General features: G+C 70.0%; 50 protein-coding genes (2 of these 50 running past the window's edge). 23 read left to right on the top strand and 27 right to left on the bottom strand.

The features are described 5' to 3' along the window. From ACFOSH_RS37495 to ACFOSH_RS37475, 5 genes are all read right to left on the bottom strand, one after another. Positions 1 to 231, bottom strand: partial view of a LysR family transcriptional regulator gene (locus ACFOSH_RS37495; RefSeq protein WP_378245325.1) — the start only. It extends 684 nt beyond the left edge of the window; only the first 231 of its 915 coding nucleotides appear in the window; its start codon is at positions 229 to 231; its stop codon lies off the left edge, out of view. Further along, positions 228 to 1409 carry a glycine C-acetyltransferase gene (locus ACFOSH_RS37490; protein ID WP_378245351.1) on the bottom strand — a complete coding sequence of 394 codons (1182 nt, stop codon included), beginning with the start codon at positions 1407 to 1409 and terminating at the stop codon, positions 228 to 230. Before ACFOSH_RS37490 ends, ACFOSH_RS37495 begins: the two co-directional genes overlap by 4 nt. Beyond that, positions 1409 to 2440 (bottom strand): L-threonine 3-dehydrogenase, encoded by a 1032-nt coding sequence (tdh, locus tag ACFOSH_RS37485; protein ID WP_378245323.1) that lies wholly within the window; start codon positions 2438 to 2440, stop codon positions 1409 to 1411. The genes ACFOSH_RS37490 and tdh overlap by 1 nt, the downstream gene beginning before the upstream one ends. A gap of 60 nt (positions 2441 to 2500) precedes the next feature. Further along, the gene (locus ACFOSH_RS37480; RefSeq protein WP_378245321.1) at positions 2501 to 3211 is read right to left on the bottom strand and encodes a GNAT family N-acetyltransferase; all 711 of its coding nucleotides are present in this window, start codon (positions 3209 to 3211) and stop codon (positions 2501 to 2503) included. A 61-nt stretch (positions 3212 to 3272) separates the two neighbouring features. Further along, positions 3273 to 4463 (bottom strand): PP2C family protein-serine/threonine phosphatase, encoded by a 1191-nt coding sequence (locus ACFOSH_RS37475; protein WP_378245319.1) that lies wholly within the window; start codon positions 4461 to 4463, stop codon positions 3273 to 3275. 134 nt (positions 4464 to 4597) lie between these two features. Here ACFOSH_RS37475 and ACFOSH_RS37470 point away from each other — a divergent pair, with 134 nt between their 5' ends. The 7 genes from ACFOSH_RS37470 to ACFOSH_RS37440 all read left to right on the top strand — a co-directional run bounded on the left by ACFOSH_RS37470 (position 4598) and on the right by ACFOSH_RS37440 (position 9751). After that, positions 4598 to 5056: a MarR family transcriptional regulator gene (locus tag ACFOSH_RS37470; RefSeq protein WP_378245317.1), complete on the top strand. Its 459-nt coding sequence runs from the start codon at positions 4598 to 4600 to the stop codon at positions 5054 to 5056. Between the two features lie 81 nt (positions 5057 to 5137). Further along, positions 5138 to 6007: an STAS domain-containing protein gene (locus ACFOSH_RS37465; protein WP_378245315.1), complete on the top strand. Its 870-nt coding sequence runs from the start codon at positions 5138 to 5140 to the stop codon at positions 6005 to 6007. After that, positions 6004 to 6402 carry an STAS domain-containing protein gene (locus tag ACFOSH_RS37460; RefSeq protein WP_378245313.1) on the top strand — a complete coding sequence of 133 codons (399 nt, stop codon included), beginning with the start codon at positions 6004 to 6006 and terminating at the stop codon, positions 6400 to 6402. The genes ACFOSH_RS37465 and ACFOSH_RS37460 overlap by 4 nt, the downstream gene beginning before the upstream one ends. After that, complete coding sequence (locus tag ACFOSH_RS37455; protein WP_378245311.1) at positions 6392 to 6817, top strand: ATP-binding protein; 426 nt, start codon at positions 6392 to 6394, stop codon at positions 6815 to 6817. Before ACFOSH_RS37460 ends, ACFOSH_RS37455 begins: the two co-directional genes overlap by 11 nt. Then, positions 6814 to 7812, top strand: a complete 999-nt coding sequence (locus tag ACFOSH_RS37450; RefSeq protein WP_378245309.1) for an ATP-binding protein — start codon at positions 6814 to 6816, stop codon at positions 7810 to 7812. Before ACFOSH_RS37455 ends, ACFOSH_RS37450 begins: the two co-directional genes overlap by 4 nt. Then, positions 7809 to 8993: a PP2C family protein-serine/threonine phosphatase gene (locus ACFOSH_RS37445; protein ID WP_378245307.1), complete on the top strand. Its 1185-nt coding sequence runs from the start codon at positions 7809 to 7811 to the stop codon at positions 8991 to 8993. Before ACFOSH_RS37450 ends, ACFOSH_RS37445 begins: the two co-directional genes overlap by 4 nt. Then, on the top strand, positions 8993 to 9751 hold the full coding sequence (locus ACFOSH_RS37440; protein ID WP_378245305.1) for a sigma-70 family RNA polymerase sigma factor: 759 nt from the start codon (positions 8993 to 8995) through the stop codon (positions 9749 to 9751). Before ACFOSH_RS37445 ends, ACFOSH_RS37440 begins: the two co-directional genes overlap by 1 nt. Before the next feature lie 5 nt (positions 9752 to 9756). Here ACFOSH_RS37440 and ACFOSH_RS37435 read toward each other — a convergent pair whose 3' ends face one another. Further along, positions 9757 to 11496 (bottom strand): ABC transporter ATP-binding protein, encoded by a 1740-nt coding sequence (locus ACFOSH_RS37435; protein WP_378245303.1) that lies wholly within the window; start codon positions 11494 to 11496, stop codon positions 9757 to 9759. A 74-nt stretch (positions 11497 to 11570) separates the two neighbouring features. Here ACFOSH_RS37435 and ACFOSH_RS37430 point away from each other — a divergent pair, with 74 nt between their 5' ends. Beyond that, positions 11571 to 12140, top strand: a complete 570-nt coding sequence (locus ACFOSH_RS37430) for a TetR/AcrR family transcriptional regulator (protein WP_378245301.1) — start codon at positions 11571 to 11573, stop codon at positions 12138 to 12140. 4 nt (positions 12141 to 12144) lie between these two features. Here ACFOSH_RS37430 and ACFOSH_RS37425 read toward each other — a convergent pair whose 3' ends face one another. After that, positions 12145 to 12528: a hypothetical protein gene (locus ACFOSH_RS37425; protein ID WP_378245299.1), complete on the bottom strand. Its 384-nt coding sequence runs from the start codon at positions 12526 to 12528 to the stop codon at positions 12145 to 12147. A 132-nt stretch (positions 12529 to 12660) separates the two neighbouring features. On the opposite strand from ACFOSH_RS37425, the gene ACFOSH_RS37420 reads away from it, so the two are divergent. Further along, a complete protein-coding gene (locus ACFOSH_RS37420) occupies positions 12661 to 13548 on the top strand; it encodes a CPBP family intramembrane glutamic endopeptidase (protein WP_378245349.1) in 888 nt (295 codons plus the stop codon). 314 nt (positions 13549 to 13862) lie between these two features. Here ACFOSH_RS37420 and ACFOSH_RS37415 read toward each other — a convergent pair whose 3' ends face one another. After that, positions 13863 to 14912, bottom strand: coding sequence for an NAD(P)-dependent alcohol dehydrogenase (locus ACFOSH_RS37415; protein ID WP_378245297.1), 1050 nt, complete (start codon positions 14910 to 14912; stop codon positions 13863 to 13865). A gap of 89 nt (positions 14913 to 15001) precedes the next feature. On the opposite strand from ACFOSH_RS37415, the gene ACFOSH_RS37410 reads away from it, so the two are divergent. Beyond that, on the top strand, positions 15002 to 15604 hold the full coding sequence (locus ACFOSH_RS37410; RefSeq protein ID WP_378245295.1) for a TetR/AcrR family transcriptional regulator: 603 nt from the start codon (positions 15002 to 15004) through the stop codon (positions 15602 to 15604). Positions 15605 to 15693: 89 nt separating this feature from the next. Beyond that, entirely contained in the window at positions 15694 to 17049 is a 1356-nt protein-coding gene (locus ACFOSH_RS37405; RefSeq protein ID WP_378245293.1) for an MFS transporter, read from the top strand. A gap of 6 nt (positions 17050 to 17055) precedes the next feature. Here ACFOSH_RS37405 and ACFOSH_RS37400 read toward each other — a convergent pair whose 3' ends face one another. From ACFOSH_RS37400 to ACFOSH_RS37375, 6 genes are all read right to left on the bottom strand, one after another. Continuing rightward, the gene (locus ACFOSH_RS37400; protein ID WP_378245291.1) at positions 17056 to 17517 is read right to left on the bottom strand and encodes an ATP-binding protein; all 462 of its coding nucleotides are present in this window, start codon (positions 17515 to 17517) and stop codon (positions 17056 to 17058) included. A 116-nt stretch (positions 17518 to 17633) separates the two neighbouring features. After that, complete coding sequence (locus tag ACFOSH_RS37395; RefSeq protein ID WP_378245289.1) at positions 17634 to 19877, bottom strand: heavy metal translocating P-type ATPase; 2244 nt, start codon at positions 19875 to 19877, stop codon at positions 17634 to 17636. Continuing rightward, positions 19874 to 20785, bottom strand: coding sequence for a hypothetical protein (locus ACFOSH_RS37390; RefSeq protein ID WP_378245287.1), 912 nt, complete (start codon positions 20783 to 20785; stop codon positions 19874 to 19876). The genes ACFOSH_RS37395 and ACFOSH_RS37390 overlap by 4 nt, the downstream gene beginning before the upstream one ends. 44 nt (positions 20786 to 20829) lie before the next feature. Next, positions 20830 to 21036 (bottom strand): heavy-metal-associated domain-containing protein, encoded by a 207-nt coding sequence (locus tag ACFOSH_RS37385; RefSeq protein ID WP_378245285.1) that lies wholly within the window; start codon positions 21034 to 21036, stop codon positions 20830 to 20832. A gap of 78 nt (positions 21037 to 21114) precedes the next feature. Further along, on the bottom strand, positions 21115 to 22491 hold the full coding sequence (locus ACFOSH_RS37380) for a sensor histidine kinase (protein ID WP_378245283.1): 1377 nt from the start codon (positions 22489 to 22491) through the stop codon (positions 21115 to 21117). Further along, complete coding sequence (locus ACFOSH_RS37375; RefSeq protein ID WP_378245281.1) at positions 22488 to 23159, bottom strand: response regulator transcription factor; 672 nt, start codon at positions 23157 to 23159, stop codon at positions 22488 to 22490. The genes ACFOSH_RS37380 and ACFOSH_RS37375 overlap by 4 nt, the downstream gene beginning before the upstream one ends. 101 nt (positions 23160 to 23260) lie before the next feature. Here ACFOSH_RS37375 and ACFOSH_RS37370 point away from each other — a divergent pair, with 101 nt between their 5' ends. Together ACFOSH_RS37370 and ACFOSH_RS37365 are read left to right on the top strand one after the other, a co-directional pair. Further along, positions 23261 to 23989, top strand: coding sequence for an ABC transporter ATP-binding protein (locus ACFOSH_RS37370; RefSeq protein WP_378245347.1), 729 nt, complete (start codon positions 23261 to 23263; stop codon positions 23987 to 23989). Then, a complete protein-coding gene (locus ACFOSH_RS37365; protein ID WP_378245279.1) occupies positions 23989 to 26415 on the top strand; it encodes an ABC transporter permease in 2427 nt (808 codons plus the stop codon). Before ACFOSH_RS37370 ends, ACFOSH_RS37365 begins: the two co-directional genes overlap by 1 nt. 174 nt (positions 26416 to 26589) lie before the next feature. Here ACFOSH_RS37365 and ACFOSH_RS37360 read toward each other — a convergent pair whose 3' ends face one another. Further along, a complete protein-coding gene (locus ACFOSH_RS37360; protein ID WP_378245277.1) occupies positions 26590 to 28650 on the bottom strand; it encodes an ABC transporter permease in 2061 nt (686 codons plus the stop codon). Beyond that, positions 28650 to 31343, bottom strand: coding sequence for an MMPL family transporter (locus ACFOSH_RS37355; RefSeq protein ID WP_378245275.1), 2694 nt, complete (start codon positions 31341 to 31343; stop codon positions 28650 to 28652). The genes ACFOSH_RS37360 and ACFOSH_RS37355 overlap by 1 nt, the downstream gene beginning before the upstream one ends. Positions 31344 to 31459: 116 nt before the next feature. Between ACFOSH_RS37355 and ACFOSH_RS37350 the strand changes: the two genes are divergently transcribed. Further along, positions 31460 to 32116, top strand: a complete 657-nt coding sequence (locus ACFOSH_RS37350) for a TetR/AcrR family transcriptional regulator (protein ID WP_378245273.1) — start codon at positions 31460 to 31462, stop codon at positions 32114 to 32116. 97 nt (positions 32117 to 32213) lie between these two features. Beyond that, on the top strand, positions 32214 to 32654 hold the full coding sequence (locus ACFOSH_RS37345; RefSeq protein ID WP_378245271.1) for a hypothetical protein: 441 nt from the start codon (positions 32214 to 32216) through the stop codon (positions 32652 to 32654). Here the strand turns inward: ACFOSH_RS37345 and ACFOSH_RS37340 are convergent. The 4 genes from ACFOSH_RS37340 to ACFOSH_RS37325 all read right to left on the bottom strand — a co-directional run bounded on the left by ACFOSH_RS37340 (position 32626) and on the right by ACFOSH_RS37325 (position 37852). Continuing rightward, positions 32626 to 35532: an AfsR/SARP family transcriptional regulator gene (locus tag ACFOSH_RS37340; RefSeq protein WP_378245269.1), complete on the bottom strand. Its 2907-nt coding sequence runs from the start codon at positions 35530 to 35532 to the stop codon at positions 32626 to 32628. The genes ACFOSH_RS37345 and ACFOSH_RS37340 overlap by 29 nt on opposite strands. Further along, a complete protein-coding gene (locus ACFOSH_RS37335; RefSeq protein ID WP_378245267.1) occupies positions 35532 to 36197 on the bottom strand; it encodes a response regulator transcription factor in 666 nt (221 codons plus the stop codon). The genes ACFOSH_RS37340 and ACFOSH_RS37335 overlap by 1 nt, the downstream gene beginning before the upstream one ends. After that, positions 36194 to 37360: a sensor histidine kinase gene (locus ACFOSH_RS37330; protein WP_378245265.1), complete on the bottom strand. Its 1167-nt coding sequence runs from the start codon at positions 37358 to 37360 to the stop codon at positions 36194 to 36196. The genes ACFOSH_RS37335 and ACFOSH_RS37330 overlap by 4 nt, the downstream gene beginning before the upstream one ends. A 120-nt stretch (positions 37361 to 37480) precedes the next feature. Beyond that, positions 37481 to 37852, bottom strand: coding sequence for an MmcQ/YjbR family DNA-binding protein (locus ACFOSH_RS37325; protein ID WP_378245263.1), 372 nt, complete (start codon positions 37850 to 37852; stop codon positions 37481 to 37483). Between the two features lie 112 nt (positions 37853 to 37964). Here ACFOSH_RS37325 and ACFOSH_RS37320 point away from each other — a divergent pair, with 112 nt between their 5' ends. From ACFOSH_RS37320 to ACFOSH_RS37310, 3 genes are read left to right on the top strand one after another with little or no spacing between them, the layout of a single operon-like run. Continuing rightward, positions 37965 to 39185 (top strand): SGNH/GDSL hydrolase family protein, encoded by a 1221-nt coding sequence (locus ACFOSH_RS37320; RefSeq protein WP_378245261.1) that lies wholly within the window; start codon positions 37965 to 37967, stop codon positions 39183 to 39185. A gap of 58 nt (positions 39186 to 39243) precedes the next feature. Continuing rightward, positions 39244 to 40629, top strand: a complete 1386-nt coding sequence (locus tag ACFOSH_RS37315) for an FAD-binding oxidoreductase (protein ID WP_378245259.1) — start codon at positions 39244 to 39246, stop codon at positions 40627 to 40629. A 24-nt stretch (positions 40630 to 40653) separates the two neighbouring features. After that, on the top strand, positions 40654 to 41916 hold the full coding sequence (locus ACFOSH_RS37310) for a class I SAM-dependent methyltransferase (RefSeq protein WP_378245257.1): 1263 nt from the start codon (positions 40654 to 40656) through the stop codon (positions 41914 to 41916). 3 nt (positions 41917 to 41919) lie between these two features. On the opposite strand, the gene ACFOSH_RS37305 is transcribed toward ACFOSH_RS37310, so the two are convergent. Together ACFOSH_RS37305 and ACFOSH_RS37300 are read right to left on the bottom strand one after the other, a co-directional pair. After that, entirely contained in the window at positions 41920 to 43530 is a 1611-nt protein-coding gene (locus ACFOSH_RS37305) for a thiamine pyrophosphate-binding protein (RefSeq protein WP_378245255.1), read from the bottom strand. Next, positions 43527 to 44303 (bottom strand): cyclase family protein, encoded by a 777-nt coding sequence (locus tag ACFOSH_RS37300; protein ID WP_378245253.1) that lies wholly within the window; start codon positions 44301 to 44303, stop codon positions 43527 to 43529. Before ACFOSH_RS37300 ends, ACFOSH_RS37305 begins: the two co-directional genes overlap by 4 nt. Positions 44304 to 44434: 131 nt before the next feature. Here ACFOSH_RS37300 and ACFOSH_RS37295 point away from each other — a divergent pair, with 131 nt between their 5' ends. Further along, complete coding sequence (locus ACFOSH_RS37295) at positions 44435 to 44908, top strand: GNAT family N-acetyltransferase (protein ID WP_378245251.1); 474 nt, start codon at positions 44435 to 44437, stop codon at positions 44906 to 44908. A 380-nt stretch (positions 44909 to 45288) separates the two neighbouring features. Next, positions 45289 to 46536 (top strand): HNH endonuclease signature motif containing protein, encoded by a 1248-nt coding sequence (locus ACFOSH_RS37290; protein WP_378245249.1) that lies wholly within the window; start codon positions 45289 to 45291, stop codon positions 46534 to 46536. A gap of 53 nt (positions 46537 to 46589) precedes the next feature. Here ACFOSH_RS37290 and ACFOSH_RS37285 read toward each other — a convergent pair whose 3' ends face one another. The 4 genes from ACFOSH_RS37285 to ACFOSH_RS37270 all read right to left on the bottom strand — a co-directional run bounded on the left by ACFOSH_RS37285 (position 46590) and on the right by ACFOSH_RS37270 (position 49890). Further along, positions 46590 to 47951, bottom strand: a complete 1362-nt coding sequence (locus ACFOSH_RS37285) for a deoxyguanosinetriphosphate triphosphohydrolase family protein (RefSeq protein WP_378245247.1) — start codon at positions 47949 to 47951, stop codon at positions 46590 to 46592. Between the two features lie 125 nt (positions 47952 to 48076). After that, entirely contained in the window at positions 48077 to 48940 is an 864-nt protein-coding gene (locus ACFOSH_RS37280) for a sigma-70 family RNA polymerase sigma factor (RefSeq protein ID WP_378245245.1), read from the bottom strand. Between the two features lie 34 nt (positions 48941 to 48974). After that, complete coding sequence (locus ACFOSH_RS37275; RefSeq protein ID WP_378245243.1) at positions 48975 to 49634, bottom strand: glycoside hydrolase family 16 protein; 660 nt, start codon at positions 49632 to 49634, stop codon at positions 48975 to 48977. 4 nt (positions 49635 to 49638) lie between these two features. Continuing rightward, the gene (locus ACFOSH_RS37270) at positions 49639 to 49890 is read right to left on the bottom strand and encodes a hypothetical protein (RefSeq protein ID WP_378245241.1); all 252 of its coding nucleotides are present in this window, start codon (positions 49888 to 49890) and stop codon (positions 49639 to 49641) included. Between the two features lie 121 nt (positions 49891 to 50011). Between ACFOSH_RS37270 and ACFOSH_RS37265 the strand changes: the two genes are divergently transcribed. Genes ACFOSH_RS37265 through ACFOSH_RS37255 form a run of 3 tightly spaced genes read left to right on the top strand, consistent with a single transcriptional unit; the run spans position 50012 to position 54463 of the window. Then, the gene (locus tag ACFOSH_RS37265) at positions 50012 to 50722 is read left to right on the top strand and encodes a GntR family transcriptional regulator (protein WP_378245239.1); all 711 of its coding nucleotides are present in this window, start codon (positions 50012 to 50014) and stop codon (positions 50720 to 50722) included. 52 nt (positions 50723 to 50774) lie between these two features. Further along, positions 50775 to 54170 (top strand): TM0106 family RecB-like putative nuclease, encoded by a 3396-nt coding sequence (locus ACFOSH_RS37260; protein ID WP_378245237.1) that lies wholly within the window; start codon positions 50775 to 50777, stop codon positions 54168 to 54170. Continuing rightward, a complete protein-coding gene (locus tag ACFOSH_RS37255; protein ID WP_378245235.1) occupies positions 54167 to 54463 on the top strand; it encodes a hypothetical protein in 297 nt (98 codons plus the stop codon). Before ACFOSH_RS37260 ends, ACFOSH_RS37255 begins: the two co-directional genes overlap by 4 nt. A gap of 1 nt (position 54464) precedes the next feature. On the opposite strand, the gene ACFOSH_RS37250 is transcribed toward ACFOSH_RS37255, so the two are convergent. Then, a protein-coding gene (locus ACFOSH_RS37250) for a BTAD domain-containing putative transcriptional regulator (protein WP_378245233.1) crosses the window boundary here: on the bottom strand, positions 54465 to 56994 show its 3' portion. 554 nt of this gene lie beyond the right edge of the window; only the last 2530 of its 3084 coding nucleotides appear in the window; the start codon falls outside the window, past its right edge; it ends in the stop codon at positions 54465 to 54467.

Below are 56994 nucleotides of genomic sequence, written 5' to 3'. Positions count from 1 at the left end.
TTCCAGTTCGGCGGCGACGGCGTTGGCGTGCACCACCATCAGCTCACCGGCGGGGGTCAGCGAAACCCGGCGGCCCCATCGGCGGAGCAGCTGCTGGCCGCACTCGGCTTCGAGGGCGGCCAGCTGCTGGGAGACCGCGGACGGCGTCAGGTGCAGCGCCTGGCCCGCCGCCGTCACGGTGCCGTGGTCGGCGAGTGCGCGCAGTACCCGCAGCCGTCGCGGATCGATCATTCACCCATCATGGACCTTGCCGTCACGAACGCGTCCACCGCACGGTTCACGTCGTCCGTCGAATGCGCGGCCGACATCTGGGTCCGGATCCGGGCCTTGCCGTGCGGCACCACCGGGTACGAGAAGCCGACCACGTAGATGCCCTGGTCGAGCAGCAGATCCGCCATCTTGCCCGCTTTGGCGGCGTCGCCGATCATCACCGGGATGATCGGGTGCTCGCCGGGGAGCAGGTCGAAACCCGCCTCTGTCATCCGGCGCCGGAACAGCTCGGTGTTCGCCCGCAGCTTGGTCAGCAGCTCACCCGAGGAGTCCAGCAGTTCCAGCGTGGCGAGCGCCGCGGCCGTGATCGACGGCGCGAGCGAGTTCGAGAACAGGTACGGCCGCGAACGCTGCCGCAGCATCTCGACGATCTCCGCGCGGCCCGAGGTGTAGCCGCCACTCGCCCCGCCGAGGGCCTTGCCGAGGGTGCCGGTGAGGACGTCGACCTTGTCCTGCACGCCGAACAGCTCCGGCGTGCCGCGCCCGGTCGGGCCGGTGAAGCCGACGGCGTGCGAGTCGTCCACCATCACCAGCGCGTCGTAGCGCTCGGCCAGCTCGCAGATCTCGTCGAGCGGTGCGAGGTAGCCGTCCATCGAGAACACGCCGTCGGTGGCGATCATCCGGTACCTCGCGCCGGAAGCCTCCTTCAGCCGGGCTTCCAGATCCGCGACGTCGCGGTTGCGGTAACGCATCCGCTTCGCCTTGCACAGCCGGACGCCGTCGATGATCGACGCGTGGTTGAGCTCGTCGGAGATGATGACGTCCTGGTCGGTCAGCAACGTCTCGAAGAGCCCGGCGTTGGCGTCGAAACACGAGCTGTAGAGGATCGTGTCCTCGGTGCCGAGGAACTCCGAGAGCTTCGCCTCGAGTTCCTTGTGCGGCTGCTGGGTCCCGCAGATGAACCGCACCGACGCCATGCCGAAGCCCCAGCGGTCCAGCGCCTCCTGCGCGGCCTTGACCAGCGCGGGGTGGTCGGCGAGGCCGAGATAGTTGTTGGCGCAGAAGTTGAGGACGTCGCCCTCGGCGACACTGACCGAAGCCCGCTGCGGCCCCTGGATCACCCGCTCGCCCTTGTACAGCCCGGCTTCCCGGATCTCGGCGAGCCCGGCCTTGAGGTCGTCGCGCATCGCGCCGTACATCAGTTCTCCGTCCAATCCAGAATGACCTTGCCGCAGCGGCCTTCCCTGGCCGTCGCGAACGCCTTCTCGTACTCGGTGTAGCCGAACCGGTGGGTGATCACCGGCGAGATGTCCAGCCCGGCCTGCAGCAGCACGGACATCGAGTACCACGTCTCGAACATCTCGCGCCCGTAGATCCCCTTGATCTGGATCATCTTCAGCACCACGGACGCGATGTCGACCGACACGTCGGAGGCGGGCAGGCCGAGCAGCGCGACCCGGCCGCCGTGTGACATGTTCGCGATCATTTCGCGCAGCGCCTCGGGGCGCCCGCTCATCTCCATGCCGACGTCGAAGCCTTCGGCCATGCCGAGCCGTTCCTGCGCGTCCGCGATGGTCGAGGAGGAGACGTCCAGCGCGAGGTCGACGCCGACCTTGCGGGCCAGTTCCAGGCGGTGCTCGCTGACGTCGGTGACGACGACGTTGCGCGCCCCGGCGTGGCGCGCGATGGCGGCGGCCATGATGCCGATCGGGCCGGCGCCGGTGACCAGCACGTCCTCCCCGATGACGGGGAAGGACAGCGCGGTGTGCACGGCGTTGCCCAACGGGTCGAAGATCGCGGCGATGTCGAGGTCGACCTTGGTGCGGTGCACCCAGGCGTTCATCTCGGGCAGGACGGCGTACTGCGCGAAGGCGCCGTCGGTGTGCACGCCGAGGCCCTTGGTCCGGGCGCACAGGTGACGGCGCCCCGCCTTGCAGTTGCGGCAGTTCCCGCAGACCAGATGCCCCTCGCCGCTGACCAGGTCGCCGACCTTGACCGTCGTCACCGACCGGCCGATCTCGACCACCTCGCCGACGAACTCGTGCCCGATGACCAGCGGCGCGGCGATGGTGCGCGCCGCCCAGTCGTCCCAGGAGTCGATGTGCAGGTCGGTACCGCAGATCCCGGCGCGCAGCACGCGGACCGCGACGTCGCCGGGGCCGACGACCGGGTCCGGCACGTCGGTGAGTTCAAGCCCTGGTGCTCGGTCGGCTTTGACCAATGCCTTCATGGCGCGAAGTCTGGCGCGGGGAGCGCTGTTCAGTCCATCGCGAGTTTCTGAAATCCCTCGTTAGCGTGTCTTCACAAGAGTGGCCGGAGCCGCGGGAACCCCTGGCACGCGGACCACCACGAAGTCCGGCCGCGGTACCAGTTCGAACCCGATCGACTGATACAGGCGGATGGCCGAGGTGTTCCCCGCCGCCGCGTGCATCATCGGCCGCTCGCCCCGGGCCCGGATTCCCGCCGCCACCGCGCGGACGAGCCGGGTCGCCAGCCCCTGACCGCGATACGCGGGGTCGGTGCAGACGGCGCTGATCTCGGTCCAGCCGGGCGGGTGCAGCCGCTCCCCCGCCATCGCGACCAGGGCTCCACCGCGCCGGATTCCCAGGTATGTCCCCAGCTCGACGGTCCGCTTCCGGAACGGCCCGGGTTTGGTCCGCTCGACGAGGTCCAGCATCTCCGGGACGTCGTCCGGCCCCAGCCGGACGGCCTCGGGGTCTTCGGCGGCTTCGAGCGCGACGTCGACCAGCCGGACACCGGCGATCCTGTCGAGGACTTCCCAGTCCGCCGGGACGGGCAGGTCGTTGTGGACGGTGACCGTCTCGCCCGGGCTCGCCAGCGCGGCGACGTCGGCCCAGACACCCTCGTCCGGCTCGGGCGGCAGGGCGAAGAAGGGAGCGACGTCGACCTGATAGCGCAGGACTTGGCCCGAGCGTTCGGCGAAGCGGGCGTGCGGACCGGTCAGCGATGCCCAGACCGGATCGTCGAGAGGAGTGACCATGACGGCTGCGACACCGGCGGGCGCGCTTTCATTCCCGCTCCCGCATCCTGGGCACGGCCGGTCAGGATCCGGCGGCCACCGCGAAGTCCGCGCCGGGGTTCGGCCCGAACCAGTCGAGGCAGACGACCATCGCGTCGTCGGCGGCGGGTCCGCCGCCTCGGTGCTCGCCCAGCTCGGCGAGAACCGCCCTCGGCACGTGGGCCGCGGCCAGGTCCGCGGTCGCGATGACGGCCTCGGCCAGTTCACGGTCCCCGTAGAGCTCGCCGTGCGGGCCCGCCACGTTGTAGACGCCGTCGCTCACGAACACGAAGCGGTCGCCGGGAAGCGCCTGCAGGCGTTCGACGGTGTAAGAGGTGTCTTCGAAGGTGCCGAGCGGCAGCTGCTCGTCGAAGGCGACCCGCTCGGTCTTGCCGCCGCGAAACCGCCACAGTCGGGGCGATCCGGCGTCGACGGCGTCGATCGCGCCGGTCGCGAGGTCGAACTCCAGCAGAAGGGTCGCGACGTGTTCTTGGCCCCGGTACTGGGCGTAGAGGGCCTGATCGGCCAGCTCGGCCTGGGCGTCGAGCGGGATCCCGGCCCGCCGGGCGTTGCGGAGCGCGTTGACGGCGAGGTTGGTCAGCAGCGCCGCGCTCGCGCCGTCCCCCATGCCGTTGACCAGCGTGACCGACAGTTTGCGCGCCGAGGCCGACCAGTCGAAGCAGTCGCCGTAGATGGCGTACGCGGGTTCGAGCTGCCCGCCGAGGGCGAATTCCGGACGGGCGCACGCGCGGCCGGGGAGCAGCTGCCACTGCATCTCGGCGGCGAGGGTGAGCCGGGAAGACCGGCGCGCCTGCACGTAGAGGTCGGTGTCGCGATCGGCGACGAAGACCTCGTGGGCGAGCGCCTCGGCGAACCGGCCGAGTTCGGCCCAGACGGGCGGTTCCTGCTCTTCGGGGAGCGTGACGACAAGGATGCCGAGCCGGTCTCCGCGCACGGAGACCGGAAGGTGGGCACGAATGCCGTCCTCGACGGTCTCGAACGTCGCGCACTGCGTGGTGAAGGCCTCACCCGCCGTCGTTCCCGCCACCGGAACCGGATCGGTGGTGTAGGGCAGCACGGTCACCCGCCGCAATTCGGCGAGGCTGTAGTCGGCCATCAGCAGGTCGACGGCAACGGCGCCGAAATGCTCCTTGAGCGCCGAACGCAGGCCGTCGAGCAAATAATGTGGCTGGACGTCTCTCAGAATCCGCTCGACAGCCAGGGATCTGTCCACTTCGTCGCCTCCGCACGCCGGGAAACCGGGGTCGCACTCGGACACCGGCGAAGCAGTCCGCATCGCGCAGGCGGACCGGCCGTTGGGCGTGCCGCGACGAGCTGAGCTGACAAGTTCAGCATAAGGATGCGAGAGTGGGTGTCGTGAATCGGTCCTTCGAGCCGCCCGGCACCGAAACGGTGGCGGCGGCGGTGACCGAGACGGCGGAGCTGCTCGAGATCATGTTCGAACGCGCTCGCGAGGCGTCACCGCGTCCGCTGTCGACGTCCCAAGTACGCGCCGTCGTGGCACTCGACCACCACGACGGCTTGAACCTGCGCGCGCTCGCCGAGCTGCTCGGTTCGACCCCGCCGCTGGTGAGCCGCCTGTGTGACAGGCTGGAAGCCGTCGGGTTCATCGACAGGCTGCCCGGTACGCAAAGCCGTCGCGAGGTCACCTTGCGGCTCAGCGACCGAGGCCGCGCCTACCTGCGTGACCTGCGGGCACGCCGCCGCGAAAGCCTGGACTCGGTGCTGGGGAAGCTCACCCCGGAGGCCAGGACGGCGCTCGCCGCCGGTCTCCGCGAGTTCCGCGAGGCCGCGGCGGAGTTCTGACGCCCACAGGGTGCGCTCGCCGCTACTGGAGTAGGGTCACTGTTGTCATATGACAATTGTTGACCACCCCTGGAGGTGTGGGTGCTGGGGACCGACGACTCCGCCGTCCGGGACCTGCTGTCACGGATCTTCGACGCCGGTCAGGAAGACCTGGCCGAGGACTGGGTCCGACGGCAGCTGACCGATTCGCCCGCCTGGACCGGTGAGCAGGAACTGCGGCGCGAGGCCAAGGAACTGCTCGGCGCGCTCCGCGGGGCGCTCGGCACCGAACTGCGCCTGGAACGGATCGTCGACCGCGACGAAGCCGTCCGCGCCGCGCTGCGGGGTCTGTCCGAGCGACGGGCCCGCGCCGGTGCCGCGCCGACCTCCACCGCCATGGCGATCTTCGCGTTGAAGCGCACCACACTGGCCGCCCTCGAAATCCACACCGAGGACCCCGACGTCCGCTACCAGGCTTCGCTGCAGGTGAACCGGTTCCTCGACGCCGCGAGCCTGCTCACGTTCTCGGTGTACGTCGAAGGCAGGGAAGAGATCATCCGGCGGCAGCACCAGCAGATGCTGGAACTGTCCACCCCGGTGGTGCGGCTGTGGCGCCAGGTGCTGGCGGTCCCCCTGATCGGCACTCTCGACAGCGCCCGCACCCAGGTGGTGATGACCAGCCTCCTGGAGGCGATCCAGGCCCACGAGGCGAGGGTGGCGATCATCGACATCACCGGAGTGTCCACAGTGGACACAGCGGTGGCGCAGCACCTCCTGCAGACCGTCAGCGCGGTCCGGCTGATGGGCGCGGAATGCCTGATCAGCGGGATCCGGCCGTCGATCGCGCAGACCGTCACCCAGCTCGGCATCGACCTCTCGCATATCGAAACCCGCGGTTCGCTCGCGGACGCGCTGGCCACGGCGATGCGGCTGATCGACGACCACGCCCGGCCCGGCGTGGTGACCGGGTGACCGCGCGCGCGGGCCTGCCGATCCTGCGGCTCGGGGACATCCTGATCGGTGGGCTGCTGAGCGACCTCGACGACACGACCGCGCTGCAGCTCACCGACGAACTCACCACCCGGATCTCCGACGAGGGGATCCGCGGGGTCATCCTCGACGTCTCCCGGCTGGAGATCATCGACTCGTTCGTCGCACGGGTGCTGATGGAGCTGGCCGCCACCGGACGGCTGCTCGGCGCCAGGATGATCGTCGCCGGGATGCGCCCCGCCGTCGCGATCACGCTGTCCGAACTGGGTTTGCGGCTCACCGGCGTCCAGACCGCGCTCAACGCGGAACAAGCCATGGAACTCCTGGGATGGAGACGTCCCGCCGAGGTCGCCGGAGAGGCGCCTCGTGCTTCCTGACGAGCTAACCGCCCCCGAAGCGCGCGAGCACGCCGTGCGCGCCGAAGAGGATCTGCTCACCGCCCGGCACGCGGTCCGGGCCGACGCGGTCGCGGCCGGCTTCTCGATCGTCGACCAGACGAAGATCGTGACCGCCGCCAGCGAACTCGTGCGCAACGCCTACATCCACGGCGGTGGCGGCACGATGACCATCGCCGTGGCGCGGGACCGCCGGGGGCGGGTGGGGATCGCCCTGTCCGTCCGCGACGAGGGGCCCGGCATCGGGGACGTCGAGCAGGCCATGACCGACGGGTTCAGCACCGGCGCCGGGCTCGGGCACGGCCTCGGCGGCACCCGGCGGCTGGTCGACGAGTTCACCATCGACACCGCCCCCGGCGAGGGCACCACGGTCACCGTCGTCCGTTGGAAGCCATGACCGTCGTCGACGCGGCGCTCACCCGCCTGATCCACATCGATCACATCAGCGCGGTCTACGCCGCGACACGGGCCGCTCGCGAGGTCGCGGCCGAAGCGGGTCTTTCCGAAGTCCTCGCCGAACGCACCGCCGTCGTCACCTCGGAACTGGCGGGCAATCTCGACAAGCACGCCGGCGGCGGCGCGGTCTTCGTCCAGCGCTCACTCGCCGGTCCGGGGGTGGAGATCCACGCCGTGGACACCGGCCCGGGGATGGCCGATCTGGCGCACTGGCGGGTCGACGGCAACACGACCACGGAAACGCTCGGCACCGGCCTCGGCGCCGTCGGCAGGCTCGCGACCGAGTTCCGCATCCGGTCCGAGGCGGGCATCGGCACCGTCGCCGCCGCCAGGATCCTCGCGCCCGGGCACCAGGGCGTCGATCTCGCGCACGTCCGGCTCCCCCGCGAAGGCGAAGAGCGGTGCGGCGACGCGTTGGCGGTCTCGGCGATGCCCGGTGTCCGGACGGCGATCCTCGTCGACGGGCTCGGCCACGGCCCCGAAGCGAGTGACGCCGCGGAAGCCGCGATCGGCGTGTTCCGCCACGATCCGGACCGGCCGCTGCCCGAGCACCTGGACGCCATGCACCGGACGCTGCGGCAGACCCGCGGCGCGGCGGTCGCGCTCGTCCGGCTTTCCGAAGGCGGGCTCGAGTTCTGCGGTGTCGGCAACATCAGCGGTCTCGTGCTGACGCCGGGGCAGACGCGGCCGTTGCTGAGCGTCCCGGGTGTCGTCGGCTTCACCCTGCCGCCGGTCCGGGTACGGACGCTTCCCTTGAGCGGCCACGAACTTCTCGTCCTGCACACCGACGGCATCGGCACCGCCTGGCGCGGTCCGGCCGCGCTCGGGCCGCTTCCGGCCACGGCACTCTTCGCCGCGGATCTGGCTCACCGCCACCGCGACCTTCGCGACGACGCCGCGTTGATCGCCTTCGGCCCGGGAAAGGGACTTTCGTGACAGACGCCGTCCGGTTGCGCCGCCACGTGCGCGAGGCGTGCGCGGCCGCCGGTGTCCCGGCCGAACAACGCGCGCGGCTGGTGCTCGCGGTGAGTCTGCTCGCCGAAGCCGGTCCCGCGCCGGAACTTTCGACAGCCACGGCCGACGGCAGGCTTTCCGTCACGCTCGAATCGTCCCGGCCCGTCGGACAGCGTCAGCGCAACACCCTTCCCCTGCTTCCCGCCGCGGGCGACGGCGCGAGCCTGACCTGGCATCTCGACGCGGGCATCGAGCCGGTCCCAGTGGCGGCCGACGACGAGGAAGCCACCAGGGACGAGATGCTGGCGCTGGTCGCCCGCGCGGACGCGGTCACCAAGGATCAGCGCGAGCTCAAACACGAACTGGCCGAGACGAACAGCGGCGTGCTCGCGATGTACGTCGAGCTGGAGGAACGGGACGAGCAGCTCCGGAAGGCGCACGCGGTGATCTTCCGCGAGCTGGAAGACGCGCTGCGCCCGCCGCCACCGCCCGCCGGGCCCTTCGAACTGGCCGTGCACTACGCGCCGAGCCAGCAGGATTCCCCGACCGGCGGGGATCTCTACGACTGGTTCGTGCTGCCCGACGGTTGCGTCCACATCACCCTCGTCGACGCCGTCGGGCACGGCGTCACCTCCACCCGGCACGCCCTGACCGTCACCCACGCCATCCGGACCCTGGCGCTGGAGGGTCATCCGTTCCGCGACCTGATCGGCCGCACCGCCCGCGCGCTCGCGACGATCGAGCCCGATCTGATGGCGACCGTGCTGCTGGCCCGGCTGGATCCGGCGAACGGCGAAGTCACCTTCGCCAACGGCAGCCATCCGCGTCCGGTACTGGTCACTTCGGCCGGTGTCACCGAACTGCTCGCCGCCCCGACGTCGGGCCGGGGCGTCGGTTTCCCCGACCCCGGCAGCAAAAGCCTCGTCCACCGCACCCTCGCCGACGGCGACCTGGTCGTCCTCTACACCGACGGTCTCGTCGAAAGCCGCAAAGACTTCCAGGAAGGAGAAGAACGACTGCTCGCGGCCGCGCGACGCAACGCCGGACGGCCGACCGCGGACATCCCGGACGTCCTGGCCACCGAGATGCTCGACATCGTCCTGCACGCCGACGACACCGTGGTCATCGCGATCCGGCACCGTCCGGGTTACGGTGACCCGTGATGAGGGAAGACGCCGAGCCGGACGCAGCGGACGCCGCGCTGCTCGACGCCTTCCGCGCCGGTGACATCGCCGCCGGCGAAGCGCTGTTCCGGCGGCACGCCGAACCGCTCCGCCGGATCGCGGCGGGCTGGGTCGCCGAACCCGCCGAACGGGACGACCTCGTGGCCGAGGCCTTCGTGCGCGTGCTGAGCGTGATCCGCTCCGGGGGCGGCCCCCGGGAGAACCTCCGCCCTTATCTCGCGGTCACCATGCGGAACCTCGTGGCCAAATGGAGCCACCACCACAAACGGGTCGAGTTGTACGGCACGACCCCGGCGATCGAGGTGGCCGCCGGGGCCGCGGGCGCGGAAGAACTCCTCATCCTCCGCTCGAACGCCCGGCTGGCGTGGACCGCCTATTGCGCGCTCCCCGGCCGCTGGCGGACCGTGCTGTGGCGGACCGAGGCCGAAGGCGATTCCCCGAAAGTGATCGCCCCGCTGCTGGGGGTGTCCCCCAACGGTGCCTCGGTCCTGGCCTTGCGGGCCCGCGAAGGACTGCGCCAGGCCTTCCTTCAGGCGCAGGTCCCCGAGACGGGAACGCCGTGCTGCCAGGAAGCCCGGCGCCGGATGGGCGCGTGGCTCCGCGGCGGGGTGCCGGGGCGCCGGGCGGATCTGATCGCCGCGCATCTGGCGGACTGCGAACCCTGCCGGACCGTCGCCGTCCGGCTCGACGAGGTCAACCGCGAGATGCCGCCGGGCGTCCGCGCCATCCCCGCCTGAGCGGATCAGCCGGGGACCGGGGCACCCTCCCCCGCGATCCGCAGTGCCTCCACCAGTTCCCGATAGAGCGTGTCGGTGGCCAGCAGCTGCTCATGGCTGCCGCTCGCCCTTACCCGGCCGTCCTCCATCACCACGATGGTGTCCGCGTCGATCACCGTGGACAGCCGGTGCGCCACGGTGACCACCGCGCCCTCGCGGGCCAGCCGCCGGATGCAGTCGTGGATCGCGCTCTCGGTGCGGCCGTCGACCTGCGCCGTCGCCTCGTCGAGCAGCACGACGTCCGGCGTGCGCAGGATCGCCCTGGCCAGCGCGATCCGCTGGCGTTCCCCGCCCGACACCGACGTCGAGGAGAGCGGGGTGTCCAGGCCGTCGTCGAGGGCGGCGATCTTGTCGCTCAGCCGGACTTCATCGAGAGCCCGCCGCACCTCCTCCTCGGTCGCGTCCGGGTGGGTGAAGAGCAGGTTCTCCCGGATGGTCCCCGGCACGATCGGCGTCTCCTGCTCGACGTAGGCCAGCCGTGTCCGCACGGCCGCGTACGGCAGGTCCGCGTAGTCACGCCCGTCCAGCAGCAGTGAACCCGACCGCGGCCGCACGAACCGCATGATCAGCGACAGCATCGTGGTCTTGCCCGCGCCGGACGGCCCGACGATCGCGGTGTGCCCGCGTCTCGGGATCTTCAGCGAGACGTCCCGCAGGGCCGGGTCGCCGCCGTAGCCCGCGGTCACCCCGCGCAGTTCCAGTACCGGGCCGTCCTGCTCGCCGGCCGGTTCCGAGGACGTGGGCACCTTGTCTTCTTCCACTTCCAGCGCGTCCATGTCCCGGATCCGCCCGGCCGCGGCGAGCCCCGCCTGCAGCGCGGTCATGTTCTGGCTCAGTTCGGTGATCGGCTCCATGAGTGCGAACGCGTACAGCAGGAACGCGATGAGACTCGACACTTCCAGCAGACCGGCGCCGACGCGCCAGGCACCGAGGCCGAGGATCACCAGGATCGCGCCCTGGATCCCCGACCACGCCACCACCCAGGCGACGGCCTGCCGCCGCACCGCCCGGACGCCGTGCACGGTGGCGGCCTCCGCCTCGACGAGGATCCGTCCGGACTGCCGGTCTTCGGCGCGGCTGGCCTTCACCGTCCGGATCGCCCGCAGCGCGCCTTCCAGCACGCCACCGAGACGGCCCACGCGGTCTTGCGCCTTCTCCTGTTCCTTCGCGATGGCGGGCATGAGCCACGCGAACAGCGCGATCACCACGAGCACGGCCGCCACGGTCGTCGCCAGCAGCACCGGGTCGAGCACGCTCATCAGCACCAGCGTCCCGACGAGCATGACCACGCCGTTGATCAGGCCGATCACGCTGGACGACGCCGCCTCGCGCAGCAGCACCGTGTCCGAGGTGACGCGGGTGACCAGTTCCCCCGTCGGCCGCTGGGTGATCGCTGGAATCGTCGCCCGGAAGAACCGCCGCACCATCGATTCCCGTGCCTTCAGCACCACCCGCTCGCCGACCGTGCCGAGCAGGATCCACTGCGTCAGCCAGATCACCGAGCCCACCAGCATCAGGCCGAGCAGCGCCAGCACGGGTCCGGCCAGTGACGCCGACGAACCGAGTGAGTCGAGCACCCATTTCGTGACCATGGGGGTGGCGAGACCGGTCGCGGAGCCGAGCAGGGCGAGGACCAGGCCGATCGCGAGTGCCCCCTTGTGCGGTCGCGCGAACGACCACAGCACCTTCAATCGTGGAGTGTTCATGGTTCTCAATGGAACACGGATGTTCTAAAATCGTCAAGCGAGTTCCATATTGGCGGGCGAGGTACGGTACCGGCATGAGTGAGGGAGTGGTCACCGAGACGGGTGTCCGGGCGAGGACCCGGCGCGCGATCCTGGACGCGGCCATCGAGACGTTGACGAAGCAACCGGGCGCCACGCTGGCCGACATCGCGGCGGCGGCGAACGTCGGGCGCACCACGGTGCACCGGTATTTCGCGGAGCGGTCGGACCTCATCGACGCCATCAGCCACGACGCCCTCGACAAGGTCTCCCAGGGCACCGAACGAGCCCGGCTCGACGACGGCCCGGCCCCGGCCGCGCTGGCGAGGCTGTGCCAGGAGTACTTCGAACACGCCGACGTCTTCCAGCTGCTGTTCACCATGCCGGATCTGATGACCCGGCCCGAGTGGGAGGAAGAGAGCGACGACGACCGTGTCCTACTGGGACTCATCGAACGCGGGCACGCCGAGGGCTCGATCGATCCGGCGATGACGAAGGAATGGTTGCTGCAACTGCTCTGGAGCCTGCTCTACACGGCGTGGGGCCTGGTCCGCGAACAGACACCGAAGCACGAAGCGCTCACTTTGTGCTTGCGTAGCCTGGAAAAGATCATCGCGGTCGACTGAAGTCTCAGTCGCCGTAAGCTCCGCCGCGCAGCACCGTCGCGCCACTGGGACAGGTGAAAAGGATCCGGTACTCCCCCGCACCCCGGCCGTAGGCGTACCGGTCGCCGTTCGAACAGTCGACGAAGACGTGGAAGTCCGTTCCCGAGCAGGAAAGCGCGTAACCCGAGCCGGAAAGATACGGATCCCGGCAATCCAGCGACGGGCCCCGTGGCGGCACTTCGGCTTCGGTCCCGGACAGCCGGGCGGTGGTACCGCTGTAGCCCCGTCCGGTGACCAGGTCCAGCCACGTGTAGCCCGCCTCGGCCACGGCACCGGCGGGCGGGGCCGACCCCACCGCGATCCCCACGGCGCACAGCACGCTGATCCCCACGGAATTCCGGAGCTTCATACCTACCATTCCGGAAGCTTCGCGAGATCGGGAAACCGGAGCAAGAGCCAAAAGGGACGTCCGGAAGGGCAGACCTATGTCCTCCGAAGTGATGACGCGGACTCGCGCCGCATCGATGATCCTTTCCCGGTGATGGAAAAAACCGGCACCCGCACGGGTGCCGCCTGGGGAATCCTCTTCGGTGGGCTAACGGTGTTCGTGGCCGCTCCCGCGCTGCTGCTGGCGACCGGGCACGACACGATCAAACCGTCCGCGGATTCGGCCAACGAGCTTTCCCTGGCAGGCGCGCTGATTCCCGCGCTGGCCGGGATCCTGCTGATCCACGGGGTCCCGCTCCACGCGCCGAGACTGCTCCCGGCGGTGACCGACCGCCGTGCGCTGAGCAGGCAGACGACGGCCTTGGCGCTGATCGCCTTCCTGTGGCCACTGGCGCTGTTCCTGGTGTCCGCGGCGGGGCAGCACGCGCTGGTCCGCGACATCTGGGCGCTCGCGAAGCCGCTCGTGTTCCTGGCGCTGCCCTTGGTACTTCTGCGAACCCTTCGGCCGCGGGGAGAACCGGATCCGTTCCGCATCGCGTGGCGGCCTCGACAGGCCTGGCAATGGCTCGCGCCGATTCCCGCGGTGCTCGTGTTCGGCTGGCTGTACGTCCTGGGACCGCTCGCCCCGCCACTCCCCAGCGCCGAGGACTATCCCGACCCGGTGTACCTGGCGGTGGGCGCGACCCTGACCTTCTTCACCGCGAACGTCCTCGAAGAGGTCTTCTTCCGCGGCATGCTGCAGACCCGACTGGAGGCGCTTTTCGGGCGCTGGCCAGGAATCCTGCTGGCGTCGCTGCTGTTCGCCTGGCTGCACCTGCCGACACACGGACAGGGATCGCTTTCCCTGACCTTGGGCGCGATCGTCGCCTTCCAAGGGTTCTTCGGGCTGTTCACCGGCTACCTGTGGTCGCGCTACCGCAACCTGTGGGCACCGATCGCCGCGCACACCGCCATGAACACCCTGCCCCTGCTGCTGATGTGAGCCGCGGCATGGTCGTGAGTGGTAAGTGTCGTTAGAACGGCACTTACCACTCACGACCAACCCGACCCACCACGCCACGACACCCTGGCCGCCCTGCAGTACGTGAAGGCCCCCTTCACGTACTTGGGGAAGGCGCGAAGGTCGAGTTTCCACGGCTCAGCCGAGGGAAGGGGTCCTTCACGCGCAGCCGCTGTGACTACTGGTGCGCCTGAGGCGACCGTGGCGATCCACAAGTCCGTGAAGGCCTCCTTGCCTACCCTGAAGGTAGGCAAGGAGGCCTTCACGGACCGAACCTGCGATCAACCGAGGACCGGCTACGCGCCGATGGTCGCCGCGTCGATGACGAACCGGTAGCGCACGTCGCTGTTCTCGACCCGGTCGTAGGCCACGTTCACCTGGTCGGCCGAGATCGTCTCGATCTCCGCGCCGATCCCGCGCTCGGCGCAGAAGTCGAGCATCTCCTGGGTCTCGGCGATGCCGCCGATCATCGAACCGGCGAGCACCTTGTTCCCGCCGAGCAGCGAGAAGGCGTTGTAGGACAGCGGTTCGCCGGGGGCGCCGACGTTCACCATCGCCCCGCCGACGCGCAGCATGCCGAGGTAGGAGTCGACGGGCAGGGTCGCCGAAACGGTGTTGAGGATCAGGTCGAAGCGGCCGCGCAGCGTCTGGAACGTCGAGGCGTCACCGGTCGCGAAGTAGTCCTTCGCACCCAGCTTCAGCCCGTCCTCCTGCTTCTTCAGGCTCTGGCTGAGCACGGTGACCTCGGCGCTCATGGCGACCGCGATCTTGACCGCCATGTGGCCGAGCCCGCCGAGGCCGACGACGGCGACCTTCTTGCCCGGTCCGGCACCCCAGCGGTTCAGCGGGGAGTAGGTGGTGATGCCCGCGCACAGCAGCGGCGCGGCGATGTCGAGGCCGATCCCCTCCGGGATCCGGCAGACGAAGCCGTCCTTCACGACGATCTGACGGCTGTAGCCGCCGTAGGTGTTCTCGCCGTCGAAGCCGACGCCGTTGTACGTCTGGATGTTGCCCTTGACGCAGAACTGCTCGCTGCCCGCGACGCAGTACTCGCACTCACCACAGGAATCGACCATGCAGCCGACACCGACACGGTCCCCGACCTGGTACCTCGTCACGTCGGAGCCGACCGCGGCGACGACGCCGGCGATCTCGTGACCGGGCACCATCGGGAAGATCGCGCTGCCCCAGTCCTCCTTCACCTGGTGGATGTCGCTGTGGCAGATCCCCGCGTACGCGATGTCGATCAACACGTCGTCCGGACGCAGGTCGCGACGCTCGATCGTCGTCGGCGACAGGGCGGCGCCCGGGGACGGCGCGGCGATGGCGTGCGTGGTCGTCGTCATGAAACCCTCCGTGAAAACAGTGAGACCATGTAAGAGGTCACTTACAACTAGCGTAAGAGGTCTCTTACATATTCCGCGACCGGGACGGTGTGATCCACGACATGGGCGGCAAGTACCACCACGGCGACCTCCGCGCGGAACTCGTGCGGGTCTCGCTCGACCTGATCGCCGAGCAAGGATTGGGCGCGTTCTCCGTCGCCGAGGTCGCCCGGCGCGCGAAGGTGAGCCCCGGCGCGCCCTACCGGCATTTCCCGGACAAGGAGAGCCTGCTCGCCGCGATCGCGGCGACCGTCGCCTGCCAGCTGGCCGACAGGGTGCACGACGCCATCGAGGCCGAAAGTGACCCTGTCTCCGCACTCGCCGCCGCCGCCGGGGCCTACACGGGCTACCTGATCGAGCGCCGGGCCGGGATGAACATCATCTACTCGGACGGCTTGCAGGGCCCCGAGCACTCCGCGCTGCACGAGCAGACCCGTCGCCTGACCGACCAGTTCGTCATGCTCTGCCTCACCGTCGCCGACCGGCCGCAGGACGGACTCGAACTGATGGAACAACTGTTCACCCAGGCACATGGCTACGGCACGTTCCACCTCGACGGAGTCTTCAAGAAACAGGGCTATACCACCGAAGTCGTCGTCCGGAAATCGGTCGAGGCCGCCCGCGCCGCCATCGAAGGCCGCGCGAAAATGTGACGTGATTCACGTCTGATTTGTCCGATTACCGGGGGTCCCCACGCCGACAGGATGCGAAGCGCAATCCCACCGACAACGAGGAGAAGCGCGTGAGCATCGGGCAAGACGTCGGATCGTGGCGGGAACTGGGCCGCCATACGAGCACCGCGGTGGTACTGGCGGGTGGCGTGCTCGTCGGCGCGATCACCATCTACGTGGCGGCGAGCCTCCTGCCGACGGCGATTCAGGACATCGGCGGACGGCCGTTGTACGCCTGGACCATGACAGCGTTCCTGGTCGCCCAGGTCGTCGCGACCATGCTGGTGGGCCAGGCCCTTTCCCGATTCGGGGGCAAGGGTTCCTACTTGACCGGTTTCGGCGTGTTCGCCGCGGGCTCGGCGCTCTGCGCGGTGAGCCCGTCGATGCCGGTCCTTCTGCTCGGCCGCGGGGTGCAGGGCCTCGGTGCCGGTCTGCTGACCGGCCTGGGCTTCGCCCTCATCCATTCGGCGCTGCCGCCCCGGTTGTGGAGCCGAGGAAGTGCCCTGATCTCCGCGATGTTCGGGGTCGGCAACTTCGCGGGCCCGGCGCTCGGCGGGTTCACGGCACAGTCCGGGTCGTGGCGGTCCGCGTTCGCGATCCTGGCCGTGGCGGCGGCCGCGCTGGCGATCTTCGTACCCCGGGCGCTCCCCCGCGGTGAACGCCCGGCGCAGGCACCGCCGGCACCGATCGCGTCGCTGTCACTGGTCGTCGGCGCCGCCGCGGCGGTGAGCGTGGCCGGGATCCTCTCCGACAGCCTCGCGATGACGGCCTTCATCGCGCTGGGGGGCGTCCTCGTCGCCGCGTTCCTGGTGACGGAGAACCGCGCGACGGCGAGTGTGCTGCCCGGATCGGTGTACCGGCGTGGTTCGCGTCAGCGGTGGATCTACCTGACCATCATGGTCCTGGTGTCCGGCGTCGCCGTGGAGACGTTCCTGCCGTTGTTCGGCCAGCGGCTGGGCGGGCTCCCGCCCGCGGCGGCGGGATTCTTCGCCGCCGCGCTGTCCTTGGGCTGGTCCGTGAGCCAGCTCGTCAGCGCTTCGGCCGGCAGGACACGGCGGCTCGTCCTCACCGGGCCCGCCTGCCTCGCCACCGGGTTCGTCCTGCTCGGTCTGCTGCAGACCGAGCAGCCGTCGCTGCCGGTGGTTCTCGCCTGGCTTCCCGTGCTCTTCTTCGGCGGCACGGGAATCGGCATCGCGATGCCGCATCTGTCCGTCGCGGCGATGACCTCCGCGCCGGACGGCGAAGGCGGGAAGGCCGCCGCCGCGATCGCCACGATCCTGACGATGTCGACGGCGTTCGGTGCGGCGGTCGCCGGTCTGCTGGTCAACCTCGGCGGATCTTCGGTGGTCACGTCGGCGCGGTGGCTGTTGTTCGGCTTCGCCGCCATCTCGGCACTCGGGCTGCTCACCGCGCGCCGCGCCGTCTGAGTCCGGTCAGATCCGGGAGCGCTTCCCGCGCACCCGCGGGAGCGCTTCCGGGCAGCCGCCACCACAGCGGATATGCGCCCAGACAATCTTCCCGCCGCGCACCCGCTCACGCCGGACGCCCCACTGCACCGCGACCCCGTCGACGACGAGCAACCCGCGTCCGCGCGGGTCCTCGATCTGGGAACAGCGTGCCCGGGGCTGCTCGATACTGACGTCGGCGACTTCGATGCGGACAGCGCACGGCGAAACGCCTCGCCACAGTTGAATGTGGCGTGCGCCACCTCCGTGCACGTAGGCGTTGGCGACCAGTTCCGTCGCCGCCAGCAGGACGTCGTCACGATGACCGTCACCGAGGTCCGGCAGGCATCTGACCACCCAGGCACGCATGTCCGGCAACGCCCGTGGCGTCGTGGCTCGCAGGTCAAGCACCCAGGTTCCCGGCGCCGGATGCTCCGCGATACTGATCATGGAGCCACCCTTCCCCGTAACGCGACCTCTCTGCTGAAGTCGCACGATCGGGTTACCCAGAACGCCCGCCGATCAACCCGTGTCGAACCCGACACGAGGATCAGCGGGCGTTCCCCTCAAGCGGCGATGCTCCGGAACCCGCGCAGGCGCAGGCTGTTGAACACCACGAAGACCGAGCTGAAGGCCATCGCGGCACCGGCGATCATCGGGTTGAGCAGGCCCGCCGCCGCCAGTGGAAGCGCGCCGACGTTGTAGGCGAAGGCCCAGAACAGGTTGCCCTTGATGGTGCGCAGCGTCCGCCGGGAAAGCCGGATCGCGTCCACCGCCGCCCGCAGGTCACCGCGGACCAGCGTCAGGTCCCCGGCCTCGATGGCGACGTCGGTACCGGTGCCCATCGCCAGGCCGAGGTCGGCCTGGGCCAGCGCGGCCGCGTCGTTGACGCCGTCGCCGACCATCGCCACCACCTTGCCCTCGCCCTGGAGCCGTTCGACGACGTCGACCTTGTCCTTCGGCAGCACCTCGGCGATCACGGTCTCGATCCCGACCTCCGCGGCCACCGCGCGGGCGACGGCCTCGTTGTCACCGGTGAGCAGGACCGGGGTCAGCCCCAGCTCCCGCAACCGCGAGATCGCTTCGGCGGAGGACGGCTTCACGGTGTCGGCGACGACCAGGACCGCCCTGGCCTCCCCGTCCCAGCCGGCCACGACCGCCGTGCGGCCGAGCTTCTCCTCGGCGGCTTTGGCTTCCGCCAGCTCGGCCATCAGGTGGTGACTCCACTGTTCCAGCAAGGCACTCCGGCCCACGAGAACCGCCGAACCATCGACGATCCCTTGCACACCAAGGCCTTCCAGACTGGCGAACTCCTCGACGGCCGGGAGTTCCCCGGTGCGTTCCCGTGCCGCGCGGGCGATCGCCTGCGCGATCGGGTGCTCCGACGCGTTCTCCAGCGCGCCTGCCAGCCGCAGCGCCGTCTCCTCGTCGACACCGTCGGCGACGTGGACCGCCACCAGCGACATCTGCCCCGTGGTCACGGTGCCGGTCTTGTCGAGGACGACGGTGTCGACGGCGCGGGTCGATTCCAGCACTTCCGGGCCCTTGATGAGGATCCCGAGCTGTGCGCCCCGGCCGGTGCCCACGAGCAGCGCGGTCGGCGTCGCCAGGCCCAAGGCGCACGGGCAGGCGATGATCAGCACGGCGACCGCCGCGGTGAACGCGGCCGCGACCGAACCGCCGGTGCCGAGCCAGAACATCAGCGTGCCGACGGCGAGCGCGATGACGATCGGCACGAAGACCGCCGACACCCGGTCCGCCAGCCGCTGGACCTGCGCTTTCCCGGTCTGGGCCGCCTCGACGAGCTTCGCCATCTGCGCGAGCTGCGTGTCGGCGCCGACCCGGGTCGCGCGGACGACGAGCCTGCCGCCCGCGTTGACCGTCGCCCCCGCCACCGTGTCGCCGGGGACGACCTCCACCGGAACGCTCTCGCCGGTGAGCATGCTCGCGTCGACCGCCGACGCGCCTTCGGTGATCACGCCGTCCGTCGCGATCTTCTCCCCCGGCCGCACCACGAAGTCCTCGCCCGCCGCGAGTTCACCGATCGGGACGCGCACTTCCTTGCCGTCGCGGAGCACCGCGACGTCCTTCGCGCCGAGTTCGAGCAGGGCGCGCAGTGCCGCGCCCGCCCGCCGCTTGGACCGCGCTTCGAAATAGCGTCCGGCGAGGATGAAGGTCGTGACCCCGGCGGCGACCTCGAGATAGATGTTGCCGTCACCGGCCATCCGCTGGACGGTGAGTTCGAAGGGATGCGTCATCCCCGGCGTTCCGGCGGTGCCGAACAGCAAGGCGTACAACGACCACAGGAACGCGGCGAGCGTGCCCATCGAGATCAGGGTGTCCATGGTGGCCGCGCCGTGGCGCAGATTCGCCCACGCCGCCTTGTGGAACGGCCACGCCGCCCACACCAGCACCGGCGCGGCCAGCGTCAGCGAGATCCACTGCCAGTAGGTGAACTGCCACGCCGGCACCATCGCCAGCAGGATCACCGGCACCGACAGCACGGCCGAACCGATCAGCCGCTGCCGCAACGGTGCAGTGGAATCGGTCTCCTCGGCGGGTTCTTCCTTCTCCACCGCCGGCAACGCAGCCGAATACCCGGCCGCCTCGACCTGTTCGATCAGCAGCCGAGGCTCGACGTCGGCCGGGTAGCTGACCTTCGCCTTCTCCGTGGCGTAGTTGACCGTGGCGGTGACGCCGTCGAGCTTGTTCAGCTTCCGTTCGATGCGCATGGCGCACGAGGCGCAGGTCATCCCGGTGATCGCGAGTTCGACTTCGGCGTCGGCCACCCGCACGGTTTCCGTACTCATCGGTGGCTCCCTTCCCCTGTCTCGACGGTGAATTCGGCGGTGCGGACCTTGTCCCCGTGCCGGAAGTCCAGGAACAGCCGGTAGGTGCCGCCCGTCGGGACCTCGGCGAAGAACGTGACCGCGGGACCGGCCGCGGTCCGGCCGTCACCGGGTTCGCCGTCCGGGTGGACGTGCAGGTACGCGAGGTCGCCGCCACGCAGCGCGACCAAGTGCCCGTAAGCGCCCAGGTACGGCTGGAGATCGGTGACCTCACGGCCGTTCTTGGTGACCGTCAGCGTCACCTTCGACGACGTGCCCGGCGCGAGTTCGCCGTCGAGCTCGACCCGGTAGCCGTCGACCTCCGCGACGTGCGAGGGCCGGTGTTCGGCCGGCCGGAAGTCACCTGCGGCGAAGACGTCGGCCCCCAAGGTCGTCGCCTCGCCACCGCTGGGCTTGAAGTCGGCGAAGACGCGGTAGACCCCCGCGTCGCCGACGGTCAGCGGAACGGACCAAGTGCCGTCCTCGCCGAGTTCGGGGTGGATGTGCTGGAAGCCCGCGGTGTCGCGGCGGACGACGATGAGGTGCATCCGCTTTTCGTGTTCGACCTCGTAGGCGGTCACCGGCGCGCCGTCGGCGCCGAGGATCCGGAAGGTGAAAGGGGCCGTCGTGCCGGGAATGAGCGTCGTGGTGGTGGGCGTGAGGGTGTAGCCGCCCCTGGACGACGCGAGCCCGGCGGGCTCGTGGTCCTGCTTGACCTGCGCCGCTTCCGCGACAGTGCCGCCGTGGGTGTCCGAGTGCCCGGCGTCCTCGCCACCGGGCACGCCGGCGGCGCCGGGATGCGGACCGACAGCGGTTCCGGCCGCCCAGCCGCCACCGGCGACCAGGGCGAGCACCACACCGTAGGCGGAGAGCTTCGCTGCTGTGTTCATCGTGATGTCCTTAGTGCGGGTGCCACCCGCGATCGTGGAGCCGCTCAGGCGGTCAGTCGGTATCCGGCTTCTTCGACGGCGGCGCGGATGTCCGCGGCCGCGGGTTCGCGGGAACCGGTGACGGTCACGGTGCCGGTGGGCAGATCGACCCGGACGTCGGTGACGCCGTCGATCTTGGAGACCTCTTCGGTGACCGAAGTCGCGCAGTGGCCGCAGGTCATCCCGGTGACGGTGTAAGTCGTTTCGCTCATGGACCCAACGTACATACCCCAGGGGGGTACCGCAATGGCCTGAGGGTACCCCTGCGGGGTATCAGGGAGCGACGCTCGTCACATACCCCTGAGGGGTAGGCGCGCGATCAGCCGGGCGCCCGGATCGCCGTCCGCCACCCGCAGCGATCCGCCATGCCGGACAGCGATGTCCCTGGCGAGCGTGAGCCCGAGGCCGGTGCCTCCCGCGTCCCGGGCGCGAGCGTCGTCGAGCCGGGCGAAACGATCGAAGACGCGCTCGCGATCGGCGACGGGGATGCCGGGGCCGTCGTCGAGCACTTCGAGGACGGCCTCCCCCGCCTCCCGCCGGAGCCGCACGGTGACGGTCGAACGCGCGTGCCGCACGGCGTTGTCGAGCAGGTTCCGCAGCAGGCGTTCCAGCTGGACGGGCTCGCCGGACACCGGCACCGGACCGTCCACATCGGACACTACGGCGGGCCCGGATTCGAGCGCGCGTTCGGCGACCTGCTCCCCCACCACGTCGGCGAGGTCGACGACACCTTCCGGCGCGGGGACTTCAGCCGGGTCGACGGCCAGCTGGAGCAGATCGGCCGTGATGCGTTGCAGCCGCTGGACGTCGAGCAGCGACTGCCGGGCGACGGCGGGCCAATCCGCGCGATCGGCGTGGGTGAGCGCGACCTCCAGTCCGGTGCGGAGGTTCGCGAGCGGGCTGCGCAGTTCGTGGCTGGCGTCGGCGACGAACCGTTCCTGCTGGTCATAGGCCTGCTGAAGCCTGTCGAGGGTCGCGTTCGTGGTGGTGGCCAGCCGGGCGATCTCGTCACGGGACGGCGGCACCGGCACCCGGCGGTCGAGCCTGCTCCCGCTGACTTCGGCCAGTTCACGGCGGATCGCCTCCACCGGCCGCAGCGCCCGCCCTGCCGCGAGCCAAGCGGCCAGCGCGGTGATCAGCACCGCGAGCGGGACGAAGAAGCGCAGGGTGTCGTCGAAGGTGCCCAGCGTCCGGAGCGTGTCCCACGGCAGCACGAAGAGGTAGACGGTGTGCCGCTGCGCGCCGCTGTCGATCACCCTGCCCACCACGGTGTATTCGCGATATTCACGCCACTGTGGATGGTCGCCGGGCTTCAGCGTGGCCTTGGTGGTGATCGTCCACCCCGCGGACGCCCCGGTGGGCGCGGGCGGCAACGGCGTCCACGCGGGATCCCAGCGGCGCAGGTTCTCGCTGCTCACCACCGGCCGTCCGGCCTCGTCGACCACCTCGAACAGGGCGTCGCCGGCGGGTGACATCGGCCGCCCGGTCCGGTAGGTCTCGGCCAGCCCGTCCAGTTGGGCACGTGACGCGCTGATGGCGCTGCCCGACAGCTGCCTGCTCAGCAGCTCACGGGTACCCAGCCAGCCGAGGATGAACACGATCGCGCAGAGCAGCGCCGCCGAGAGCGCGGTGCCCCACCGCACCGACGAGGGCCACCAGCCGGTCATTCGGTCACCAGCCGGTAGCCGGCGCCGCGCACGGTCGCGATGGTGTGCCGTTCGAACGGCGCGTCCAGTTTGCGCCGCAGCGCGCTCACGTAGACCTCGACGATGTTGGGGTCGCCCCGGTAGGCCAGATCCCAGACCTGTTCGAGGATCTCGCGCTTCGTCACCAGCTGCCCGCCGTGGCGCAGCAGGCATTCGAGGACCGCGAACTCCTTGGTGGTCAACGACACCGGCGTCCCGGCACGACGGCACGTCCGCTTCGCCGGGTCGAGCACGAGGTCGCCGAACTCCAGCACGCCCGCCGACCCCGCCGCACCCCGGCGGGTGAGGGCCCGCAGCCGGGCGGTGAGCACGACGTACGAGAACGGCTTGCTCAGGTAGTCGTCGGCTCCGGTGTCGAGCGCCTCGGCTTCGTCGTACTCGCCGTTCTTCGCCGTCAGCATGAGGATCGGAGTGGTCACCCCGCGTTCCCGCAGCGCCGCGCAGACCCGGTAGCCGTTGAGCTTCGGGAGCATGATGTCCAGCACGATCACCTGATACGGGTACAGCTGCGCGAGTTCGAGGCCCTCGAGACCGTCGTGGGCGAGGTCGACCGCGTAGCCGTCGGCCTCGAGTCCCCATTGGAGGGTCTCGGCCAACCGCATTTCGTCTTCCACCACGAGCACACGCATGACTCGATCCTCCCAGATCGCCGTCAGCGTTCCTGAAGCGTTCTTCAGGTTGTTTCAGGAACCGTTCAGGTGCTTCTTGCCAGTATCGTGAAATGAACACAATGGACGGTCCCGCCGCGGGCGCGATCGATGTCTCGAAGGTCTACGGCCGGGGCGACACGGCGGTCCGGGCACTGGACCATGTGTCGCTCGACTTCCCCCGAGGCCGGTTCACCGCGATCATGGGACCGTCGGGTTCGGGCAAATCGACACTCATGCACTGCCTCGCCGGATTGGACACCGTCGACAGTGGACGGATCCACATCGGACGGACAGACCTCACCGGCCTGTCCGACGCCCAGCTGACCAGGCTCCGCCGGGACCGGGTCGGATTCGTGTTCCAGTCGTTCAACCTCCTGCCGACCATGAACGCCGAGGAGAACATCCTGCTCGGGCTCCGGCTCGCGGGCAGGCGCCCGGATCCGGCGTGGTTCGACACCGTCGTCGGCACCTTGGGGCTCCAGCGGCGCCTGAAGCACAAACCGGGCGAACTCTCCGGCGGCCAGCAGCAGCGGGTGGCGTGTGCCCGTGCGCTCGTCGGCAGGCCGGACGTCGTGTTCGCCGACGAGCCCACCGGCAGCCTCGACTCGCGGTCCGGCGCCGAGGTGCTCGACTTCCTCCGCACCTCGGTCCGCGAACTCGGCCAGACGGTGGTGATGGTGACCCACGACCCGGTGGCGGCCTCGTACACCGATCACGGGGTGCTGCTGGCCGACGGCCGGATCGCCGCGCGGATCCCCCGGCCGACCGCCGACGCCGTGCTCGGCGCGCTCACCGGTCTGGGGGCGTGATGCTGCGAACCGTGCTCGCCGGGCTCAAGGCCCGGCCGCTGCGGCTGCTGCTGTCGGCCGTCGCCGTCACGCTGGGCGTCACCTTCGTGGCCGGATCCTTCGTGCTCACGGACGCCGTCGGCGCGGGACTGCGGGACGCGGTCGCCTACGAGACGCGCGGCGTGGACGCGTCGATCGACGCCAAACGGGGCCTCGACCTCGACGACGCGACGCTGGCGAAGGTCCGGCAGGTACCGGGTGTCGCCGCCGCGGAGGGCCGAGGCGGCGTCAGCGCGCCGGTGCTCGGCCCTGACGGACGTCCGCGAGACGCCGCCGCGACCGCGTTGAGCACCGACGAGAAGATGCGCCCCTACGACCTCGCCGAAGGCCGTTTTCCCCAAGGCGCGGGCGAAGTCGCGATGGAACGGAACAGCGCCGAAGGCTTCGCTCTGGGCGGTCCCGTGACCGTGCTGGACGAAACCGGTGGCCGTCACCCGCTGACGCTGGTCGGCACGTTCAGCCGCCCGACCGACGCGGGTCTGGGCGGAGCGACTCTGGTGGTACCGCTGGGAACGCTGCGGCAGATCAGTCCGGCGGCGACGTTCGGCGAGATCGTCGTGCGTGCTTCCCCCGGCGCCGACAAGGCACGGCTCGTCGCGGATCTGAAGAAGACACCGGGTGTCTCGGTGGTCACCGGCAAGGAGGCCGCGGCCCGGCTGCTGCGGGAGACCGCGCCGGACACGGCGGGCCTGGCGAAGTTCTTCACCGCCTTCGCGGTCCTCGCCATGGTGGTGGCGGCGATGGTGATCACCAACTCCTTCACCATCCTCGTGGCCCAGCGAGCACGCGAACTGGCGTTGCTGCGCTGCGTCGGCGCCGGCAAGCGGCAGATCTTCGGCAGTGTGCTCATCGAGGCGGCCGTGGTGGGCGCGGTCGCGTCCGTGGCCGGGCTGTTCGGCGGGCTGGGTGTCGCCGCGGTGTTGCAGACCGTCGCGGGCCAGGAGACCGTGTATCTCCCGCTGACCACGCGGACCGTGCTCGCCGCCGTGGCCATCGGGATCCTGGTGACCGCGCTCGCGGCGGCGATCCCGGCGTGGTCCGCGACCAGGGTCGCGCCGATCGAAGCGCTCTGGACACCCACCGAAGCCAAGCGCGCCGGACGGCCGCGCGCGATCGTCGCGCTGATCCTGCTCGCCGCCGGCGTCGGTGCGGGTGTGGTGGCCCTTCAGTCCTCAGTGGAGGACGGCGCCGCCCTCGCCATGGCGGCGATGGTCGCGCTGCTCGGCGCGACACTGGCCGCCGGCCCCCTGGTGGCGGGACCTGTCGTGCGGGCGCTCGGCTCGCTCGTGCCGGGACAGCCCGCCGACCTGGCCGCGCTCAACGCCGACCGCAACCCCAAACGCACCGCCGCCAGCGCCGCCGCGCTCACCATCGGCCTCGCCGTCGTCGCGCTCGCGACCACCGTGGCCGCCGGTGTCGAAGCGGGCCGGAGCCAAGGGCTGGACGGGCAAGTCGCCGCCGACTTCACCGTCACCTCGGTGGTCGCGACCCAGCCCCTCCCCGCCACGCTCGCGGACACCCTCGCGGCGGTGCCCGGCGTGACCGCGACCTCGACCCGGCGGTCGTTCTCGGGCGACTTCGGTGAGTACGGCACGTTCCAGCTGACCGCCGTCAGCGGCGACCTCCTGCGCCCGACGGTGCTCTCCGGCCGCCTCGACCGGCTCGGCCCCGGCGAGATCGCCATCAGCAAGGACCTGGCCGAGCAGACCGGGCTCGCCGTCGGCGGCACCGTGCGCTCCCTGCGCGTGGTGGCGATCTACGACAGTGTCGACGCGCCGGGAGTCGATCTGGGCTTCGCGCTCGTCGACCTCGCGGAACAAGGGAAACTCGCCATGAACGGGGAAAGCTACGACGGGAGCGTGCTCGTCAAGGTCACCGATCCCGAGCAGGCCCGGTCGTCGCTGGAGCAGGCGCTGTCCGGCGCGCCGCTCGCGAAACTGAGCAGTTTCCAGGAACTCAAGGAAGAGGCGGCCGCGCCGCTGCGGGACACGCTGAACCTCATGTGGGCGCTGACCGCGCTGGCGGTGCTGATCGCTTTCGCCGGGATCGCGAACACGCTTTCGCTGTCCGTTCTGGAACGGACGCGGGAATCGGCGCTGCTGCGCGCACTCGGTCTCACCCGCGGCGGGCTCGGCGCCGCGCTGACCACGGAGTCGGTGTTCGTCGCGGTCCTCGGCGCCGCTTGCGGGCTGCTCGTGGGGATCGCGTCCGCTTGGCTGATCACGGAGGTGGCGTCGGGCGGCGGCGAGCCGATCGTGTTCGCGCCGCCTTGGGGACGGTTGGGGGTCTTGGTGGCGGCGGCTCTCGCCGCGGCTCCGCTGGCGGCTTTGGTTCCTGCCCGGCGGGCGGGGCGGGACTCACTCGTCGCGGGTATCGCGACGGACTGACGCTCTGGTGGCGCGGTCGGGCTGGTCGGTGGGTCGGCTGGTGCACGTGAGGTGCATGTGGCGATCTAGAAGGTAGTGAAGGCCTCCTTCACTACCTTCAGGGTAGGCAAGGAGGCCTTCACGGACTGGACCAACGCTCGGCCGCAGCCAGCAGGCACCACGGCTGAAACCGCCTCAAGCCAGCCGTAGTTCCCGTCCCGGCAAGGAGCGCCGCCGGTCCGTCACCAGGATCATGGCGAGCGTCCCGATCCCCAGCCACACCACCAGCTGCACGATCCCCGACGTCAGCCCGTCGGTCCCCGTCAGCAGTGACCGCAAGGCGACCAGAGCGCCATTGGTCGGCAGAATCCCCAGCACGGTCCCGAAGAAGCCAGGCACGGTCGAGACCAGCGAAGCGGCGACAGTGAGCACGAGGATCGCCAGGGCGGCGAAGCGGCCGGGGCGTTTGAAGATCGCCACCAGTGCTTGGTTGACCACGGTGAACGTCCCGGCCGCGAGCACGAGCACCGCCAGCAGGGTCACCGCCTTGCCGAAACTCAGCCCGAGGAACGCCCAGAACACCCCGGTCAGGATCAGGGCGGTCAGCACCGCCAGCGTCGCGCCGGGGACGGCGGAGGCGAGGATGATCCGCCAGCTCGGTTCACGGGTGGTGAGCACGCTCGGCGGCACCGCCTGGATCACCTGGTATGTCGCCAGCGCGCACACCCACAGGGCCAGTACGAGGATCAGCGCCACCGCGCCTTCGCCGAACGATCCCGATCCCGCCGTGTCGGCGATCGCGGGGGTGGCGGCGACCTGCTTCAGGTGGTCACGTTCGGCCTGGGTGTAGTCGGGCACCTTGCCCCGGCCGTCGTTGAGGCCCTTGGCCAGTTCCGAGGCGCCCGATTCGGCGCGTTGACTGCCATCGGCGGCGGCGCGGGCGCCGGTGGCGAGATCGCCCGCACCGGTGGACAAGGTGGTCGCGCCCCCGGCGAGTTGGCCGGATCCGTCGGCGAGCTGCCGCGCACCGGAATCGGCTTCCTTGACACCGGCGTTGAGCTTCCGCGCGCCGTCGGCCGCCGAACCGATACCGCCGGCCAGCTCCTTCGACCGGTCCGCGAGTTGCTTGTTCCCGTCGGCGACCTTCTGGGAACCGGCCGAAAGGTCTTGTACGGCCTTCTTCGTCTGTACGACGGCGTCGCGGATCTCGGCGCGTTTGCCGTCGAGGATCTCGGCGTCGGCCGTGAACTTCTCCGAAGCGGCTTTCAGATCGGCACAGAACTTGTTGTCACCACTACACTTCTGTGCGAGTTCGGCGAACTTCCGTGCCGAATCGCCCGCCGTGGGCAGCGCGTCGATGATCCGGACGACCTTGTCCGCCAGCGGCGAGATCTTGTCGGCCAGCTGTTTGTTGCCGTTCGCGACCTGCTGCGCCCCGTCGGCCAATTCCCTGGTCAGCCGGGGCAGCTGGGCGGTGTCCTTCTCGGCCTGGGTCAGCCCCGAGGAGAGTTGCCCGGACCCGGTCGCGAGCTGCCCGGTGCCGTTTGCGAGCTTACGAGCACCATCCGCCAGTTGTCCGGCCGCACCGCTGAGTTTTCCCGCCCCACCGGCGAGTTCTCCGGCGCCCGAGGCCAGTTTCCCGGTCCCGTCGGACAGTCCTCGCAGCCCGACGACGAGCTGGTCGCTGCCGTCGGCCGCGGTCACCAGCTGCTGGTGGATCGAGGAGAACCCGAGGTACAGATTGTCCACATAGGTCTCGACGATCTGCCGGTTCAGGGCGGTGAGCGTCGCGTTCGCGACCTCCCGGCTCGCCACCGGGTCGACGAGACCGGTGCGCTGCGAGGTCTCGACGCGCATGATCGCCTGCTTCGCGTCGAGCGGCTTCCCCGACGTCGACGTGGCCTGCGCGGAGAAGTTCGGCGGGATGATGACGACCGTCGAATACGTCCCGTCGGAGATGCCTTTCTTCGCGTCCTCGGCGTCGGTGAGCACCCAGGTGTACGCGGAATCCTCGCCGTGCACGAGGTTTCCGGCCAGTTCACGACCGAGCGGGATCAGCTGCCCGTTCACCGTGACCGGCTCGTCGGCGTTGACCACGGCGGCCTTGGCCGCGCCGTGGTTGTCATCGGGCGAGAAGAACGCCCACGCCAGCCCGAGCGCGACGATCACCGGGACGAGCACGATCCCGAGCCAGGTCTTCCAGTTCAGCGGGCCGAAGGCGGTCGCTCGGGCGGAACCGGTGAAGAAGCGGGACATCAGCGGACCTCGGCGGGGACGGGGGCGGGCGCCATGGCGAGGCCCGCGACGGCGGTGGTGGGCAGCAGATCCCGCACGATGGCGAGACTCTGGCAGGACACGGCGAACGTCGCGGCCCTGCTCGCGAACGCCTCTCTCAACCCGGCGCGCTGAGCGGTGGCGACGACGGTGTCCAGGTCGTCGAGGAAGACGAGCCCGACGCCGTCGTCGAGCGCGCGGCGGACCTCACCGGCGGGATCGTCGGTTTCCTTGCAGGCGACGAAGGCGGCGTTCCGGCGGACCGCGTGCGCGTGCTGCGGCAGCACCCGGCCGAGGACCTTCAGATCGCCCCGGACGTGCGGGACACGACCGGCGAGCGCGTAGAGCAGTGCGCTCTTGCCCGCCGGGCCGGAACCGTGCACGGCGAGGATCTCGCCGGGGCCGAGGTGCAGTTCGATGTCGCGGAAGACGGTGCGACCGCGATCGTCGTCGACGCGGAGACCGGCGGCGCTGATCACTTCGGACGAGCCGGGCGCCGGCCAATCGGCGAGCCGGAGTTCGTGGACGAGACCGTCGCCCTCGGCGTCGAACACCGGCAGCTTGCGGTCCAGCCACGGCGGCAGGCCCCAGGCGCGCGGCCCCAGCAGCGCGAGGATCGCCGGGACGAGCGTCATCCGCACGAGGAAGGCGTCCACGAACACGCCGACGGCGAGGCTGAACGCGATCGGTTTGATCGTGGCGCTGCCGTCGGGCACGAAAGCGGCGAACACGCCGAGCATGATCACCGCCGCCGCTGTCACGACTCTCGACGCGGACACGAAACCCGTCTCGATCGCCTTGTGCGCGTCGCCGTGATGGACGTAGTCCTCCCGGATCCGGGACACGAGGAACACTTCGTAGTCCATGGCGAGTCCGAAAAGGACACCCATCAGGATGATCGGCAGGAAGCTGATCACGCTGCCGGTGCGGGTCACACCCAGCGCGTCGGCCAGATGTCCCTGTCCGAACACGAACGAGGTGGCCCCGAACGCGGCGCCGATCGAGAGCAGGTAGCCGAAGGTCGCCTTGAGCGGTACCAGCACCGAGCGGAACACCATCGCCAGCAGCACCAAGGAAAGCCCGACGACCAGGACGCCGAACGGCAGCAGCGCGTCGCCGAGCTTCGCGGACACGTCGATGCCGACGGCGGTGAACCCGGTGACAGCGGTCTGCACGCCGTAGCGGTCCTTGAACTGCCCTTCCATCGACCGCAGCCGTTCGACGAGTTCGTCGGTCGCCTCGTCGTAGGCGCCGGTCGTGGGCACGACCTGGATGATCGCGGTGTCGCCCTTGGGGTTCGGCGTGGCGAGCGGGACGACGGCGACGCCGGGCACCCGGCGGATGTCGTCGGCGATGCCGTCGGTGATCCCGACCGGGTCGGTGGTCGACAGGATGTCCGCGGTGACGACCAGCGGACCGTTGAAGCCGGGCCCGAAATGTTCGGCGACGACGTCGTAGGCGACGCGGGCCGGGGTCCCGTCCTCGTCGGTCCCGTTGTCCGGCAAGGCGAGCCGGAGGTCCAGCGCGGGCACCGAAGCCACCGCGAGCACCCCGACGATCAGCGCGATCGTCACCCACGGCGACTTGGTGGCGAGCCGCACCCAGCGCAGGCTGAAGCGCGCCTTCTTCTTGCGCTTGACCTTGCGCGGCTTCTTGGGCCGCAGCCGCTCACCGGCGAACGCCAGCAGCGCGGGGATGAGGGTGATGGCGACGATCACCGCGACGGCGACCCCTCCCGCCGCCGCGACACCCATCACGGTCAGGAACGGGATCCCGGCGACGAACAGGCCCAGCAGGGCGATCACCACGGTGAGCCCGGCGAAGATGACGGCGGATCCCGCGGTCGCTGTCGCCCTGGCGATGGACTCCTCGACTTCGAGCCCGTCGGCGAGCTGGTCGCGGTGGCGGGAAAGCAGGAAGAGCGCGTAGTCGATGCCGACGGCGAGGCCGAGCATGACCGCGAGCATCGGCGCCGTGGAGGACACCGTCGCCACCGACGTCGCCGCGTAGACCAGCGCCACCGAGACCCCGACGCCGAGGATCGCCGTCAGCAGCGGCATCCCCGCCGCGATGAACGAACCGAACACCATCAGCAGCACCACGAGCGCGATGACGAGGCCGATCCCCTCGGTGGGGCTGAGCTTCGGCACCTTGTCCGAGAACGCGTCGCCGCCGGTGAGCACCTCGGTGCCGTGACCGATCCGGTTCTCCATGTCCTGCGCGATCCCGGCGAGCGCGGTCCGGGTCGAGGGCTGGATGTCGGCCAGTCCGACGTCGAGTTGCACGGTGACCAGCGCGGCGCGGCCGTCCTTGGAAACCGCGTCGTGCACGGCCGCGTCGAAAGGATTCACCACGGCCGAGACCTGCGGTGCCCCGGTCAGCTCGGGCGCCACCGCGGTGACGGCGTCGCGTACGACGGCCGAGTCGGCCCGCTGTCCCTCGGGGACGAGCACGACCAGCTGCGCCGAAGTCCCGCTCACCTGCGGGAAGACGCGGCCGAGATGGTCGAGCGCTTCCTGGGACTCCGAGCCGGGGATCGCGAACGTGTCGTCGGTGCCCTGGCCGAACAGCAGCGCCGCCCCGCCCGCGACGCACAGCACCACCAGCCACAACGCGGTGACCAGCACCCGCCCGCGAGCGGCCAGCCTGCCGAGGCGGTAGAGGAATGACGACACGATCGGCTCCCGGCACTCGTTGGATACAACGCGTATCGTAATGCACTCTGTATCCGATTCACGATGTATCCTGTCCCACAGCCGGGTGAACCGGGCGCATACGAAAGAATGGCGACATGACCGAGGAGCGGGGCGCCACCATGACCAGGCGCCGGGCGGACACTCGCCGACGGCTGATCGACGCGGCGTACGAGGCCTTCTCCGAACGCGGCATCCGGGAGACCCCGGTCGAGCTGATCTGTGAGCGCGCCGGCTTCACCCGCGGCGCCTTCTACTCGAACTTCAGCTCGAAGGAAGACCTCTTCCTCGCCCTGTTCCAGGAGGAGACCGAGGTCCGGCTCAGGCGCTTCCGCGACGCCACGGAAAGCGTGCTCGGCGAGGTGGTCGTCCGCGCGGACGAAGACCTCTCCCCCACCCTCGGGCGCATCGCGGACCTGTTCATGGTCGCGCTCAGCGCGGACAAGAACTGGTACCTGCTGTGCGCGGAATTCCGCACCCAGGGCCTGCGGCAGCCGGAGATCCGCGACCGGATCGCCGCCGCGTTCCGGTACTTCCACGCCGAACTCGGCAAGGTCCTCGTCGGCGCGCTCGACCGGATGGGCCGGGAGCTGACGATCTCGCCGGACGACGCCGTGCTCGTGCTGATCGCCCTCTACGAGCAGGGACTTCAGAACTACCTGCTGGACGGCAGCGAACTCCCCGCCGACGGCCGGTTCGTCAGCGAGCTGATCCCCAAGGTGATGGCCTCCCTCATCGTCCCCGCGCGAGGCTGAGGCACCGCACGCCGTTTCATCGGGATTTCATGGCGCCGACCTACGGTTCCGGCACGGATCCGCACCGGCGGACCGGAAGTCCCCCGAGGAGACGTGCATGAGCCCGGCGAGCCGGACCCCGTACAACATGGTGCTGCCCCAGGAGGACGCGCCGAGTCCCGGGGAACGGGACGGGCCCGTCGGACCGGGCTGGAGCTGGGCCGCGTTCTTCACCCCGTGGGCCGACGGCCGTCCGTCGCCCAGATACCGGTGGACGCTGTTCGAGACCGCGGCCCACGCCGTCGAAGACCTCCGCCGCTGTCTCGACGACGGCAACATCGGCAGGCGCGGTGCCCTGTGCGCGTCCGTCCTCCGGACGCGCGGGGCGCCGCGGGAACTGGTGCTGTGCGACGCCGCGGACTGGGCGTACGTCGTGCACGAAGTCCGTGCCGGGACGCACCTGGCCGACGCGGCCGACACCTACTTCGCGCGCTGGCGAAGAGGCATGACCGGACACCGCTTCACCATCATCAACGCCGGCGTACCGACTGTCTGGTGAGGTCCAGACCTTCCAGCGCGAGGGTGCGCTGCACGGAATCGCCTTCGGGGCCGATGGTGGTGAGCACCCATTCGAAATGCTCCCGCGCGGCCACCGGATCGCCCGCGGCGAGATGAGTGCGGCCGAGCCGGTTGCGGATCTCGGACTCCATCCCGACGATGGTCTCCTCGGTGACCGCCGTCAGCGCCCGCCGTTGGAGTTCGAACGCCTTGTCGAGATTCCCGAGTTCCAGTTCCGCCGCGCCGAGCCGGGCCAGACTGGTCGCGGTCAGCAGCCCGTCGGTGGTCTCCTCCGCGAGTTCGACGGACCGCCTGAGGTCGAGCGCGGCCTCGGCGAACCTGCCGATTTCGAGCCGTACGGTGCCGCTGTGGCAAAGCACCCTCGCCAGCATCCCGGGGCTGCCGATCTCCTCGCCGAGGTCGCGGGCGCGGCCGAGATGAGCGAGCGCGTCCTCGTGCTCCCCCCGCAGGTAGGCGAGGTAGCCGAGCGCGGACAGCGCCCGTTCGGCGAGCCAGCTGTCGCCCACCTCGTCCGCCATGACCATCACCCGCCGCATCCCGGGGATCGCGAGGTCGTGGTGGCCCTCGATCAGGTCCGCCATGGTGAGCCCGCCCAGCGCCCGCGCCTCCACCCCGCGGTCGCCGGAAGCCTGGCCCGCCCGCAGCGCGTCGTCGAACCAGCCTCTCGCCCTGGCCAGCTGCCCTTGCATGGCGTAGGCGTAGCCGAGGCAGAACCGCAGCGAAGAGACCAGCCGCTCGTCCTCGGCCTGTTCGGCCAGCGGCAGCGCGATCTGCAGCGCGGTCCGGCTTTCGTGGTAGCGCTGCTGGCGCGCGAGGTAGTCGACCAGCCCCTCGGCGATCGAGCACGCGAGGTCGTCCAGCCCGGCTTCCGCCGCTCGGGCGACCACGTCGGGCAAGTCACCGACGGCGTCCAGCCAGGCGGAAGCGTCCCGTTGCCCGGTGAACGACCCCCCGGCGGCTTCGAGCGGGAACCGCGCGACGCCCCATTCGCTCGCCTGGCGAGCGGCACCGAGGTACAGCCCGTACACCCGTTTCCGCGCCTCGTCGGCGACGTCCTCGGGCATCTGCCCGGCGAGTCTCCTGGCGTAGACCGCCACCAGGTCGTGCAGCCGGTAGCGGCCGCTCGCCGGTTCCTGCACGAGGCTCGCGTCGACGAGACTTTCCAGCAGGCGCTCGGCTTCGGCGGACGAGCAGTCCAGCAGGGCGGCGACCGAGAGGCTGTCGAATTCGGGAGTCGGCGACAGACCGAGCACGCCGAAAGCGTTCTGCTCGGCGGGCCGCAGCTGCTCGTACGACAGGCGCAGCGCCACCTCGACGCTGCGGTCCTCGGCGGTCAGTTCGCCGAGCCGTCGCTCGTCGTCCGACATCCGGTCCACCAGATCCTTGAACGTCCACATCGGACGGTTCTGCAAGCGGGCGCCCGCGATCCGCAGCGCGAGCGGCAGCCGCCCGCACAGCCCGGCGAGCGCGCGCACGGCGAACCGCTCCCCCTCGGCCCTCGGCGCCCCCACGATCCGGCCGAGCAGCTTTTCCGCCGCTTCGAGGCCCAGCGCGCCAAGGGAGACGCGGCGATCAGCGTCCAAACCGGACAGCCGGCGGCGGCTGGTGACCAGCACGCGGCTACCCGGTCCGGACGGCAGCAGCGGCCGCACCTGCCCGGCGGACTCGGCGTTGTCGAGCACCAGCAGCAACCGCAGACTCGCCGTCGCCGCCCGCCACGACGCGGCCAGTTCGTCGAGATCGTCCGGCATGGCGATGTCTTCGACACCGACGGCGCGCAGCAACCGCCGCAACGCGCGCTCCGGCGTCACCGGCTCGCGGCCTTCGGTGTAGCCGTGCAGATCCACGAACAACGCACCGTCCGGGCAGGACTCGCGGAGCCGGTGCGCCGCGAACACCGCGAGCGTGGTCTTCCCGGCGCCGGGAACGCCGTCGACGGCGTCGACCGAGACCGCCTCCGGATCGCCGTCCTCGACCAGCAGCGCGAGTTCCCGGTCCCTGCCGACGAGTTCGCCGCTGGTGGAAGGCAGTTCGTTGCGGATCCGGCGCGGCGCCTCCCGGCGCTGCGTGACACCGAGCAGCGCGTCGTCCCCGCGCAGCACCGCTTCCTGAACCTGCCGCAGTTCCTCGCCCGGCTCGACGCCGAGCTGCTCCACCAGCCTTTCGCGGACGTCGGTGAACACCTCCAGCGCCTCCGCCTGCCGCCCGCCGCCGTAGAGCGCGCGCATCAGCAGCGCGGCCAGCGGCTCGCTCGGCGGGTCGGCCGAAACCAGGGCCGACAGCTCGCCGATCACCTCGTCGAACCGGCCGAGTTTCAGCTGTGCCCGCAGTTTCCGGCGCAGCAGCAGAAGCCTGCGCTCCTCCAGCCGTCGCCGCTCGCCCTGGACGAACGCGCCGGGCAGCCCTGTCAGCGGCTCACCGTGGAACAGCCGGAGCGCGTCGGCGAAGGTGTTCACCGCGGCGACGAGATCGCCCGCCTCCTCGGCGGCCGCCGCGACGACCGCGACCTCCTCCAGCCGCGCCACGTCCAGCCGCACGCCGCCGCTGGCGAACCGGTAGCCGCCGCGGTCGGACACGATCACCGAGTCACGGGGCTTCTCCCCGGAGGTGTCGAGGCAGTGCCGCAGCCGCCGGACGTACACCGGCAGCACATTCGACTCCGGCGGCTTTTCCCAGAGTCCGTCGGTGAGTTCGTAATGGCTGACGGTCACGTCCGGGCGCAGCAGCAACGCGGCCAGCACGGCCTGCTGCCGGACCGGACCGAGGTCCAGCCGTGTCTCCCCTTGCCAGGCCCGCAACGGGCCGAGTACCTCGAACCGAAGCCGCGAGTCGGACACGATCCCCCCATCGTCGATCATCAGCCCGGCACCACGATCCCGTGATCGAACGCGTAGACGATCGCCGCGGCCCTGTCCCGCAACTGGAGTTTGGTGAAGATCCGGCCGATATGGCTTTTCACGGTCACCTCCGAAATGACGAGTGTCGTGGCGATCTCCGCGTTGGTCAGCCCGCGGCCGATGGCGCGGAGCACGTCCTGCTCCCTCGGTGTCAGCAGTTCGGGTGAAAGTCCGCCGCTGCCGTTCCCGGCGGCCTGCCGGTAGGCGGCGAGCACCCGGCCGGTGACCCCGGGGTCGAGCCAGGCGGCGCCCCCGGCGACCGCCCGCACGGCCCGGATCAGGTCTTCGGCGGGGGAATCCTTGAGGACATAGCCCGCGGCACCCGCCCGCAGCGCGTCGGCCAGGAGGCTGTCGTCGTCGAAAGTGGTCAGCGCGAGCACGGGCGGATGGCCGGCGGACCGGCTCAGCCGCCTGGTCGCCTCGACCCCGCCGACGTTCTTCATCCGCAGGTCCATCACGATGACGTCGACCTCGTGCGCGGCCAGCGCCTCGGGCACCTCCGAGCCGTCGCCGCATTCCCCCGCGATGACGAACCCGTCGCGACGCCGCAGGATGCGCCGCAGCCCGGACCGGACGAGCTCCTGATCATCGACCAGCAGCACCTGGATCTCGGCGGCGGCGGTCACGGCTTGGCTCCCGGCACGGTGACCTGCACGATCCACTGCCTGCCTTGCGGCCCGGCGCTGAGGTCGGCGCCGAGCTGGGCCGCGCGGACGGCCATCCCCGCCAGTCCCGAACCGTCCTCGGCCGGGCGCCGGACAGTCCCGGAGAGGGTGTTGCTGACGATGAGCCGCACGTCCGACCGGCCGGCGTTCAGCCGGACCTCCGCGTTCGCGCCGGGGGCGTGCTTGACGACGTTGACCAGTGATTCCTGCACGATCCGGTAGAGACCCAATCCTTCCGAGGCGCCTACCCGGTCGAGGTCGCCTTCCTGTGTATAGCGCACGTCCAGTCCGGCGGACCGCGTGCGTTCCACCAGCGTCACGATGTCCTCCACCCCCGGCAGCGGAGCGCTGCCCGACGGGGTGTCGGCGAGCAGCCCGACCGTGCGGCGGATGTCGGCCATCGCGGCCCGTCCCACCTGCTCGGCCTCGGTGAGCGCTTCGATCGCCTCGTCGACGTCGCGATCCTGTTGCAGCGCGTGCCGGGCCCCGGTCAGGTGCAGCAGCGTGATGCTGAGGGAATGGCCGACGACGTCGTGCACCTCGCGCGCGATCCGCTGCCGTTCGGCCAGCAGGGCCTTCTCCCGGGAAGCGTCACGGTTGTCACGTTCGGCGTCCAGGACCCTGGTGTACCAGCGGACCATGAGCCCGCCGCTGAGGCCGAGCAGGATCGCGACCATGTACACCGGCCCGCCGATCAGCCCGCCCCAGATCCCCGCCACGACCAGCACCAGCTCGGCCACGACGGTGACGACGGTGATCCCCCACGTCGTCCGCAGCACACTCGCCGCCTCGGTCGCCGCGACCAGCAGCAGCAACGGCGCGAAATCCGGGAGCACGGGCTCGATGAGCAGGATCGAGGTGGCGGCGATCAGTGCCGCCATCCGCACCCACGGCATGATCCAGTCGGTGACCACCCAGATCACCGACGGCGCGATCACGAGCAGGCCGGCCAGCGCGATCGGCCCGGGCGGCAGCAGGGCGTCCCGTTGGATCAGCGCGACCGTCGTGAACACGAAGCTCACCGCGCTGGCGCACAACGCTCCCCACCAGGGCAGGCTCAGTCCGGCCCGGGTGAGACTGACCTGCACCCGTGCCCGGAACCGGTCCCGCAAGATCCTCAGCACGGACTAAGACTAGGAAGTGCCGGGAGGCGCGTCATCGTGCGGCGGTCGGCACCCGTCTCCGCCCACGGTAGGAGGCCGGCCCGGTACCGGCCGATGAAATCCCGATGAAACGGGACACGCTCATTCCTGGCTGAGCGCGACCCACTTCAGTTTCTCCTGTTCCCGTTTCGGCAGGCCGGCGACGACGAGGTCATAGGAGTCTTCGATCATCTCGCGGACGAAGCCGTCGGGCAGCGAACCGTCCAGCTCGACGGTGTTCCAGTGCTGTTTGTTCAGGTGGTACCCGGGGACGATCGCCGGATGTTCGGCGCGCAACCGGACCGCGAGGTCGGGCTCGCATTTGAGGCTGATCCGCAGCGGTTTCGCCTTGAGCGGGCCGAGCGCGAAGACCTTGCCCGAGACCTTGAACACGTTGATTTCCTCCCCGAACGGGAACTCCTCACGGGCACCGGGGAGGGCGAGGCAGAGCTTCGCGAGAGCGGCAGGGGTCATGGCGTTCAGAGTAAGCGCCCCCTCCGACAGAAACCTGTCCTGTCACGCGCATTGACCGGCAGTCGGTGATTCACTGACGATGAGTGGAGCCGACTGGGTGGAGGCGGAACAAATGCGCGTGAAGCATCTCGCGGTGGCGGGGATCCTGCTGCTGGGCGTCGTCCCCGGAGTCGCCGCGGCGGCCCCGGAGAGTCAGAGCCAAGTCGAAAGTACGGCCACGACCGGCTGGGTAGGTACCTGGGCGGCGGCGCCCGCGGCCGGGGTGGCCGGGACCGACAACGGCTACCCGAACTTCTCGATCCGCAACATCGTGCACACCAGCGCCGGCGGGCACGAGGTACGCGTGCGGCTGTCCAACGCCTTCGGCCGGACGCCGGTGCTGTTCGGCAAGGTGACCGTCGCGGTCGCCGCCGGACCCGACACCGCGCAGGCCGTCCCCGGCACGATGCGCACGCTGACCTTCGGCGGCGACAGCCAGATCACCGTGCCGCCGGGTGCCGACGCCCTCAGCGACGGCGCGGCGCTGGCCGTGCCGAGGGACGGCGACCTCCTGGTGACCACGTACACGCCGACGCCGTCCGGCCCGGTCACCTACCACCCGCTGGCCATGCAGAACTCGTACTTCACCCGTGACGGCGACAAAGCGGCCGACGAGTCGGCGGCGGCGTTCCCGGAGAAGACCCAGGTCTGGCACTACGTGTCCGGAGTGGACGTCCGCGGCGCGGGGCTGCGGGGCAGTGTCGTCGCGATCGGCGACTCGATCACCGACGGAGCGATCTCGACCTGGGGCGCGAACCTGCGCTGGCCCGATCAGCTCGCCGACAAGATCAGCACCCGGATGGGCGTGCTCAACGCCGGGATCAGCGGGAACCGGCTGCTGCTCGACGGCGGCGACTACGGCGTCAACGCGCTGGCCCGGCTCGACCGGGACGCGCTGAGCCAGTCCGGCGCGCGGACCGCGATCGTGTTCGAGGGCATCAACGACATCCAGCAGAAACCGCATCAGACCGACCCGGCGAAGATCATCTCGGCGCTGAAGCAGATCGCCACCCGGGCACACGACCGCGGTCTCCGGGTGCTCGGCGCGACGATCACGCCGTGGAAGGGCTGGGTTTCGTACACGCCCGAGCTCGAGGAGACCAGGCAGGCGGTGAACCGGTTCATCCGGACCAACCGCCTCTTCGACGGCTACATCGACTTCGACGCGGTGATCCGCGATCCCGCCGATCCGCAGCGGATCAACCCGGAGTACGACTCCGGCGATCACCTCCACCCCGGGGACAAGGGCTTCACCGCCATGGCGGACGCCGTCCCGCTGCCGCGATTGAGGTAGCGATCAGGGGCTGCGCCAGGCGGTTTCGTGGGGCACGATGAGCTGATGGCGATCAGGAATGGCTAGCGGCGACAGCGGGATCCGGGAGACGGCGCGGTTGGTCCGGTTCGCCGAACACGAGGCGCGCGCGGACACGCTCCGGGCACAGCTCGCGGATCTCCGTGGCACGATCCGGCTGGCGAAGCGGACGTCGAACCTGTTCCGGGCGCGGACGGCGACCAGCACCCCTGGTCTGGACGTGTCGGAGTTCACGCAGGTGCTCGATGTCGACCCCTTGGCGCGCACGGCCGACGTCGAGGGCATGGTCACCTACGAGCAGCTGGTGGACGCGACCCTGCCCCACGGGTTGATGCCGCTGGTGGTCCCGCAGCTCAAGACGATCACGCTCGGCGGCGCCGTCACCGGCCTCGGCATCGAGTCCTCTTCGTTCCGCAACGGACTCGTGCACGAGTCGGTGCTGGAGATGGAATTGCTCACCGGCGACGGCCGGATCGTCGTCGCCCGGCCGGACAACGAGCACAGCGACCTGTTCCACGGCTTCCCGAACTCGTACGGGACCCTCGGTTACGCGCTGCGGCTGAAGATCGAGCTGGAGCCTGTCAAACCCTACGTGCGGCTCGACCACGTCCGGTACGAAGACACCGAGGAGTACTTCGCGGCGCTCGACGAGGCTTGCCGTAACGGGTCGGCGGACTTCGTGGACGGAACGGTCTTCGGGCCGGGCGAGCAGTACCTGACGCTGGGCACGTTCACCTCCTCGGCGCCCGCGACCAGCGACTACACCTGGCTCGACATCTACTACAAGTCGATCCGCGAACGCGGTACGGACCACCTGAGCGTCCGGGACTACCTGTGGCGCTGGGACACGGACTGGTTCTGGTGCTCGCGGGCATTCGGCGTACAGCACCGGCTCCCCCGGCTGCTGCTGGGCAGGCGGCTGCTGCGGTCTTCGGTCTACTGGAAAGCGGTGGCGCTGGACCGCCGGTTCGGGATCGCCGCGAAACTGCTCAAGCTGCGCGGGCTCCCACCCGAAGAGACCGTCGTCCAGGACATCGAGGTGCCGCTTTCGCGGGCCGCGGAGTTCCTGGACTTCTTCCGCCGCGAGATCCCGATCAGCCCGGTGTGGATCTGCCCGCTGAAGGAGCGGCCGGGTGGCGTGAACTCGCCGCTGTACGAAATGGACCCCGAGACGCTGTACGTCAACTTCGGGTTCTGGTCCGCGGTACCGCTGGACCCCGGCGAGGAGCCGGATACGCACAATCGGCTGATCGAGGCCGAAGTGACGCGACTCGGCGGGCGGAAATCTTTGTACTCCGACAGTTTCTATTCCGAAGACGAGTTCTGGCGGCTGTACAACGGCGACGCCTACCGGAAACTGAAGACGGCCTACGACCCGGACGGCCGCTTGCTCGACCTGTACTCGAAATGCGTGCGGCGGCGGTGACCCGGGCCGGGAAGAGAGACGAGCATGGCTGAGACGACGACCGTCGGGAAGATCTTCGAGCGGTTGCTCGGCCCGAACGCCGAAGTGTCCATCACCGCCTACGACGGCAGCACGAGCGGTCCGGCGGACGCGCCGGTGTCGATCCGCGTACGGTCACCGCTGGCGCTGACGTACCTGATGTCGTCCCCGGGGGACCTCGGTCTGGCGCGCGCCTACGTCGCCGGGGCGCTCGACGTGGACGGCGATCTCTACTCGGCGTTGCGCGCGCTCGTGGCGCAGGTCGATCAGCTCAGCCCCGCGGACCGGGTGTGGCTCCTGCGCAAACTCGGCCCCACGCATCTGCGCCGGGTCGCCCCGCCCGCCGAGGAACTGCCGAACCGCCTCAGGCGCGCAGTCGACGGATTGCGGCACTCGAAAGCGCGTGACAGCAACGCGATCTCGAACCATTACGACGTCTCGAACCGGTTCTACGAACTGGTACTCGGCCCGTCGATGGCCTATACGTGTGCCGCGTATCCGTCCGCCGACGCGTCGCTGGAAGAGGCACAGGAGCACAAGTTCGACCTGGTGTGCCGGAAACTCGGCCTCCGGCCCGGGATGCGGCTGCTGGACGTCGGCTGCGGCTGGGGCGGGATGGTCGAGCACGCCGTCGCGCACTACGGCGTCGAGGCGCTGGGTGTCACCCTTTCGCGCGAGCAGGCGCAATGGGCGCAGAAGGACATCGTGACCAAGGGGCTCGCGGACCGGGCCGAGGTGCGGCACCTCGACTACCGCGACGTCACCGAAACGGACTTCGACGCGGTGTCGTCGATCGGGCTCACCGAGCACATCGGCGCGCGCAACCTGCCGTCGTACTTCCGTTTCCTCGCCGGGAAACTGAAGCCGCACGGGCGCCTGCTGAACCACTGCATCACCAACCCGGACACCTCGGTGGCGCATCGTTCGCGCGGGTTCATCGACCGGTACGTCTTCCCCGACGGCGAACTGGAGTCCGTCGGCGAGATCGCCACCGCGATGCACGACAGCGGACTGGAGGTGCGGCACTCGGAGAACCTCCGCGAGCACTACGCCACCACCCTCGGCGCCTGGTGCGCCAACCTCGACGCGAACTGGGACGAGGCCGTCGCCGAAGCGGGCGCCGGACGGAGCCGGGTTTGGGCGCTGTACATGGCCGCGTGCCGCCTCGCCTTCGAGCGCCGGGAGATCGAACTGCACCAGGTGCTCGGGGTGAAGGTCGGCGAGGACGGTGACGCGGGCATGCCGCTACGGCCGGACTGGGGCGTTTAGCTTTCAGTGGCGAAAGGCTTCGGCGAGCCACCACGAGCCGCCGTCGTCGGCGATCTTGGCGTCGACGACGAGCGGCGCGTCGCGTGGCCCGCCGAGCCAATCCGTGACGGCGGCCAGGTCCTCGACCGACCGCACGGTGACGCCGTCGCAGCCGAAACCGCGGCCGATCGCCGCGATGTCGGTGTCGGGGAACCGGACCGTGGTCATGTCCGCGGCGCCGAAATGGTGGATCTCGGCGCCGTACGCGGCGTCGTCGTAGACGATGACCACGAGCGGGATCCGCAGCCGGACAGCGGTTTCCAGCTCGGAAAGCGCCATGTGGAACCCGCCGTCACCGACGCCGAGCACCGGTAGCCGCTCCGGCTGGGCCAGCGCCGCGCCGATCGCCGTTCCGAGACCGAGCCCGATGCTCTGGAACGCCTGTGTGAAACAGAAGCCGTTCTCGTCGGGGACGGACAGGTACGCGCTCGGGTAGCCCATGAAGTTGCCGGAATCGATCGAGAGCACGCGTTCGGCGGGCAGGATCTCGTCGAGACGGCGGCTGAGCGTGCGCGGATCGATCCTCCCGCCGCCGGATAGGTCGTTATACGGGACGTCGTTCCATCGTGTGTTTTCGGGCGCTTCACGGCTCATTCGGTGGCCGCGCCTGCCGAGTTCCGCGCGGACGTCGTCGGCGGTGCTGGTGACGTCGCCGACGACACCGAGGTCGATCGGCCGGTGCGCGCCGAGCGCGGCCTGGTCGACGTCGACTTGGACCAGCCAGGCGTCCGGGTTGAGAACCTTGCCATGCCGGGTGGTCCACATGTTCAGCGCACAGCCCCAGCCGATCACGACGTCGGCGTGGTGAATGAGGTCCGCCGTCCGGGGTGACGAAAAGCCGCCCGAGATCCCGAGCGAGAAGGGATCGTCGTGGAAGAGACCGTGTGCCACCGCCGAGGTCGCCAGCAGCGCGCCGGAGACTTCCGCGAGTTCCTTGAGAGGCGCGGCACTCGCCCGCGCGCCGCGGCCGGCGATGAACACCGGCCGTCGTGCTCCGGCGAGGAGGTCGGCCAGTTTCGCGACCGCCTCGGCGTCCGGCCTGATCGGCGCTGGACCGGGGACCTCCGGTATCTCGACCGCGTGGGGCGCTTCCTGGGCTTGGACGTCGAGCGGGAGGTTGAGCAGGACGGTCCGGCGTTGCTGTACGGCCGTCCGATAGGCGCGGACGGTGTCGGCGACCGCGGTCGGCGCGCGGTGGACGCGATCCGGCACGGCGCCGACTGCGGTCGCGAGCGCGTCCTGGTCGATCCGGAAGTTCGACAGCACCGAAGACGCCGCGGTGTCACCGGCCAGGACGATCATCGGCGTCCGGCTCTTGGCCGCCTCGGTGATCCCGGTGAGCGCGTTGGTCAGCCCGCACCCCTGGTGGAGACTCAGCACCGACGCGCGGCCGCTCATCCGCGCGTACGCGTCGGCCATGCTCGCCGCGCCGCCCTCGTGCCGCGCGGCGACGAACCGCACCCCGGCGGCCCGCAATCCGTTGGTGGCCTCGAAGTTGCCGCTGCCGACGACCCCGAACGCGGCTCCTACGCCGAGTTCCGCGAGCGTCAGGCCGACCAGCTCCGCGACGTTCATGCCCGCTCGACCAGCGCGTACACCCGGGCGGGACTGCCGGAACCGCCGACGATCGGCAGCGGGCTGACGACCAGCAGGGAGCCGGTGGGCGGCAGGATCGCCAGGTTCCGCAACTGGGTCAGTCCGTGTTTTCCCGCGCCCAGCAGGAGTTCGTGACAAGGGAAGGCCGGTTCGAGGGCCGGCGCCTGTCCCGCGTCGGTGCCCACGGTCTCGACGCCGAACCCGGTGATCGGTGCCTCCTCCGCGAGCCAGCGGGCACACTCCCCCGAGACACCCGGCGTATGCGGGCCGCTCTCGTCGTTGTTGAGGAAGGTCTCCTGGTCGTGCGAACGAGCGTCCCACCCCGTGCGGTAGAGCAGCCAGCCGCCGTCGGGCAGCGGCCCGTTCTCGCGCTCCCACTCACGGACGTCTTCCACGGACAGGAGGTAGTCCGGGTCCTCGGCCGCGCGGGCCGACGCGTCGAGCACCACGGCCGGGGCGACCAGCGTGCGCAGCGGCACCTGGGAGACGTCGTGGCCGTCCTTTCCCGACACCCAGTGCACGGGGACGTCGAGGTGGGTCCCGGTGTGCTCGCCGGTGTGGATGTTGTTCCAGTACCAGCGCGGCCCGCGCTCGTCGTAGCGGCTGATCTCCTCCAGGCCGAACGGGATCGTGTTCGCGAACGGCTCCGGCAACTGGAGGATCGGCGTGCTCTCGCTCAGCGGGGCGGTGAGGTCGACGACCTCGATCGCGCCGGTGGTGATCGCGGTGTTCAGCTGGGCCAACAACGACATGCGTGCCTCCCGGAAGTGACTGCGGCGTCTCGGTCACCTTAGGCGGGTGGTCCGACAGTCGAGCAAGCCGAGATTGTCGGACGTCGCTGATACGTTGCGCCGCGGGTTCGGACGAAGTAAGGAGAACGTCAGTGGCAGAGGTGGCACTGCGGCCGGTCAGGGATTCCGACCTCGACGCCCTGTTCGAACAGATGCGTGACCCCGAGTCGGTCCGGATGGCCGCGTTCATCGCCAGGGACCCCGACGATCGCGACGCGTTCGACGTCCACGTGGCGAAGTTGAGGACTTCCGAGGACATCATCCTGCGTGCGGTGACCGTCGATGGGCGTTTCCTCGGCACCATCGGCAGTTTCGTTGTGGAAGGCGACGCTGAAGTCACTTACTGGATCGACCGTTCGGCTTGGGGGCGGGGGATCGCCGGCCGGGCCCTCGCGCTGCTCCTCGACATTGTCGAAGCGCGGCCTTTGTTCGCTCGTGCGGCCAGTGACAACGTTGGGTCGCTTCGGGTGCTTCAGAAGGCGGGTTTTGCAGTCATCGGCACTGAGGTCGCTTATGCGTCCGGTCGGGATGGTGAGATCGAAGAAACCCTCCTGCGCTTGAGTTAGCCGGGCGACTGCCAGTTCGGCTGGCTGGCCTCAAGCTCGGGAATCCGGGGTCCTAGCCGTTGTCGGCCTGCGCTTTGCTGACGAGATCCGGTCTGCAACAGCAGAGCCTCGCCAAGGCTGGCAAGCTCGGCGCACTTCACGGCCGACAAGCGCGGTGGACAAGTATCGACGACCTCGAGTTCTGGTAGCACATCGAGCGGGAAGCCGGGCCGCTGCGCCGCTGTCATCGCCGCGCTCGCCAGCTGCGGACCCGGTGGGTCTCGTACCGACCTCTGACCCCCAGAAATGCCGACCATCGCCAGTCGCCGCAATAATGCTAAATGCATTCAAGAACCTTTTTCACATTCGCACACTTGTTCGATAAGTAGTATTCTTGCGGAGTGTCCAGTCAACGGATCCTCGAACCGCCGCAGGAGTTGTGGCGTGCCGGTGCGCGGGAGCTCGCGCACGGTGTGGTCGAGCGTATGTCGTTGGCACGGCAGGCTTTAGCCGAGGTAGGGCAGTTCCTGGTGGAGATCGAGTCCCGGGGTCCGATGGAGTTGTTCGGGCATGGCTCGACTGCGGGTTGGTTCGCCGAGACCGCGCGGATCACGCCCAAGGAAGCGGGTGCCACCGTGGCACGGGCGATCGCGGTGAACGAGACCCGGAACTTGGACGGCACCCCCGCACCCGCCTTCGCCCCCATCGCGGGTGCGGCCGCGGCCGAAGGCGACCTTGGCCATCAGCAACTGGACCCGCTCCTGGCGGTCTTGAAGAAGATCCCGGCCGACGTGCCGGAGGAGGACCGGTCAGGGGCCGAACAGATCCTGGTGGACCTGGCCCGCCACGCCGGCCCTCAGGAGATCACCAACGCCGGAGCGGATCTGCTGGCCCACCTCGACCCCGACGGCAACGAACCGAAAGACGACGACCTGACACCACCATCACGCGAAGTACACCTGCGGAAACGCGATGACGGGTGGTGGCGGCTCACCGGGCTGCTGGACCCGGAGTTCGGGGCTCGCGCGAACGCGCTGTTCGAGACCTGGGGACAACGAAGACCCGTCGACGAAGACGGCGACCGCGACCCCCGCACTCCCGGCGAACGCAACGGGGACGCGTTGTTCGACGCGATCCACTACGCCATGACCAACGACAAAGCCCCCACCCTCTCCGGGGACCGCACCACTGTGGTGGTCACCATCCCCCTCGACACCCTCACCTCAGGACTCGGGATGGCCTGTGTGGACGGGGTCTCCCGGATCACCGCCCGCCACGCGCGGATGCTGGCCTGCGACGCCAAGATCATCCCCGCCGTCCTCGGCTCCGAGAGCGAACCCCTCGACATCGGCCGCGCCGCCCGCACCGTCACCCCCGCACAACGACGCGCCCTCAACCTCCGAGACCACGGATGCGCTTTCCCCGGATGCCATCGCAAGCCGAAACACTGCGAAGCCCACCACCTTCTCCCGTGGGGCCATCTCGGCGACACGGACCTGAACAACCTCTGCCTGCTGTGTCGCTACCACCACCTGGTCATCCACGGACAATCCGGCTGGACAGTCCACATCGCCACCAACGGCCGACCCGAATTCATTCCCCCGCAATACCTCGACCCCCTACAAACACCACGCCGCAACCATCGCTGAACCCGAAGAGCCCACCACCACCACCGGCGACGGGCCCCTCGGCATGCCCACGTTCAGTTGAACCAGGTCCCGAACATCGAACTCTGCGACCGACCCGCCAGCCGCTCCCCGAGATCGACCGCCTGCGCCTCGGTGAGCAGACAGATGTAGTCGGTGACCGCACGCGCGCACCGAGCCTCCTTGTTCCTCTCGGATATTCCCTCAGCCGTGTGATCATGCGTGATATCGCGATAGATCCCCCGCAGCTGAATGGGGATCTTCGGACTGCTCGGCGACTTCTCCAGACACGCGAGCAACCGATCGAAGAGGGAGCCGATGATCCTCTTCTGGCCTTCCTGGTGGATCGCCAGCGGCGGTCTGTCGATCACGTAGAACCACGTGAGTTCCTTCAGCGCGGCGACCCGGTACTGGCTGCTTTGTTCGACCTCGACATAGGGCGGTTCGCCGAGAAGCCGGACCGCCTTCACGAACCGGGTGAGATGGCCGCTGCCGATCTTGTTCATCTGCACTCGGTTCTTACGGGTCTCCCAGCACTGGGAGTGCAGGCGCCCGCCGAACTCGGCGATGATCGTGTCGAGCTCGTTCCGAAAGCGGAACTCGTCGAAGCCCTTGTGTTCCTTCAACCGACTGAGGCCGTGCTTGACTATTCGTTCCTTGTCCACCGACAAACCATGCAAAGGAATCAGGCCGGCGCGGAAGTAGTCCTCGAGGTCATGGGTCGCGTAGCTGATATCGTCGGCCCAGTCCATCAAGACCGCGTTCGCGGATCTCAAGTCATCGCGGCTGCCTTCCCGCGCCCAATCGAAATCCACCTTTTCGGTCTGGTAAGCACCCCATTTGTCGCCGTAGCCACGGTCGGTCCACAAGGCCGTCGGCTTGGCCGAATCACGCGGCTTCAGGCGTGGATACTTGAGGATCGCGTTCAGCGTCGCCTGGGTCAGGTTGAGACCCGCGTGCTCCGTCTTTCGCCGGGCGAGTTTCGTCACCACTCGGAAGGACTGCGCGTTCCCCTCGAAGCCTTCCAGCCCGTCGACCTGGGCCAGCCGCTGGTTCAGGACCTCCTCGGCGATGTGGCCGAACGGCGGGTGTCCGATGTCGTGGACGAGTCCCGCCGTCTCGACGACGTCCTCGTTCAGATCCGATCCCTCCGGAAAGCCCGACTCCGCAAGACCCGCTTGATAGCGCAGATGCTGCACGAGTCTTCGGCCCATCTGCGCGACCTTCAGACTGTGCGTGAGCCGGTTGTGCAACACCAGCTGCTCATTGACCGCGGCGACCTGGGCCACTCCGGCGAGCCGCCGGAACGCGGACGAATAGAGAACCCGGTCCCGATCTCGCTGATAGTCGTCCCGGTACGCCGTGTCCTGTTCCCTCACCGGATGGCGTCGAGCCTTTCCGAACGTCCCCTCCGACATGGTCGCCTCCTCGTCTTGGCTCCGAGAGCCTTGAAAAGGAGGCGCGGAACGGCTTGGAACCGTTAACGTCCATATCGGAGTGGCCGCGTCATCGGTATTGGTTCGCGACCGAACCGCAACCCGGGTCAGTCCACCATCACCAGGTCCAGGCCCTGCAGCCGGTCGCGGTCCGCGATGACGTCGATCTCGGTGATCTTCCCGTCGGCGACCGTGAACGCGAGCACCACCGAAGGCCGTCCTTCGTCCGCCATCACGAGGCCGACGCCGCCGTTCACGAGCGCGAGCTGTGTGACGGCCGCCCGCACCGACGCGGCCGCCGCACCCCGAGCCACCATGGCGGCGCCCTGCAGGAAGACCGGCGTGCGCGAGGGCCCTGCCGCCTTGTCGGCGCGGAGGACGACGTCGGGGTGGAGCAGTTCGAGGAGCGCTTCGAAGTCCCCGCCGCGGGCGGCGGCCAGGTACGCGTCGACGACCTGGCGCCGCCGCGCGAGGTCCGGTTCGGCGGCGGCGGAACGGCCCTGGACGCGGCGCCGGGCGCGGCTCGCGAGTTGCCTCGCGGCGGCCGGGGTGCGGTCGATCAGCGGGGCGATCTCGTCGAACGGCACCGCGAACATGTCGTGCAGGACGAACGCGAGCCGTTCGGCGGGGGCCAGTGTTTCCAGGACCACCAGCATCGCGAGCCCGACCGAGTCGGCGAGCACCGCGTCGCCGGCGGGATCGGCCGAGGAGTCGGCGGGCTCGGACGACGCTTCGTCGAGCGGTTCTTCCCGCCGGTGGTCGCGCGAGCGCAACACGTTCAGGCACACCCGCGCCACCACGGTGGTCAGCCAGCCGCCGAGGTTCTCGATCTCCGCCGCGTCGGTCCGGTTGAGCCGCAGCCACGTGTCCTGGACGGCGTCTTCGGCCTCACTGGCCGAGCCCAGCATCCGGTACGCCACCGCCCGCAGCCTGACACGGTGTTCCTCGAAAAGTTCCGTCAGCCGATCCACCGCGCTCCTCGTTCCCGCAGAACCCCGCTCACATTTAACAACCAGCGAGATCGTCGGTGAACCGCACACCCGAAGACCGGTACGAAGCGGCCCGTTCGGCGGCCGCCGCCGGCGTCAGGACCTCGTTCTTCGCGTAGTAGACCCAGTCCACCTGTTCGAGGTACGTGCTGGTGCCGCCGGAGTGCTGCGTGAGGTCGATGAACCACTGGTTCACGTTCAGGGACATGTCCTGCCGCGGATACACGTCGAACGGCCCGCCGCGGTCGTGGTCGGCCACCAGGGCGCCGTCGAGGTAATACCGCACGTGACCGTCGGACACGGTCGCCGCCACGGAGTGCCAGCCGTCGATGCTGCGGCGCTGACTGTCGCTCTTGTTCTCGGCGTACCACGGGTCCGGCGTGTAGGTGTGCCAGCTGGTCTGGAAGTTGACCGGTCCCGCCTCGCCCCAGCCACCGTTGGGCAGGTACTCGGAGAAGTCCAGCTCGCTGTAGATCGGGTCGTTGTCGTAGCGGAGCGGGCTGATCGTGAAGAACGTCTGGTTGATCCGGTCGCCGTCGGGACCGGACGCCGGCGCGTCCGAGAAGCGGATCCGCGCCGCGTAGGTCCCTTCGAAGAACCGCCTGTCGGGCCGCATGATCTCGGTCTGTGTCGTGCCCGCGGACGTGCCGTCGGTGGTGGAGGCGAGCTGCAGCACCTTGTCACCGTCGGACGTCGGGAACGTGATGCCTTCCGGGGGCCCATCGCGCGCCGCCGACGCCGGGGCCACCGGCACCGGAGCGCACCTGCCAGCCGTGCTGGGCGAGGAGCCCGTCGGAGTGCGAGGTGTAGTGGAAATCGTCGAACAACGCCCCGCAGGCGGCCGCTCCGGCCGTGGTGCCCGGCGCCAGCCCGAGTGCGGCCACCGACAAGGCGGCGACGGCGACAAATCGGAACTTCCCTGAGTTCGACATCCTTGTCTCCTTTACCACTGGTCAGCTTCTCCCAAGGTCTCTGCACAAAGTGGTAAAGTCAATAGGTCTAGACAACTTGTCCACCAGTCAATTCCCGGTGACCACTGGGTAGGCTGTGGTCGTGCGGCGAACAGAAGTCAAGGAACGGCTGCGTCAGCTCATCGCGCGGCGGCTACCGGGTGAGGTCCTGCCTTCCGAACGCGCGCTGAGCACCGAAATCGGCGTCTCGCGCCCCACGCTGCGGGCCGCGATCGACGAGTTGGAGCGAGACGGTCTCGTGGTCCGCGAGCACGGCCGGGGCACGTTCACCGCGCCGCGCAAGATCACCCAGGATCTCGTGTCCGCCACCGGCGGCGAGCAGTTCGCCCCGCCCGCGGAGGGCCACTGGAGCAGTCGGGTGATCGACTTCTCCGTCACCCCGGCGGGTGCCCGGCTCGGCAAACGGCTCGAGGTCTCCCCCGGCCACGCGCTGGTGGCCGTCACGCGGGTGCGCGTCGTCGAAGAGGCGCCGATGGCGATCGAGCGGATCCGGGTCCCGCGGGACCTCGTGCCGGACATCACGTCCACCGGCTTCGAGTCCGGCTCGTTCTACGAACTGCTCCGCACGCGGTACGAGGTCGTTCCCGCGACGGCCGTGCAGGTCATCGAACCCACCGTCACCGACGCGGACGAATCCGGCCTGCTCGGCGTCCCGCTGCACTCCCCCGCGCTGCTGTTCGAGCGCACCACCCGCGACGCCGCCGGCCGGGTGATCGAATACACCCGCTCGATCTACCGGGGCGACCGCTACCGGATCACCTCGCACCTGAAGTTCGACCACACCTCCGGCTGACTCCGGCGTGCCGGTCCGGCCCACCGGAGCGTCCATGTAAGACTCCCGGGCGATGTACACCCCGTCCGATCTCGCCGACCTGCTCGAATGCGAGCACCGCAGTGTCCTGAACCAGGCGCTGGCCGCCGGCCTCCCGGGAGCGCCGCGGCGTGGCTCCGGGCCGGATCAGCTGGCGGTCACGCACGGGCGCGCGCACGAGGCCGCGACGCTGGACAAGCTGCGCGGCGAGCGGAGCGCCGTCGTCGAGATCGACGAACGCGACCCTGTCGTCGCCGCGAAAGCCACCGAAGAGGCTCTGCGGGCCGGTGCTCCGGTGATCTACCAGGCTGTCTTCCACGACGGCGAGTTCTCCGGCCGCGCCGACTTCCTGATGCGGGACGACGAAGGCCGCTACGAGGTCTACGACACGAAGCTGGCCAGGCACGCGAAGCCCGCCGCGGTGGTCCAGCTGACCGCGTACGCCGACGCCTTGCGCCGAGCGGGCTGGCCTGCCGGTCCTCAAATGCATCTGCTTCTGGGCGATCACAGCACCCGTTCGTTCCGCGTCGACGACTTCCTCCCGCTGGTGGACCGGCTCCGCGCCCGGTTGCGGCACCGGCCGCCGACCTTGCCTGTCCCGGTCTGGGCCGACGAACGGCCCGCCTGTGGCGGCTGCTCCTTCTCCTCGCACTGCGCGAGCGCCCGCGAAGCCGACCGTGATCTTTCGCTGGTCGCGGGGATGCGCGGTGACCAGCGGCGCAAGCTCGTCGCCGCGGGTCTCGGCACCATCGACGAGCTCGCGGCCGCCGCGCCGGAAGACCGGCCGCGCGACATCTCGACGACGTCGTTCACCACGCTGCGCGCCCAGGCCGCGATCCAGGTCCGGCAGGACGACACCGGGCAGATCGCCTACGAGATCATCGCCCCGGACGCGCTGGCCGTGCTGCCGCCGCCCGCGCCCGGCGACGTCTTCTTCGACATGGAAGGCGACCCCTACGCCCTGGCCGGTGAAGGGCTCGAATACCTCTTCGGCGCGGTGACGGAAGAAGACGGCACGAAGTTCACGCCGTTCTGGGCACACAACCGGTCTCAGGAGAAGCGGGCCTTCGAGGAGTTCGTGGACTTCGCCACCGCGAGGCTCACCGAACATCCCGGTTCGCACGTCTACCACTACGCCCCGTACGAGGTCACCGCGATCAAGCGGCTCGCCGCCGTGCACGGGACCCGCGAGGACGCCGTCGACCACCTGTTGCGCAGCGGCGGTCTGGTGGACCTGTATTCCGTGGTGCGCAAGGCACTCCGGGTCTCGCAGCGGTCGTACTCCATCAAGTACCTCGAACCGCTCTACATGCCCGAGGCCCGCGACGGCGACGTCAAGACGGCGGTTTCGAGCATCGAGGCGTACGAGGAGTACCTGACGCTCACCGCCTCCGGCGAGACCGAGCACGCGGCCGAAGTGCTGCGCGGGATCAGCGACTACAACGAATACGACTGCGTCTCCACCCTCCGGCTGTTCGAATTCCTCCACAAGGTCCGCGTGGAGGAAGGGATCGCGCTCGCCGAGCCGCCGGAAGAGTCCGATGTGGACGCTCTGCTTCGCCAGACCGAAGAGGACGTCGCCGCCCAGAAACGCGCCGAGCGCGCGGCACAGCTGGCCGCGCTGGTCGATCCGCTGCTGGACGGGCTGCCCGACGATCCGGCCGAGTTCACCGGCGAGGACCGGGCCCGCGCGCTGCTGGCCGCGTCCGTCGGCTACCACCGCCGCGAGACGAATCCGGCGTGGTGGGAGTACTTCCGCCAGCTGGCCGCCCCGCTCGGCGACCTGGAGACCGACAACGCCTGCACCGTCCCGGTGGCGATGGAGGCCGGGGAGTGGGTGCCGCCGTCGGGCCGGGTCCGCAAGGCGAAGCGCTCGCTGAGCTTGCGCTGCGATCCGGATCGGCCGCATCCCTTCGCTCCCGGCGACGACGTCCGCCTGCGCTACGGCGCGGCCGCGCGGGACGCCAAGGTCGTCTCGGCCACCGCCGTCGAACTGACCCTCGAAGAAAGCTGCCCGCCCGACGAGACCACGGCCGACCGACCGGTCGCGGTGCTGCCGGGCAGTCCGGTGCGGCCCTCCCCCAAGGACGACGCGGTCGCGGACCTCGCCCGCCTCGTCGTCGACGCGCTGCCGGTGCTGCCCGCGCATCCCGGCGTCGACCTGCTCCGGCGCACGACGCCCCGGCTGCGCGACGACCGGAGTCTGCCCGAACCCGGGCCGGATCTCGTGAACACGGTCATCGAGGCCGTCGAGGCTCTCGACGGCTCCGCACTCGCCGTCCAGGGCCCGCCGGGCGCGGGCAAGACCTACCTGGCGGGCAGGCTGATCGCGAAGCTGGTGCGCGCGGGCAAGACGATCGCCGTCACCTCGACCAGTCACAAGGCCGTGGAGAACGTGCTGTCCGCCGCGCTGAAGAACGCGCCGGACCTGCCGTGCGCCAAACGCGCCAAGCGGACCCCGGATCCGGCCGCGCCCTGGGAGCAGCCGAAGACCAATCCCGCGCTGGTGAAATGGCGCGAGGAGCACGACACCGGCCATCTGGTCGGCGGGACGGCCTGGACGTTCGCGAACGCCGCGATCCGCGAAGAGCCGTTCGACCTGCTGATCATCGACGAGGCGGGGCAGTTCGCCCTCGCCGACGCGCTCGCGGTGTCGATGTGCGCCAAGAACCTCCTGCTGCTGGGCGATCCGCAGCAGTTGCCGCAGGTCGTGCAGGGCACGCATCCCGCGGGCGCCGAGGCCTCCGCGCTCGGGCACCTGATCGGCGAGGCCGACATCATCCCGGCGGAACTCGGCTACTTCCTCGACGAGACCCGCCGGATGCATCCGGCCGTCTGCGCGCCGGTCTCGCGGCTGTCCTACGCGGGCCGCCTGCACTCGCATCCTTCGGCGGCCGAGCGGGCGATCACCGGTGTGGAGTCGGGCCTGTACCTCGCCGAAGTCGACCATCACGGCAACACGACGCGGTCGGTCGAAGAGGCAGAGGCGGTCACCGCCCTCGTCGCCGAACTCCACGGGCGTGCCTGGACCGAGCACGGCGAGCCCCGGCCGCTCGGCGACGAGGACATCCTGGTCGTGGCGCCGTACAACCTGCAGGCCCGCGTCGTGGCCCGCGCGCTGGACCAGGCCGGGTATCCCGGCGTGCGGGTGGGCACCGTGGACCGGTTCCAGGGCCAGGAGGCGCCGGTGGTGATCACCACGATGACCTCGTCTTCGGCGGTCGATCTGCCGCGTGGCCTGGACTTCCTGCTCTCCCGCAACCGGCTGAACGTGGCGCTCTCGCGGGCGCAGGCGCTCGCGATCGTGGTCTGCTCGCCCCGGCTGGTCGAGGCCGACATCCGCACGGTCGACCAGATGCGGCTGGTTTCGGGCATGCTCGGGTTGATGACCGAAGCCGTGCCATGGCACGCAGGACGGAGTGCACGATGACCGAGAACAGCCCGGACAAGAAGCCGGAGATCCTCGACGCCGAGATCGTCGAAGACGTACCCACGCCGCCGGTCGAGGTCCCGGAGCCGGACTACAGCGAGACCGGGGTGCCCTCGTTCGACCACGTGCGGGACCGGATCGAGCAGCGGTACACGACCTCGATCGGCTCGACCGAACTCGCCGGCCTCGGCGGCAAGGAAGACGTGGCCTCGCTGGACAAGAAGATCGCCGACCGGGACAAGGCCGCCAAGGACAAGCTGGCCGAGATCCGCCGCGCGATGCGGGAGCAGTGAGCTAGCCCCAGTGCGGTGAACCGGCCTTCACCGCGATGGCCCGCGCCGTCCGGTAGTGCTCGGCGGCCGCTTCTCGCAGGTCGAGGGCGGTAGCCAGCTCGCCGAGGTGGTACGCGACCGGGCGGAGGGTCAGCATCCCGCTCCCGGCTCCCGCGATCTCGCCGTCAGCGGGGAGAAGTTCGGCGTACAGGCGTTCCATCGCCGCGCGGTCGCCGAGTTCGATCGCGACGACGGCGTGCAGGCAGGTGCGGGCTTCGTACAGCAGATCCCGGGGCGAATCCGGGATCGGCAGGACTGGGCGGCACCAGCTTTCGTAAGCGCCGTAACCGCTTTCGTACGGTTCGGGCGGCAAGCCTCGCTGGATCCGATCGCAGAACAGGGCGAGCGCGAGGATCCCGTTGTCCACTCCGGACATGGCCGTTCCGGCGAGCCCCGCCGCCGCGGCACGGTAGGCGGCCTCCCCGCCTTCGCCGGTCATCGCGGCCCGCATCGCGTGATACCACCGGGTGAACACGCCGACGAGCGGAAGGCCGTACTTCTCCGCGAGCCCGTCCGCCGAAGCGGCATGCCGGTCCGCGTCCGCGAAGTCCGCGAGCGCGCTCTTCGCCTGCACGAGTACGAGATGCCCGAGCACCTCGAACGTCACCAGCCGGTGCCGGGTGGCGAGGTCGACCAGTTCCGTGCCGATCTCGGCGCGCCGGGGTGCGAGGCCGGCGCGGTCGAAGGCCTGCAGGAACCGGGCATTGAGCGCGAACGCCAGCAACGCCGGGTCGTCGAGCCGCCGGGCGAGCGCCTCGGCTTCCCGCGCCGCCTCGCGGGCCCGCTGCCCGCCCGCGTTCCGCAGTTCGACGGCGAGGGTGGCCAGCAGACGGCACCGCTCGGCCACGCGTCCGGCTGGCAACGCGGCGAGGGTCCGCTCGACGGCGTCCGCGATCCGGGTCGCCAGCTCCGGGTCGTCGCTTTCGGTCCAGCTGGCGGGGACGTCGAAGGCGCCGATCACCCGCGCGGTCAGCAGCGGATCGGCCAGCTTTTCCGCCAGCTCCAGTGCTTCGGCGCGATGCCGCCGGGACTGGCCGAGGCCGCCTGCCACGGCCGACGCGCGGGCCTTGCCCATGATCAGCTCCAGCCGCTTCTCCGCGTCGGCGGCGCCGGACCGGTCGTACGCGGTGAGCGCGGCGTCCCAGAGTCTCGCCGCTTCCGCCTGCGCGAAACGACTTTCCGCCTGCTCGGCGGCGGCCTGGGCATAGTGCGCGGCGCGCTCGGCGTGCGCTTCGGACAGGAGGAAGTGGTGCGCCAAGGCGTCGACGTCGTCCGGGCGGAGGTCTTCCAGCGTCTCGGCGATCTTGCCGTGCTCGCGGGCCCGCCGCGAACGGGAAAGATCGTGGTAGAGCGTGTCCCGCACGAGAGCGTGCGCGAACCGGAAGCGATGCGGCGCCCGTTCGGTCAGGAATCCGTGTCGGACCGCGATTTCGACCGCGTCGAGCGCGGTTTCCCCCGCCAGGGCCTCGAGGACGGCCAGGTCGACGTCCGTCCCGATCACCGCGGCCCGGCGCACCACGCGGCGCGCTTCGTCCGGTAAGGCCTCCACCCGATGCCGGACGACGTCGCGGACTCCAGGCGGCACCGCGTCCAGGGCGGCCGGGCCCTCGGTGGCCAGCAGGCGGGCGAGTTCACGGACGAAGAAGGCGTTCCCGCCGCTGCGCCGGTGGATCACCGCGGCGGTTTCCGGATCGATCTCCTCCCCTGTCGTGACCCGAACCAGGCCGGCGACCTCGGTCTCGGGCAGGCCGCCGAGATAGATCCGCGTCGGCTCGGATCGTGCGACCCTGGCGAGGAATTCCGTCAAGCGGTCGGGCGGGTCGGCGCCGCGATAGGTCGCGACGACCAGCACCGGCTCGGTCAGCACCGCGGTCAGCAACGCCAACGTCTCCTCGCCCGCCCAGTGCAGGTCGTCGAGGACGAGCAGCAGCGGCGCGGCACCGGCCAGATAGGACGCGACCGCCCGATGCCATCTCCAGCGCGCGGTCACGGGATCTTCGGTCGCCGGATCCGCCGACGGCGCGGCGCCGTACCCGGCTCCGGCGAGCGTGGCCAGGATCCGGCTCCACGCGAAGGCGGGCGGCACGCCCTCGTCGTCGGGGTTGCTCCCCCACGCCGTGGTCCAGCCTCGCGCGGCGAGGCGAGAGGAGAACGCCTCGGCGAGCGCGGTCTTCCCCACCCCGGCATCGCCGGAGACGAGTACCAGCCGCGACCGTGTCACGGCTTCTTCGAGTCTGGCGAGCTCCGCGTCGCGCCCGACCAGTGGCCGCTCGACGATCTTCGGCGCCGACGGCCGCAACCGGGGCGCTTGCGCCAGGATGTCGGCCTCCAGCTCGCGCAGCCCCGCGCCAGGGTCGATGCCGAGTTCGTCGGCGAGCAGTTCGCGCGCGGTGCGCAACACGGCCAGCGCGTCACCCTGCCGCCCCGATCGGTAGAGCGCGAGCGCCAGCAGCCGGGAACCATTCTCTCGCAACGGGTATTCGCGCACTCGC

Source organism: Amycolatopsis speibonae (genome assembly GCF_042647925.1).
GTDB classification, from domain to species: Bacteria; Actinomycetota; Actinomycetes; order Mycobacteriales; family Pseudonocardiaceae; genus Amycolatopsis; species Amycolatopsis speibonae.
This window is presented reverse-complemented; position numbering and strand designations above follow the sequence as displayed.

Bases quoted from the DNA above. Each gene is read 5' to 3' on its own strand.
- ACFOSH_RS37360 (WP_378245277.1), bottom strand. From the start codon at position 28,650: ATGTCCCGCTTCTTCACCGGTTCCGCCCGAGCGACCGCCTTCGGCCCG.
- ACFOSH_RS37375 (WP_378245281.1), bottom strand. From the start codon at position 23,159: ATGCGTGTGCTCGTGGTGGAAGACGAAATGCGGTTGGCCGAGACCCTC.
- ACFOSH_RS37305 (WP_378245255.1), bottom strand. From the start codon at position 43,530: ATGAACGTCGCGGAGCTGGTCGGCCTGACGCTCGCGGAACTCGGCGTA.
- ACFOSH_RS37430 (WP_378245301.1), top strand. From the start codon at position 11,571: ATGAGTGAGGGAGTGGTCACCGAGACGGGTGTCCGGGCGAGGACCCGG.
- ACFOSH_RS37435 (WP_378245303.1), bottom strand. From the start codon at position 11,496: ATGAACACTCCACGATTGAAGGTGCTGTGGTCGTTCGCGCGACCGCAC.
- ACFOSH_RS37350 (WP_378245273.1), top strand. From the start codon at position 31,460: ATGACCGAGGAGCGGGGCGCCACCATGACCAGGCGCCGGGCGGACACT.
- ACFOSH_RS37490 (WP_378245351.1), bottom strand. From the start codon at position 1,409: ATGTACGGCGCGATGCGCGACGACCTCAAGGCCGGGCTCGCCGAGATC.
- ACFOSH_RS37480 (WP_378245321.1), bottom strand. From the start codon at position 3,211: ATGGTCACTCCTCTCGACGATCCGGTCTGGGCATCGCTGACCGGTCCG.
- ACFOSH_RS37325 (WP_378245263.1), bottom strand. From the start codon at position 37,852: ATGACCCCTGCCGCTCTCGCGAAGCTCTGCCTCGCCCTCCCCGGTGCC.
- ACFOSH_RS37310 (WP_378245257.1), top strand. From the start codon at position 40,654: ATGGCTGAGACGACGACCGTCGGGAAGATCTTCGAGCGGTTGCTCGGC.
- ACFOSH_RS37425 (WP_378245299.1), bottom strand. From the start codon at position 12,528: ATGAAGCTCCGGAATTCCGTGGGGATCAGCGTGCTGTGCGCCGTGGGG.
- ACFOSH_RS37370 (WP_378245347.1), top strand. From the start codon at position 23,261: ATGGACGGTCCCGCCGCGGGCGCGATCGATGTCTCGAAGGTCTACGGC.
- ACFOSH_RS37300 (WP_378245253.1), bottom strand. From the start codon at position 44,303: ATGTCGTTGTTGGCCCAGCTGAACACCGCGATCACCACCGGCGCGATC.
- ACFOSH_RS37390 (WP_378245287.1), bottom strand. From the start codon at position 20,785: ATGAACACAGCAGCGAAGCTCTCCGCCTACGGTGTGGTGCTCGCCCTG.
- ACFOSH_RS37395 (WP_378245289.1), bottom strand. From the start codon at position 19,877: ATGAGTACGGAAACCGTGCGGGTGGCCGACGCCGAAGTCGAACTCGCG.
- ACFOSH_RS37415 (WP_378245297.1), bottom strand. From the start codon at position 14,912: ATGACGACGACCACGCACGCCATCGCCGCGCCGTCCCCGGGCGCCGCC.
- ACFOSH_RS37440 (WP_378245305.1), top strand. From the start codon at position 8,993: ATGAGGGAAGACGCCGAGCCGGACGCAGCGGACGCCGCGCTGCTCGAC.
- ACFOSH_RS37340 (WP_378245269.1), bottom strand. From the start codon at position 35,532: ATGATCGACGATGGGGGGATCGTGTCCGACTCGCGGCTTCGGTTCGAG.
- ACFOSH_RS37345 (WP_378245271.1), top strand. From the start codon at position 32,214: ATGAGCCCGGCGAGCCGGACCCCGTACAACATGGTGCTGCCCCAGGAG.
- tdh (WP_378245323.1), bottom strand. From the start codon at position 2,440: ATGAAGGCATTGGTCAAAGCCGACCGAGCACCAGGGCTTGAACTCACC.
- ACFOSH_RS37450 (WP_378245309.1), top strand. From the start codon at position 6,814: ATGACCGTCGTCGACGCGGCGCTCACCCGCCTGATCCACATCGATCAC.
- ACFOSH_RS37380 (WP_378245283.1), bottom strand. From the start codon at position 22,491: ATGACCGGCTGGTGGCCCTCGTCGGTGCGGTGGGGCACCGCGCTCTCG.
- ACFOSH_RS37285 (WP_378245247.1), bottom strand. From the start codon at position 47,951: ATGTCGGAGGGGACGTTCGGAAAGGCTCGACGCCATCCGGTGAGGGAA.
- ACFOSH_RS37315 (WP_378245259.1), top strand. From the start codon at position 39,244: ATGGCTAGCGGCGACAGCGGGATCCGGGAGACGGCGCGGTTGGTCCGG.
- ACFOSH_RS37365 (WP_378245279.1), top strand. From the start codon at position 23,989: ATGCTGCGAACCGTGCTCGCCGGGCTCAAGGCCCGGCCGCTGCGGCTG.
- ACFOSH_RS37270 (WP_378245241.1), bottom strand. From the start codon at position 49,890: ATGTCGAACTCAGGGAAGTTCCGATTTGTCGCCGTCGCCGCCTTGTCG.
- ACFOSH_RS37385 (WP_378245285.1), bottom strand. From the start codon at position 21,036: ATGAGCGAAACGACTTACACCGTCACCGGGATGACCTGCGGCCACTGC.
- ACFOSH_RS37400 (WP_378245291.1), bottom strand. From the start codon at position 17,517: ATGATCAGTATCGCGGAGCATCCGGCGCCGGGAACCTGGGTGCTTGAC.
- ACFOSH_RS37260 (WP_378245237.1), top strand. From the start codon at position 50,775: ATGTACACCCCGTCCGATCTCGCCGACCTGCTCGAATGCGAGCACCGC.
- ACFOSH_RS37420 (WP_378245349.1), top strand. From the start codon at position 12,661: ATGGAAAAAACCGGCACCCGCACGGGTGCCGCCTGGGGAATCCTCTTC.
- ACFOSH_RS37255 (WP_378245235.1), top strand. From the start codon at position 54,167: ATGACCGAGAACAGCCCGGACAAGAAGCCGGAGATCCTCGACGCCGAG.
- ACFOSH_RS37320 (WP_378245261.1), top strand. From the start codon at position 37,965: ATGCGCGTGAAGCATCTCGCGGTGGCGGGGATCCTGCTGCTGGGCGTC.